Origin of the sequence: Mucilaginibacter flavidus, from assembly GCF_024055575.1 — a bacterium.
In the GTDB taxonomy this organism is placed as follows: Bacteria; Bacteroidota; Bacteroidia; order Sphingobacteriales; family Sphingobacteriaceae; genus Mucilaginibacter; species Mucilaginibacter flavidus.
The window spans coordinates 57,672-115,342 of the sequence record NZ_JAMXOE010000001.1 but is presented as its reverse complement, the minus strand read 5'-3'; the positions used below and the strand labels follow the sequence as shown (position 1 = coordinate 115,342).

Below are 57,671 nucleotides of genomic sequence, written 5' to 3'. Positions count from 1 at the left end.
AAAAGATTGAAGGTTCACAAGGTCGGAGCGCAGCCGATAAAACGCCAGTACTGGGGATAGCGCAACAAAATGTAGTTGAGTACAAAGTACGTGACCATAAAGTAATTAAAGGCCGTAAGGTTGTTGAGCGGATTGTATTAAAGCATTCACAAGTTAGCTGTGAGGTTGTTGCCAATACAGAGGCCGCAACACTGCACCCAATTATGCTGTCACAGGTTAAAGCGGATAGTAAAGTGGTTACAGATGCTTATGCCTCTTATAAGGGATTGAATAAAACTTATGAACACGTTGCCATTAAGCACACCGAAGGGGATTACAGAACGGTAGGCGATAATCACACTAATACGATTGAGGGTTTTTGGAGCCTGTTAAAGCGTGGTATCATTGGAATTTACCACAATGTAAGCCCGAAACACCTGCACAGATATTGCAATGAATTTACTTATCGTTACAATACAAGGGTAGTTACGGATACTGTTAGGTTTGAGGATACTTTTGAACGTATAAATAAACGTTTGACTTATAAGAAACTAATTGCATAACTTTGTCTTATGGCAAAGAAAAAAGTTGAACCAAAGCAACGTGCCGAAAAGTACGATACTAAACTTGCTATCAATGGCACGTTTGAGGGGGTGATTAAAGCCTCTTTTTTAGGTAAACCAGCGGTAAAAAAAGAAAAGTGATTTTCCGTTTGCATTTATCATAATAAATGTTCATAATTTTACGCGGGCATACGTGCGCGCAATTCCTTTAATTATGACAATATTTCAACCCAGTAAGAAATTCCTTTCTGATTTTGGTTTTGTAAAAATTAACGATGGCTGTTATGTTAATGAAGTATCAAATAACAATCACAAACCTCATTCATTTATATTAATGATATCAGGTAATCATATTCAACTGTCTGAATTAATTGAAGCACGGGAAACAGAGCGGATGTTAATAAAATGTTTTCAGATTTATAATGAGGCTGAACTACGGTTTTTACTTGAGCGTTGTTCAGCCTTCCAAGTTTCCTACCCATCCAATCGCCTTGTACAAGTCGTCTAAAAACTCCTTTTTTTGTTCGGTGAATGTAGATTTGCCAGTGCGGTAGTCTCGTAATCTACTTTTTGTTAGGTTTAAATGATGCAGGTAATTTTTTTTGTTTGATTGATTAAATTCATCGACTTCTAAATTTGTTAAGACATCTATAACGCTATTAAAAAATCTTAGCAACTCTCTGTTATTTTCATCTGAATATTCCGTTAGATTATCGATTAGTCGATATTTAAGTTCTAATTCATACTCCGTACTTTTATAGATACCCATATTGATTTATTTGAAAATATTTTTAGTCATTTTTAACATATTGTTGTTGAACTTAGCTTTATCCCCTCCGACAAAATCCCCAGTTATTAACTGCCAAAGTCGATAGCCTAATCCAAACATCATCCATGTGGAAAATCCAATCATTATATAATCTTTTAGTTTGGCGTTTTCATTGAATGTATTAAAGTAAACGTCTGCAAAAACCACGGTTGTAATCATTGCCGTCCATTTTATCCTGCTCTTAGCCTTTGCATATAGTTCAATTGTTAAGTTCTCAATTTTAGCCACAAGATTTACCGATATAAGATTTACTATAAATTTTATAAATACAAGATTAACTACCATTGCGACTATCATCCAACCTAAAGGAAAGGTTTCAAAACCCAATCCGGTTAAAACCAATTCTACATCAAGTAGAAAATAAGTAACTGCGATGTTTACCAGTAGTAAATTGTAAGAGCGTTTAGGAGTCATTGCGATATTAATTGTTGCCGTAAACCCCTACCTGGCTGTTAAACAAAATAGCGTGGGGCCCCACCAGTCACCACGTCCGACCAAGAACGCACATACGAAAGTGATAAACCCCACGCGTAGCGTAAGCAAATCATTCCCTCGTACGTTTAGTTGAATTTGGTCGGTTCGGTGACTAAAACGAGTTCGCTAATAAATATTTATAAAACTAATATTTTAAACAAGTAAAAACAAAGAATGCCGGCCAAATTTTTATTTGCCGGCATTATGGGATATTTTGCGAAATTGTCGAGATTTAAAAAATCAAATTTTAGCTATAAAATAAGGGTTTTGTCCCATGTAGTATATAGTTACCAAAAAATATTACCGAAGCTTATCATTCGGCATTTAGGTTCGCACAAAATAAAGGGGTATTAAATGTCCTGCTTAAAGATTGCTTCGTTCCTCGCAATGACGTGTTAGTGAAGTGTTTGCGTTAAAATAAAAATCGGTGTAATCCTCCTCAAATCGGTGAAATCCCAAACTATATTGTTATCGCCGCCTTCACCAAATAGGGCAAAATCTCTTTCTGAAAGGAAACAAAGTTCTTACGCACATCGCTGTCGCTTACCGAGGTAAAGGCGAAGCTGAACACGATGCTTTTGCTGCATTTGATAAGGAAACGCAGGCGCTGCTGGTAGTTTTCCTGCTTGCGTAATTCAGTAAGCTGCGAGAATACGCTTACCAGCATTTCTTCCAGTTCGTTGGAAAGGTTTTTTAGAAAATCCTGCGAGTTGGTTGATTCGCGGATAAAATCCCAGCCGATAAATTCATTACACACGGTGTAGCTTAGCCGGCAGGTTTTCATAATCAGCATATTCAGGTGCGCCTCTTCGTCCATTTCCGGCCCGTTGGTATGTATCAGGTCGTCCACGCTCACTTTAATATAATCCATCAGCAGGGAGTGTAAAACATCTTCCTTGCTTTCAAAATATTTGTAAATAGTGGCTTTGGCAATTTTTGCCTTTTTGGCAATTTCGTTTACACTGGTCTTATGGTAACCGAATTTCCGGAACAGTTCCTGCGCTGCCCGTTTTATACTTTCTTTTATTTTATCGGCTTCCATGTATCAATCAGGTACAAATATCTCAAAATAACTGACATTTGCGGTATGGCTTGTTGAGGAATTTAATGTTAAAAGCTTTTAAAATTTACAAATCGTTAATTTGATACGTATATTTCAGACGCACTCACTGTTACATAATAGCTTCGGAGAGATTTGGTGGCAGGCGCCTTTACCGGTGTGCCGTCTGCTAATGAAAACTTTGAGCCGCTGCATGGGTCGGTGGCGGTAAAACCCGATTCATCAACATTTACTGCACAATGCTTTTCCGGTTGATAACTGCTGCAGCGGTCATACGCAACATAACGCCTGTCAGCCGTCCTGTATAATATTAACCCGGCAACGCCATAACCGCTTATTACAACATAGCCCCCGCTTGCGTTCAATGGTGCTATCCGGGGGTCGAATAGTGATGCTGTAAAGTTTACTGGTACGCTGGGTACCACATTGCCGCTTTTACCGCAGGATAGGAATACTATCGGCACCAACAATAAAAGCAGCAGTTTTTTCATATAATATCAGCCTGGAATTGCTTTAAAAAACGAACATCGTTTTCAGAGAATAAACGCAAATCCCGTATCACATATTTCAGGTTGGCAATTCTTTCTATACCCATACCAAAAGCAAAGCCTGTGAATTTGGCGCTGTCAATGTCGCAATTCTCCAAAACGTTCGGATCAACCATGCCGCAACCTAAAATCTCTACCCAGCCGGTGTACTTGCACATGTTACAGCCCGAGCCGCCACAGATAGTACACGAGATATCCATTTCGGCCGATGGCTCGGTGAAAGGGAAATAAGATGGGCGGAAACGCACCTTGGTGCCTTCGCCGTAAAGTTCCTGCACAAAGTGGTAAAGCGTTTGCTTTAAGTCGGAGAAAGAAACATTCTCATCAATATACAAACCCTCCACCTGGTGAAAGAAGCAATGCGCGCGCGCCGAAATCGCTTCGTTGCGGTAAACCCGGCCCGGCATAATAGCGCGGAACGGCGGTTTGCCATTCTCCATCATGCGTACCTGTACCGATGAAGTATGTGTGCGTAAAGCAATATCATCCTTACCGCTGTTCTTCTTGATAAAGAAAGTATCCTGCATATCGCGTGCCGGGTGTTCTTCCGGGAAGTTTAATGCTGAAAAATTATGCCAGTCGTCTTCAATCTCCGGCCCCTCGGCTACAACGAAGCCCAGTCTTTTGAAAATATCGATTATTTCGGTACGGATCAAGGACAGCGGATGGCGTGAGCCAACAGCAAAGCCATCGCCCGGCAAAGTAAGGTCGATTTCGGATTTCGCATTTACTGTTTCGGATTTAAGCCCTTCCTGTAACTCGGTATATTTTGCTTCAGCCAGTTGTTTAAACTGGTTAAGCACTTTACCGAAAGTGCGTTTTTCTTCAGGGCCTACCGATTTGAATTGCTCAAACAGGTCCTTAATAATTCCCTTGGTGCCTAAAAATTTTATCCGGAACGCTTCCAACTCATCTGCATTGGCGGGTGAAAAAGCATTTATCTCGGCGGTATATTGATCTATTTGGGCTTGCATTATAGTGTTCTTAAAAATTGTTCAGGGGTAACAACTGCTATAGTGGAGTGTTTGTAATCTTTTATATTTCTTGTTATGATAAAATTGGCATCGGCACTTTTAGCTGCGTAAAATTGAACAGCATCTTCAAAATCTGAAAAGTCAGAATAAAGTGCTTGTTCAATGATATTAACATCTTCTCGCATAATCTTTAGTTTTTTAACCAGCATTAAAATAGATCGTCTGGCTAACTTTTCGCCAAAAGTTTTTTTAACAACATAATGGATATTTAGTAATGAATGTGTAGAAGTGCAAAAGGTGTATTCACTATTGTCAGCCAATTCCATCACAGCCACACTTTCATTAAAATGCTGCTGTCTGATTAAAATAGTATCCAATAAAACATCTGAATCGATAAACAAGACTTTCATAAGCCATATTTTTCCTCTAAATGTTTATGATATTCTGCTTTGTGATCAAAATCAGGGGTGGGTTCGGTAGCAACTACAAGTTGCTGAATCCATTCTGGAAGATCCTTCAGCGGACGCATTTTGAATTCTTTTTTTTTCCCCCTGTTTTTGTCTAAATCATTAATGAGTTTCTTAAATAATTTCGAAACGCTCATATTGCTCTCAGATGCAACTTCTTTTGCGATGAGGATTGTATCCTTATCTACACTTAAAGTTAATTTTGCAGTTGCCATAAATTATTTAATTTATACGTACAAATATAAAAAATATATACGTATTATTTTATCACCCCCAACTCTTTCCCCACCTTCGTAAACGCCGCAATTGCTTTATCCAAATGTCCCATATCATGTGCTGCCGATATCTGCACTCTTATTCTCGCTTTGCCCTGCGGCACTACCGGGTAGTAAAAACCAATCACATAAATGCCTTCCTCAAGCATTTTGGCGGCAAATTCTTGCGCCAGTTTGGCTTCGTATAGCATAACCGGTACGATAGGGTGTACACCCGGTTTAATATCGAACCCGGCTTCAGTCATTTTTTGGCGGAAATATTGCGTATTGCTTTCCAACTTATCACGCAGGTTAGTGGTTTCGCTCAGCATGTTTAAAACAGCTATGGATGCCCCGGTGATAGATGGCGCCAGCGTATTCGAAAATAAATACGGCCTTGAACGCTGACGCAACATATCAATAATTTCTTTACGGCCAGATGTAAAACCACCCGATGCACCGCCTAAAGCTTTGCCAAGCGTACCGGTAATAATATCTATTTTACCCATCACGCCATGATGCTCATGCGTACCGCGACCAGTTTTACCCATAAAACCCGAACAATGGCTCTCGTCAATCATCACCAAAGCGTTATATTGCTCTGCCAATGCGCAAATTTTATCAAGCTGTGCAATGGTGCCATCCATGCTGAATGCGCCATCGGTAACAATAATGCGGTGGCGGCAACCGGCGGTAGCTTTTAACTTTTCTTCCAGATCGGCCATGTCATCGTGTTTATAACGCTGGCGCTGCGCTTTACACAGGCGCACGCCGTCGATGATTGACGCATGGTTCAACTCATCTGATATGATAGCGTCCTGGTCGTTAAACAATGGTTCAAACACGCCTCCGTTGGCATCAAATGCTGCGGCGTATAAAATAGTGTCTTCAGTTCCTAAGAATTCTGCGATCTTTTTCTCCAGTTCTTTATGTATATCCTGCGTGCCGCAAATAAAACGTACCGACGATAAACCGTAACCATGGGTATCCATAGCAGCCTTTGCCGCTTCAATTACCTTCGGATTATTTGATAAGCCAAGGTAGTTATTAGCGCAAAAGTTTATTACTTCTTTGCCGCCCTGTACAGTAATATCAGCGCCCTGCGGGGATGTGATGATGCGTTCGCGCTTATATAAACCGGCATTTTCAATTTCGGTAAGCTCCTGCTGTAAAACCGGCTTCAGTGTATTATACATAATGTGTGGGTTTTTGAAGGTGCAAAATTATCCTATTATTTCGGATTTCGGAATTTCCATTTCGGATTTTTAATAGCTGATTTAAGTGATTGTGCTGATTTTTAATACTAAATTCTCAAATTCTAACAATCTTAATCCAATAATAATTCCGAAATCGAACATCCGAAATCCGAAATTCCTTATCTTTGAGCCTCATTTACCACCGTTTGCAGCGGTATCAATGAATGTTATGGCAAGATATAATACACTACTATACTATTGTTATTCAACAATAGTCGATGCGGAGCAATTTGCTGCCGACCATTTAAAATTTTGTAAAAGCCTTAACCTGGCGGGGCGAATTATCGTTGCCGAAGAAGGTTTGAACGGCACTGTGTCCGGCTCGCCCGAATCCTGTAAAATTTACATGGATACCCTGCACACCGATCCGCGCTTTGCAGCTATCGATTTCAAAATTGATGAGGTGGATACGCCATCGTTTGTAAAAATGCATGTGCGCTATAAATCAGAAATTGTGCACTCTGGTCTGCGCGACCCGAATATCATTAACCCACAACAGAAAACCGGCAAACACCTGGAGCCAAAAGAATTTTTGGCGATGAAAGATGCCGAAGACGTGGTGATACTGGATGTACGCTCAAACTACGAGCATAACCTTGGCAGATTTAAAAACGCAATAACGCTGGATATAGAGAACTTTCGCGATTTTCCGGCTATGATTAATGAACTGGCCCAATACAAAGATAAAAAGGTAGTTACCTATTGCACAGGCGGCATCAAATGCGAAAAAGCATCGGCGCTGCTATTGCACGAGGGTTTTACAGACGTATACCAACTGCACGGCGGTATTATTAAATACGGCAAAGAGGCCGGGGGAGAGGATTTTGAAGGCAAATGCTATGTGTTTGATAACCGGCTTTCGGTAGATGTAAACAGTGTTAACCCGGTGGTGATATCAACCTGCTTTAATTGCGGCAAGGTAACCCCAAAAATGATTAACTGCGCCAACCCCGAATGCAACGAGCACTTTACCCAGTGCGATGAATGCGGCACAGCTATGGATGGCTGTTGCAGCGATGCCTGTAAGGAGCATCCGCGCAAAAGAGTTTATGATGGCACAGGTTATTATGTGAAAATTCCGCAGCCGGTGAATACGGCTAAGAAAAATAAAGCACTAATTCACACGAATTAATGCGAATTACACGAATTAAAAACGAAGACTTTTTCGGTCTACCTGAAACTCAAATTGGGCTATTTGTTCATAATTAGTGTTGTTTCGTGTAATTCGCTTTAATTCGTGAAAGTTCGTGACTATTAATTAATTTCGTTCAGACACAATATTTTGTGCCACTGAACCTATGAAACAAATAATCCTGTTTGCACTGTTAGTTGTTATTGCAGCAAATACATTCGCGCAAAATTGTGACCCCGCCAAATTTCGAAAATTAGAAACCCTTTCGCGCAAACAGGTTGTTACCGACTCGGAGTTTACCATCGTGTTGCGACTGGTTAAAAACCTCGACCGTAATAAGTGCTCCGATTATATAAAAAAAAGGAACGGCCAAGAATACGTAGTAGCCGTCTTAACTGAACTGTTTGGCAAAATCTGTCTTAAAAATAATAGCCTTAATGCAGTTAAGGAATATGTTAATTATGTAAAAAGGCATCATGGCTCTGCTGAAGAGCAATTAAGTTTTTCATTTGAAGAGCTTTTTGTCCGGCAGCCGGAGTACGTTTTGTCAACAATAGGGTACGATGAATACCTCTTAAATTCACTGGTGTGGGGTTTTGTAAATAACCACTATTATACCAGCGATGACCAGAAAAAAGTAACGAAAAATACTGATGGCAAGGTTAAGCCGCAATTAAACACAACAAACTATAAGGAAGTCTTTTACAAGACAAATCCAGGCATAAAGGACATCTATCCAAAACACAAAAAATCAATAGATTACTTGCTCAGTCAAATACGACTGGTACTCAAATCAGACTCAAAATAAAACCCGCCCGCAACACACATAGTAAACCAGAATACAAAGCAGGAATTTAGGATAATTCGCGTTAACCAGTTATAATTCGTGTAATTCGATTAAATTCGTGCAATTAGTGTTTTTTATCTCTATGCGTAAAGCGCTCCTTTTATTTATTTCCTTAATCGCATTTACCGTATGCACCCATGCTGCCGATATCAAAAGTATTGGCGTGCCTTATGTGCAAAATTATACCAAAGCGCTGTACCAGTCGGGTAATCAAAACTGGTCCATCACACGCGATGAACACGGCATAATGTACTTCGGCAATTCCGATGGCCTGTTAACTTTCGATGGTAAATACTGGCAATCGTACCGCATGCCAAATGGTTTGATTGTGCGCTCCGTAGCTGCAGATGGTAAAGGTAAAATGTACTCAGGCGGCTTTGGTGAGTTTGGCTATTGGGAGAACAATAAAAACGGCTCATTAAAATATCACTCGTTAACGCAGCTTGTCCCCAAAAAATACCAACCTGTTAACGAAGAAGTTTGGAAGATTTATATTGATAAAGGGCAGGTTATTTTTCAATCCTTCGGCTCCATTTATATCTACAGCAATGGCAAAATAACCGTTGTAAAGGGCCTTTACCCGTTTTTGTTTTTGTATAAAGTGAGCGGCCGTTATTTTGTTGAACAGGTAAACAAGGGTTTGTTTGAACTTAAAGACAGCAAGCTAACTTACATTGAAGGTAGCGACAAAATTGGCAACAGCGGTGTGCTTTCTATACTACCGTTACCACATAGCAAATTCCTTATCGGCACCGCACGCAATGGTTTGTTCATGTACGATGGTAAGCAAATTACAGCATGGGCCAACCAGGCCGATGATTTTTTAAAAACTTACCAGCTTAATAATGGGGTAATGTTTTCGGGTAAATACATTGCCTATGGCACCATATTAAACGGCGTTATTATTATTGATACTGCGGGCAATGTGGTGCAGCATATCAACAAAAGCAGCGGATTGCAAAATAATACCGTATTAAGTTTATTTATTGATAACGAGCAAAACCTTTGGGCTGGCCTCGATAATGGCATCGACCGTATTGAAGTAAACTCGCCGTTGTACTTTTATTTTGATAAAAGCGGTCGTTTCGGCACCGTTTATTCCAGCATAATTTTTAACAATAAAATATACCTGGGCACCAACCAGGGCCTTTTTTACAGCGATTGGGTGGAGAATGGCAACAAACGGCTTTTCCAATCGTTCGATTTTAACCTGATACCGGGCTCGCAGGGGCAGGTTTGGGAGCTATCGCTGCAGGATGGACGGCTGCTTTGCGGCCACAACTCCGGCACTTTCCAGGTAAACGGAAACACCCTGTCGAAAATAACCGGCATAAGCGGCGGGTGGACACTAAAAAAACTGAACGCCAACCAACTGATACAGGGTACTTACACCGGGCTTGTGTTTTATAAAAAAGATAATGCCGGCAATTGGGCTTTCGACCATAAGCTGGAAGGTTTTGGCGAGCCATCCCGCTATGTTGAGCAGGATAATAAAGGTGAGGTATGGGTTAGCCATGCCTACAAAGGTATTTACCGGGTTACGCTCACCGCCGATTTGAAGAAGGCCGCTGCGGTAAAATACTATGATAAAAAGGCAGGTCTGCCAGGCAGCTATAATATTAACGTGTTTAACCTGGATAACCGGATAGTCTTCTCGTCTGATTCCGGGTTTTATGTGTACGACGATATCAGCGACCGCTTTAGCAAGTACCAGCAGCTCAACAAAATGTTGGGTACGTTTTCATCGTCAAACAAAATAATACCCGCGCTTGGTAAAAAATATTGGTTTATTAACCACGGCAGGGTGGCTTTGGCCGATTTTTCGACCGCAGGCAAACTAAGCATCGACTCCAACAGGTTTAGCATACTGGATGGCCGGATGGTGAAAGGCTATGAAAACATCAGCCGGATAAACAGCGCGATATATTTAATAAGTGTCGACGATGGTTTTGTGATATTAAATGATGAAGACGCCTTGCTGCGTAACGACATTAAATTGCCACCAGTACTAATACGGCGGATCGAAAATATTACCGACCGGGTAACGCCGATTACTGACGATGGCGACCAAAAAGATATTGAAATATCGTACGCACAAAATAACATCCGGATATCGTATTCGCTGCCGTTTTACAGGCAGGAAAAGGTAAAATTTCAATATTACCTGGAAGGGTATTCCAAGCAGTGGAGCGATTGGAGCACGCAAACTCAGAAAGAGTTTACCAATCTTAACCAGGGTTCGTATACTTTTAAGGTGAGGGCGAAAATAAACGAAGAAAATGTTTCGCCTGAAACTACTCTTGCGTTTACAATACTGGCGCCGTGGTACGCAGGTAAAATAGCGGTGTTCTGTTACATAGTGCTGATTATTGTAGCTTACCTGCTCGCAACCAAGTATTACCAGTTGAAACTGAAACGGCACCAGCACAACATACACGAAAAGCTACATAAGGAAAAAGAGGAGTTTTTAAAACAGGAAGCCATTATTAACGAGCAGGAGATAGTAAAAATTAAAAATGAGCAATTACAGGCCGACTTGGCCAGTAAAAGCCGTGAGCTGGCAAATTCGGCCATGAATATTGTTTATAAAAACGAACTGCTGCAAAAAATAAGCGACGAAATTGCCCACCTTAAAGATAGTCATGGCAAACCCCTCGCCGAGGAACAGCTGCGCCGCATACAAAAGGTTATTGATGAAGGCATGACCGACGACCGTGACTGGAACATCTTTGAAAGCAGCTTTAACGAGGCGCACGAGAACTTCTTCAAAAAACTAAAATCAGACCACCCAGACCTGGTACCAAACGATCTTAAGCTATGTGCCTACCTCCGCATGAATATGAGCAGTAAGGAAATGGCATCATTGCTCAACATTTCCCTCCGTGGTGTTGAAATACGGCGTTATAGGTTGCGCAAAAAGCTAAACCTGGAGCACGATAAAAACCTTGTTGAGTTTCTCATCGAGCTTTAACACTACATCATTACCTCTCACAACACTTTTTAAATGTAGTACCGGCGATAAGGCCTGTGTAGTATGTAAAAAATACACTATCTAATTGTAATTGGTTGATTTTTAATTAATTATAAATTATCTAAAACAAAATGAGCAAGTACAAACTTTAGTGATGTATTAATGTTGAGTTAAATTTTTTGTTATAATCGTATTATCTCATCAACTTCGACCAACGAAAAACCAATTTTTTTAATCCTACTTACTCAAAATTTTAATTAACCACTATGAAGAGAATTTTTACAATCTCAGGGTTAGTACTATTATGTTTTTTATTTGTTAATGCAGCAATTGCACAAAACGTTACCGTTAAAGGTAAGGTTACTGATGCAAGCACAGGCGAAGCACTTATTGGTGTTAGCGTTGCAGTAGCCGGTACATCATCAGGTACTCAAACCGACGTAAACGGAGCCTTTAGCTTAAGCGCTCCCTCAAACGCAACTTTAAGGGTTTCCTATTTAGGATACACTACAGCACAAGTGGCCGTAAACGGCCAAACCTCTATCGACATTAAATTGCAGCCCAGCGCCAATGAACTTGCGCAGGTTGTAGTTGTTGGTTACGGCACCCAACGCAAGCTGGATGTTACCGGCTCGGTATCAACTGTAAAAGGCGAAGAGATTTCAAAACAATCATCAACCAATGCGGTAAGCGCGTTGCAAGGTAAAGTTGCCGGTTTACAGATAACAAACTCCGGCTCGCCCGGCTCATCGCCGCAGGTAACTATTCGCGGTTTAGGTACCATATTTGGTAACACCGGCGTATTATACGTGGTTGATGGTGTTTGGTACGATGATATCAGCTTTATTAACCCAAGTGATATTGACAACATCAGCGTGCTTAAGGATGCTTCGAGTACATCAATTTATGGTTTACGTGCTGCAAACGGCGTTATTTTGGTTACTACCAAACGCGGTAAAAAAGGTGACACCCGTGTTACTTATGATGGCTATGCAGGTTGGCAAACAATTACCAACCAGGTTAAAATGGCTAATGCAAATCAATATGCCACTTTAATAAACGAGCAATATAACGTGAGCGGTACTACTCCTTTACTTTTTCCCGATCCGGCAAAATATGGTACAGGTACAGATTGGTACGGACAGATATTGCGCGATGCATTCAAAATGAACCACAACGTATCGGTTAGCGGCGGAACTGAAAAATCAAACTATAACTTCTCGTTAGGTTTTCTTGACCAGGACGGTTTGGTAAAAAACAACAATTACAAACGCTACACCGCACGTTTTGTAAACGATTATAACCCGATTAAAGGATTAAAATTAGGTTATACAGTAGGCGGTGTATTTAGCCAGTCGAAAGATATTGATGGCGGCATTTTCCACCAATTATTTGGCGCGGCACCAGTATTGCCGGTATATTATGCCGATGGTAGCTACGGCGACCCAAGCGACTTTAACCTTGGTGGTGGTAACAACTACAACCCACAGGCAACGCTTGATTTTTACAACCATAATTCAAAAAATTACGGATTTACGGGTAATGCCTATGCCGAAGTGAAGTTTTTAAAACACCTAACCTTTAAAACAAGCTTTGGCGGCGAAATTGCGCAGGCAGAGGCAACAGGTTACACGCCTGTTTATAAAGCGACACTTTTACAGGCAAACACTGTCAGTGTATTATCAATTGGAAGAACTGATACCCGTAACTGGATAGCTGAAAACACCTTAACGTATGATAATACCTTTGGCGACCATAAAATAACCGTATTGGCTGGTCAAACAGCGCAGCGTTATAAAACATACTTTATAAACGCATCTGCACAAAACGTACCCAACAGCAGTGCAGGCGACCACTACCTTACGTTGGGCGATGTTAATGGCCGCAATGTTAGTGATGGCGGAAGTCTTACGACGGCACTTTCGTACTTTGGCCGCGTAAATTATTCGTTTAAAGATAGGTACCTTTTAAATGCCTCTATCAGGGCCGATGCAGGCTCGCAGTTTTTCGGGTCAAACCTTTGGGCTTATTTGCCTTCAGTTGGTGCAGGCTGGGTTATCTCGAACGAAGATTTTATGAAGGATCAGAAACTGTTCAGTTCATTAAAGCTGCGCGGAAGCTGGGGTAAAGTGGGTAACGCAGGTGTGCCGATCAACCCAACGACATTAACAGTTAGCCAGGATCCTGGTTATACTGCAATTTTTGGTTCAGACCAGCATGCCAATACCGGTGCAAGCGTTGTATCGGTTGTTCCGCCGGCTATTTTAGTTGAACGCGGCGTTGGCGCCGATGTAGGCATCGAAGGTTCGTTATTAAACGACCATTTAACCTTTGAGGCTGACTATTATAACCGCACAACACAAAATGCCATTTTCGGCATCAATATCCCATCATCAGTTGGAACTGCTTCGGGCGCTATCATAGCCAACCAGGCTGATATTGTGAACAAAGGACTTGAGTTCTCCGTTGGTTACAGGGGGCAGGCCTCGCATGATTTTACTTATGCGTTTAACGCCAACTTTAGCATAAACACCAATAAAGTTACCAAAGTTATATCGGGCAAAAACCCTATCTATTCTGGTGGCAATGGTATAGCAAATGGCGCCCTGGCAACCCGCACAGTTGAAGGCGAGCCAATTGGCGAGTTTTTTGGCTATAAAGTAGCCGGCATCTTCCAAAATCAGTCGCAAATTACCGGCTCGGCCCAGCCTAATGCACGCCCAGGCGATTTTATGTATACTGATTTAAATAACGACCACGTTATTGACGGGAAAGACCGCGTTGACCTGGGAAACCCAACCCCTAAATATGCATACGGCTTTACAACCAACTTAGGTTACAAACATTTCGACTTGTTGGTTGCTCTTCAAGGCGTTGCAGGTGTTAGCGTTTACAATGCCAATACAGCTTACAGGTTTGGAAACGAAAACTACACCCAGGACTTTTACAATAATCGCTGGCATGGTGAAGGTACATCAACTACCTACCCTTCAGCAGCAGTTGGTTCAACCGCAAATGCGGCGCCTAACTCGTTTTTTGTTGAAAGCGGCGCTTACTTCCGTATCCGTACAGCACAGTTAGGTTATACGGTTCCTTCGGCGTTCCTGTCAAAATGGAAAATTCAAAAGATCCGCATTTTCGCAAACGCTGAGAACCCGCTTAACGTATTTAAATACAAAGGCTTTAGCCCCGAAGTTGGCGGCTCGCCTACCAATGCAGGTATAGATGCAAATGTGTACCCGCTGTCAGCAACTTATACATTCGGTGTTAACGTTAGTTTTTAATAAGATATAAAAATGAAGAATAGAAAAAATTACTTACAAAGAGCACTGGGATTAAGTCTTTTTGTATCTCTTGTTGTAGCCGCAGGCTGTAAGAAGAGTTTTTTGGACGTGCCGCCACAGGCGACGCCGCCCGCAGTTACATTTTGGAAAACTGCCGGCGATGCCGATAAGGCTGTAAACGCAACTTATGCCAATTTGCACGAATGGACAAATGCTGCATTTGCACCTATAGCTATTGAAAGCATTGGTTCGGATGATGCCGAAAAAGGCAGCAGCCCTGATGACGCATCGTTTTTTAACGATTTCGACACTTTTACAGCATCTTCGACCGAAGGACAGATAGCTGATTTTTGGAGTGGCGAATACAAAACCATCAACCTGGCCAACCAGGTGCTTGACAATGTTCCGGCTATAAGTATGGACGGCAATTTAAAAAATCGCTACCTGGCCGAAGTTAAGTTTATAAGGGCCTATGCCTATTTCAGGTTGGTTAGGGCTTTCGGCGATGTGCCTTTACGCTTACACCTGCCCAAGGATGCAAGCCAGTACAACATTCCGCGTACACCAAAAGCGCAGGTATGGGCAGCCATCGAAGCGGACTTAACCGATGCAGCTGCAGTATTGCCGCAAAGTTATGACGCTAATAATTTGGGCAGAATTACCAAAGGTGCTGCTTTAGCCCTGCATGCAAAAGCTGCCATGTACCAGGCAAAGTGGGCAGATGTGTTAAACTATACTAACCAGGTAATGAGCCTGGGTTATACCCTATTTCCTAATTTCGAAAAACAATTCAGGACTGATAACGAAAATAACTCTGAGTCGGTATTTGAAATTCAATGTGCATTTATTGATGGTAATGGTGGTGCTTCAAATTCTCAATATTCACAAGTACAGGGCGTTCGCGGTGTTACCGGCGGTGGCTGGGGCTTTAATGTGCCAACCCAAAACCTTGTTAACGAATTTGAAACAGGCGACCCACGTAAAGAAGGTACAATTATCTTCCGTGGTACTACCACTGCTGAAGGAGACCCAATAGCTGCTGTTGGCGATAACCCGATGTATAATTACAAATCATACGTACCGTTCAGCCAGTTCCATAATGGCTATAACGAAGGCTGCCAGCAAAATATAAGGGTAATCCGTTTTGCCGATGTATTACTGATGAATGCCGAAGCTGCTAACGAACAAGGCAACGCTACACTGGCGTTAACATCTCTTGAAAAAGTACGTGCACGTGCAAGGAATGGTAACGCTGCTATATTGCCCGCCGTTTCAACTACCGATAAGGTTGCTTTGCGCACAGCAATATGGCACGAGCGCCGTGTTGAACTTGCTATGGAGTTCGATCGTTATTTCGACGTTATACGCCAGGGCCGTGGTGCTGCAGTTTTTGGTACTAAGGGATGGAAAGCCAACAAAAACGAAGTTTGGCCGGTGCCACAAAACGAAATTGACCTGAGCGCAGGTACGCTGACTCAAAATCCTGGTTATTAATAATTAAATTATAATCGAATTATGAAAAAATTAAATATTTATGTTTTGACTCTGGCGCTGGCAGGCTTAGGTTTATCGTCGTGCAAGAAGTCATTCGACCCAAAATCATACGCGCCACCGCTAAGTGTTGGCGGGTACACAAGTGTTAAGGAGATTGCTGCATCAAACCTGGTAGCCTATTATGCATTCGACGGTAGCCTGGTTGATAGTGTTTCAAACAGCACCGGCGTTGGTACCGGTACATCATTTACTCCCGGTTTCGAGCGTAAAGCCCTTCAGGGTGGTGTTAACAGCTATGTTTTGGCAACTCCTTCGGCAGCTGTTGCCGGGCTAAAAAGCTTTACGGTAACAGAATGGTATAACTCACCGCCGCCAAGCACAGGTATCATCGGTATCTTTACCCTGGCAAAAACTACTGCATTCTGGGGAAATATCGAAGTTTTCTTCGAAAACGGTAGCGACAATACCAATGGCAAAGTACGCATCCACATCGCAAAAGGTGGTGGCGACTACACCTTTGCAGTTGATAACGTGCTTAACCTGTTTGGAAAATGGAATAACCTGGCGTTTTCATACGATGGTGCAACATCAATAGCCACCTTGTATGTTAACGGTTCAAAAATTACTGCCGCTGCTGTGCCTGGTTTAACCGGCGATGCGAACTTTACCGACGTTGGTAAGCTTACATTTGGCTGCGTTCAGTTTATGACTGAGCCAAGCCAGACCACTGCAACCGGCAGGCAGGATTGGGCAAACTTTTTAACAGGCCAGTTGGATGAGGTTAGGATTTACAATAAAGCACTAAGTGGCGCCGAAGTAGGCGCTATAGTAGGCCTTGAAGGCCGCGGAAAATAAACAGTTGATTGATTATGGGGTTGCCTGTGTAATCCGGGCAGCCTCTTTTTTTGAAACTTAAATGGTAACGGCGTTTTCTTTGATTTAAGCATGAAAGATATAAGGAATTTTGGCGGGATGGTGGTGTTGGCGGTATTAATGTCGTGCGGCAAAGGAAAGACAGTTACCCCGGTAACGCCGGTTACGCCCACACCTGCATCTTTTAGCTTTAACGCGCTAAAGGTAAATGGCGTTTTCAACGGTTATAACTATACAAACATTAACAGTAAACCGGTAATAAAAATATCGTTTTCTGCACCGGTAGATCATAGTTCGGTAACAACGAGTGTAAACATACGCTCTAAAGACGGGGCTGCGGGAACATACGCTGCCAGTTACGAAAATAGCGACAGTACCGTAGTTTTAACACCATCGGGGCTGCAGCCAATCACACAATATTCGCTTTCTGTTTCAACGGGTTTACAATCTAAGGCTAAAGGCTCATTACAATCCGAAATTGATGTTCAGATAACTACTGCTATCGATTCAACCAACAAATTCCCGGTAATTACCGATGACCAACTGCTCGATTTAGTTGAAAAGCAAACCTTAAAATACTTCTGGGAATTTGGCCATCCGACCAGCGGCCTGGCGCGCGAGCGCAATACCTCCGGTGACGTAGTAACCACCGGCGGCTCAGGCTTCGGGATAATGGCAATTGTTGCAGGAGTTAGCCGCAATTTTGTGTCGAGGGCTGATGGTTTGGCCCGGATGCAAAAAATTGTATCGTTTTTAAAGAATACGGCCCAAACGTTTCATGGCGCTTATCCGCATTGGATGAATGGCGCGACAGGGGCTGTTGTACCTTTCAGCGCACAGGATGATGGCGCCGATTTGGTGGAAACATCATACCTGATGCAAGGGTTACTCACCGCACGCCAGTACTTCAATGGCGCGGGCACCGATGAATCCAATTTGCGTGCCGATATAAATACCATCTGGAACAAAGTAGAGTGGGACTGGTTCAGGCAGGGCAATCAGGATGTGTTATACTGGCACTGGAGCCCGAATAATGGCTGGGCAATAAATATGAAAATTAACGGCTGGGATGAGGCTTTAATAACTTACGTTATGGCAGCATCATCAACCACGCATCCCATACCGAAGGCGGTTTACGATAATGGCTGGGCACTAAATGGTGGCATCAGAAACGGTGCCAGCTACTTTGGCGTTACTTTGCCACTGGGGCCTGCACAGGGCGGTCCGCTGTTTTTTTCTCAGTATTCATTTATGGGGATTAACCCGAACGGCTTAACGGATGCTTACGCCAGCTACGATGTGCAAAATAAGGCGCACGCGACTATTAACTATAACTATTGTGTTGCAAATCCCAAAGGCTATAGCGGTTATAGCGCCGATTGCTGGGGACTCACAGCCAGCGACATAAAAGGTGGTTATACCGCCAGTTCGCCAACTAATGACGTGGGTGTAATTGCACCGACCGCTGCAATTGCTTCGCTGCCATACACGCCGGCACAGTCAATGAAAGCTCTAAAATTCTTTTACTATAAACTGGGTGATAAAACCTGGGGACAATATGGCTTTTACGATGCCTTTAACCTTACTGATGTTTGGTTTGCCGATTCGTACCTGGCTATTGACCAGGGGCCGATAATTGTAATGACCGAGAATTACCGGAGCGGACTTTTGTGGAACTTGTTTATGAGTTGCCCTGAAGTAAAAACCGGGATGAAGGGGCTTGGGTTTACGAGCCCGAAACTATAGAGATTTCGGGCTTCGGAATTTCGATTTCGGAATTTTTTGAATGCGGAAGTCGGAATGCCGATTTCGGAATGAAAAAATTTAAACATGGTGCAACTAAAGTTTCTTCGCTAATCAGCAGAGAGATTTAGAGGGCCCTAACCAATTAAACTAATGAAGAAACTATTACTTCCCTTATTAATATTACTGTCGGGCTGGGGTATGGCGCAGCCGCAGGTTGCCAAAGAGGACGGCATTAAGCCGGTAGGCATCATAAAAAACCTGACCGACAGCGCCCTGCTTGATGTGGTGCAGCGCCAAACGTTCCGGTATTTTTGGGACTTCGGTCACCCGGTTAGTGGGCTTGCCCGTGAACGCAGCAATAAATCGTATGATTATGGCGATGAAGTTGTAACCACCGGCGGCTCGGGCTTTGGCATCATGGCCATGCTGGTTGCCGACCACCGCAAATGGATTACCCACGAACAGGCAGTAAACCGCATGCTTAAAATATTAGACTTTTTAATGAAGGCCGAATCGTTCCATGGCGCTTTCCCGCATTGGATGAATGGAGCTACCGGCAAGGTTATCCCATTCGGACGCAAGGACGATGGTGCGGACATTGTGGAAACATCGTACCTTTTTGAAGGACTGCTGTGTGCCCGGCAATATTTTAAAGCGGACAACCAGCAGGAAGGCCGTATACGCGGCATGGTGAACAACCTGTGGGAAGAGATGGAGTGGAACTGGTTTACCCGCGACGGAAGGCCAAACCTTTACTGGCATTGGTCGCCCAATAATGGTTGGTCCATGAACTTTGCCATTCGGGGTTTTAACGAGTGTATGATAACTTATATCCTGGCCGAATCTGCCGAGCGGTACCCGGTAACCCCTGAAGTTTACTTCGGCGGTTGGGCGCAAAGCGATTTTTTCAGGAATGGCAATACCTACTACGGCCATAAATTGCCGCTGGGTTTCCCATATGGCGGTCCGCTGTTCTTTTCGCAGTATACCTTCCAGGCGCTTAATCCCAAAGGACTGAAAGATCAGTACGCCGATTATTGGGAACAAAACTTAAACCACACGCTTATTAACCATGATTACTGTGTTGATAACCCGAAAAAGTTTAAAGGCTATGGCGAAAACTGCTGGGGACTTACCGCAAGCGATAATTTTGAAGGCTATAACGCCCATGCACCTAATAACGATTTAGGAGTGATAACGCCTACCGCTGCTTTATCAGCATTTCCTTATACGCCTGAATATTCCATGAAAGCACTGCGTCATTTTTATTATGATTTGGGCGATAAAATATGGGGCGAATATGGTTTTACGGATGCTTTCAGCGAGTCGCATAATTGGTATGCAAAATCGTATCTTGCAATAGACCAGGGGCCGATTGTGGTGATGATTGAAAATTACCGCAGCGGCCTGATCTGGAACCTGTTTATGAGTTGCCCGGAGATAAAACACGGTCTTAAAAAGCTACATTTTGAAAGCCCGGCGTTAAATTAGTTTGAACCGGGATTTTTCACAATTGGAATTAATTTTTAATCGGCGTTCAAGAATGCTTCGCAGTTAAACAGATTAAATGATTTCCGGGATTCGGCGAATCTGAAAAATCCAAAAATCCGCTTAATCCCGGTTCAGAAATTTGTGTTAGCGATAGCAGTGGATACCGGCTCCGAGCTTAATGCCTGCAGGCGTATGAACGGATAGCGCGGCCCCGCTTCTATCAGCGGGGAAACACCAACGAACTACTATACGAAACCTATAATAAATGAGAAGGTACATAATTATTTGCTTAAGCATTCTGCTGACAGCTGCTACTGCCACTGCGCAACAAAAACAAAAAACTTACTGCAATCCGATAAACATCGATTACGGCTACACGCCGATCCCCAATTTTGCTACTGAGGGCAAGCACCGGGCAACTGCCGACCCGGTAATTACTATGTATAAGGGCGATTACTACCTGTTCTCCACCAATCAGTGGGGGTACTGGTGGAGCCACGATATGTTGCACTGGAATTTTATTTTTCGTCACTTTTTAAGGCCTGAGCATAAAGTATATGACGATTTGTGCGCACCGGCGGTTTGGGTGCGCGGCGATACGTTGCTGGTGTTTGGGTCTACTTATTCGTCAAATTTCCCTATCTGGATGAGCACCAACCCAAAGGCCAACGAATGGAAGGAAGCCATCCACGAATTTGAGCCCGGCGGCTGGGACCCTGCCTTTTTCAGCGACGATGATGGCAAGATGTATATGTATAACGGCAGCAGCAACACCTACCCGCTTTATGGCGCCGAGGTTGACCCCAAAACGTTTCATTTAAAAGCTTACCGCAAGGAGATGTATTTTCTGCAGCCTTTCCGCTACGGCTGGCAGCGCTTTGGCGAGAATATGGATGATACTTTTTTAGACCCCTTTATTGAAGGCGCCTGGATGACAAAAAACAATGGCAAATATTATCTGCAATACGGCGCACCCGGCACCGAATTTAGCGGCTATGCTGATGGGGTAGTGGTGGGTGATAGTCCGCTGGGGCCGTTTACGCCGCAGAGTATGCCTTTTAGCTATAAGCCCGGTGGTTTTGCCCGCGGCGCTGGCCATGGCAGCACCTATACCGATGCCTGGGGTAATTACTGGCACATTGCCACGATTGTCATCGGCGTTAAAAATAGCTTTGAACGTCGGTTGGGCATCTGGCCCACAGGATTTGATAAAGATGGTGTGATGTACGCCAATACAGCGTTCGGCGATTACCCTACTTACCTGCCCGATGGCAAGGAAGACCACCTGAAAAGCCACTTTACCGGCTGGATGCTGCTGAACTATAACAAACCGGTTTGGGTATCGTCGACTCTGGGTGGTTATATGCCAAACAACGCGGTCGACGAAAGCATAAAAACCTACTGGAGCGCCAAAACCGGTGACGCCGGTGAATGGATTGCCAGCGATTTGGGCAACGTGAGCACTGTTAACGCCGTGCAAATAAACTATGCCGACCAGGACGCCACCATCCTGGGCAAAGCAACTGACACCTACACCCAGTACAAATTGTATTACTCGCTTGATAATAAAAAGTGGCAGGTTTTGGCCGACAAAAGCAAAAATAAAACCGATGTGCCGCATGATTATATTGAATTGGAAACACCGGTAAAGGCCCGCTATATTAAGCTGGAGAACGTACACATGCCAACCGGTAAATTTGCGATAAGTGGTCTGCGGGTATTCGGGAACGGCGGTGGAGCCAAACCTGATACCGTGCAAAGCTTCATTGTACTGCGCACGGAAAAAGACAAACGCAGCGCCTGGATAAAGTGGCAAACCGTTGATAATGCCTTCGCCTACAACATTTACACAGGTACCGCACCCGATAAGCTGTATAACTGCATAATGGTACACACCGCTAACGAATACTATCTTAAAACGATGGATAAGGAAAAGGCTTATTACTTCCAAATTGAGGCGATAAATGAAAACGGTGTTTCGGAGCGGACGAAGGTGGTAAAGGTAGATTAGAGAGAACCAAATCCCCGGCGTCATTGCCAGGAACGAAGCAATATCTAAACAGGACATTCATTGCCCTTAATTGCAGTGGTAACCTAAACGCGGCTTTTAGGGCACCAAAATACTTATAGCCATTTGATTAGCAAGTGTAGAGGTTGCTTCGTTCGTTACAGCAATGACGCCTGGTAAAGTGCACACGTAAATCAGTAGTTCCCGCACTTTTTATCGTAGTTATCCGTTAATTTTTAACTTTGTTAAAACATCTCGCATTCTGCTTATGAAAAAACTTACCCTGTCTATACTATTATTTGTTTGCTTCTTAAATCCATTATTAACCAATGCCCAAAGCGCCGCGTCATACGACAGAGGCTCATACATAGCCAAAGGCGATACCTTACCCTACCGTATTTTATTTCCGCAGGACTTTGATCCTTTGAAAAAATACCCGCTGGTGATAGTGCTGCATGGTGCCGGCGAGCGCGGTAATGATAATGAAACGCAGCTTTTATGGGGCAGTAAATTATTTTTAAAAGATACCATCCGCGAGCGTTACCCGGCGATAATAGTATTTCCGCAATGCTCTGCAAATGGCTGGTGGGCCAGTAACAAGTTTGAGGAAGATTCGGTAACTCATAAAACCAAGTTTATTTTTCTGCATGATGCCCCGCCGTCCAAATCAATGGTGAGCCTGCTGGGTTTGGTCGACCAGATGTTGGATAAACCTTATGTTAATAAACACCAGGTTTATATCGGCGGCCTTTCGATGGGCGGCATGGGCACGTTTGAAATAATCGGTCGCAAGCCAAATGTGTTTGCCGCGGCTTTTGCCATTTGCGGCGGCGATAATACACTGAATGCTAAAAAATATGCCAAAAAGGTGCCGATTTGGATATTCCATGGTGCAAAGGACAGTGTAGTGCCGTTTACCCACTCAGAAGCCATGGTGGCTGCCATTAAAGAAGCCGGCGGCGACCCCAAATACACCCTTTACCCCAACGACGACCACAACAGCTGGAATGATGCCTTTGCAGAGCCCATGTTTATGGCGTGGTTGTTTTCGCATAAGAAGTGAGGTGGTTAAAGGTTTATTTTGTAGTGTAATTATTTGATAACGAGGACACACCGCGCGTCATTGCGAGGGACGAAGCAACCTTTACGTAGGACATTCAAGGACCGAAGTGTCTGTGAAGACTAAAATGCGGCTGATGGTCACCATAAGCTTTTTGCTCCTTGATTAGCATTATGTAGAGGTTGCTTCGTTCCTCGCAATGACGATGTGAAGAGGTAATTGTGTCGATTTACTCTTTCGGTTTTGGCGGCACAAACCTTGGTTTGTAAGCCGGTTTCTTTTCCACAAAAAGCTCCGTTTTAGGTAGGGCTTCATTGGTGGTGGTGGGCGGCGGCGTGGTGCTTTCTTCCGTCTCTGTTTTGGGTTTCATTTTAAACTTCGGTACGTAGGCTGGTTTTGCATCGGTTGCTTCAGTTGGTTGCGGCGTTTCGGCTGGAGCAGTTGGGGACGTGCTTTCTTCCGCGTCAACTTTTGGCTTCATTTTAAAGCGCGGTACAAACCCGGACGGTTTGGCGGGCATTGCTTCATCGGGCGGCGTAACAGGGTCGCTAGCACCAGCAGTCGATTCTTCTTTATTATCTTTAACAACAGGCTTTGCCATATTAGCAGCCCTGAATTTCGGCGTAAAGCCAACTTTTGGCGCTGATGGGCTTGCAGCAGTCGTTTCGGTTAAGCTTTCTGTAATGGTTTGTTCGGCGATTGGGTTGGCAATCTGCGGTTTTTCGGTTTTAACCTCGGGAGCCAGGGGATATTTCCGGCGGGTTTTATTGAACCAGTATTTTTTGGTATGGTCGAAGCTTTTTTCGCCCATTTGTTCGTAATGGGTTTTAAATTCGGAAAATAGCGCCGGCTCTGCTTTTTCTAAAGCAATAAGGTCAACCCTTTTCTTTTTAAAAAACTCATCAAAAGTTAACATCCAGGTCTATTTTATTAAAGCGAATGCCTTTATCAGTCTGCGCCCAGTCTTCCCGTTCCTCATCTGTAGCATTCAGCAACTTTGGGAAAAACTCCAGCGGGAAAACCTGCTGCTTGCCATTGTCCCTTTCAACAAAAAGCAGGCCATTGGCAAAAGTGACTTTTACCTTTTTTTCCTGCTTACGTGAGGTGAATAGTGGCATTTTTTTATTTCGGATTTCGGATTTTCGATGGCGGATTTATTTATTTTTCGTCATTGCGAGGAACGAAGCAACCTCTACGTAGGACAGTCAAGGACCGTAATGTTTGTGAAGACCTAAATGCTGCTGATAGGTTACCACATGTTTTTCGTTCCTTGATTAGCATGTGCAGAGGTTGCTTCGTTCCTCGCAATGACGCGTGGTGAGTCCTTACTCCGCCATATTATGGTATACCGCCTGCACGTCGTCATCTTCTTCCAGGCGGTCAATCAGCTTCATTACATCGGCAACCTGATCTTCCGTAACATCATGGAACGATTGTGGCACGCGCTCCAGCTTAGCCGATTTTGGTTCGATACCCAAACCTTCCAGCGCTTTTTGCATTTTGCCGAAATCTTCAAAAGCGGTGTGTATAACTGCTATATCGTTGCCTTCTTCGTCGGCTTCCACAAATAAATCTTCAAGTCCTGCGTCAATCAATTCAAATTCAAGTTCTTCCAGGTCGCGGTCGCCGGGTACAAAGGTAAATACCGATTTGCGGGTGAATATAAAATCTAGCGACCCTGTTTTGCCAAGCGTGCCACCTGTTTTGGTAAAGTAGCTGCGCACATTGGCTACAGTGCGGTTGGTATTATCGGTAGCGGTTTCAACCAATACAGCAACACCATGCGGTGCATAGCCTTCATAAACCAGTTCTTCGTAATCTTTTTCGTCGCGACTGGTTGCCCTTTTTATAGCGGCTTCCACACGGTCCTTCGGCATATTTACTGCCTTGGAGTTCTGCACAGCAGTACGCAGGCGCGAGTTGGTGTTAACGTCGCCACCGCCGGCTTTTACAGCCATTACAATTTCTTTGCCTAAACGCGTAAACTGAACCGCCATTTTGGCCCAGCGCTTAAATTTTCTTTCTTTACGGAATTCGAATGCTCTTCCCATATGTTTATTTGCCCCCCGGCCCCCTAAAGGGGGAGAAGGTTTTTATTTTTTAATTGACACAAATATATGAAATTCCCCCTTTAGGGGGTTAGGGGGCTAAATGATTGTTTTCAGGTTCACCAGCATATCCTCCGTCATTTTTGCTAAATCGTATTCCAGCTGCCAGCCCCAATCTTTTTGGGCTTCGGTGTCGTCTATCGATTTTGGCCAGCTGTCGGCAATGGCCTGGCGGGGGTCGCTGTCTACGTAGCTCATTTCAAAATCAGGGATATGCTTTTTAATTTCGTCAGCCAATTGCTCGGGGGTGAAACTGATGCCAGCCAGGTTGTACGATGAGCGGATGCTCAACTTTTCTGCCGGGGTATCCATCAGTGTGATGGTGGCCCTGATGGCATCGTCCATATACATCATCGGCAATGCCGTGCCTGCTGATAAAAAGCTTTGGTATTTGCCTTGCTTTAATGCTTCGTGGAAAATGTGCACGGCATAGTCGGTAGTGCCGCCGCCCGGGTTTGCCCGCCAGCCGATAAGGCCGGGGTAGCGGATACTGCGTACATCAAGTCCGTATTTTTCAAAATAGTATTCGCACCAGCGTTCGCCGGCTAACTTGCTGAAACCGTAAACGGTGTTGGGATCCATTACGCAATACTGCGGGGTATTATGCTGCGGTGAGTGCGGCCCGAAAACTGCAATACTGCTTGGCCAAAAAACTTTGGACACCTTAAATTCAACTGCAAAATCAAGTACTGAAAGCAGGCCGGTCATGTTTAAATCCCAGGCCACTTTTGGTTTTTGTTCGCCTACAGCCGATAGTATGGCTGCCAGCAGGTAAACCTGGGTGGGGCGGTGCTTGTCAAAGATGTGGTGCAGGTTGTCCCTGTCGAGCACATTGGCAATTTCGTATGGGCCGCTATTGCGGATGGCGTATGCGGGGCTTTTGATATCCGAAGCTATTACAGCTTCAGCGCCGTGAATATTTCGTAATGCCTTAACCAATTCGGTGCCAATTTGACCATTGGCGCCAATAATTAAAATTTTTTCGCTCATGAATGCCAGTTTACTGGGGCAAAGGTAGAAAAATGGTTGAATTTTTAGGGTTGATTAAGTTGATTAAATGAGCGGTTGATGGTGTAAAATAAAAACTTGTTTATGCTTAATTCAATCTTATCAATCCCACTAAAAAGGTAGACAATGTGGTTAATCAAATCAAAAATAATTCGCATCTTTGCAGGAATTTTTAATAAATAACAATTTAAAGCAAATGAAAGTCGCAGTAGTAGGTGCCACAGGATTGGTGGGCACCAAAATGTTGCAGGTCCTTGCGGAGCGCAACTTCCCCGTTACAGAATTAATTCCGGTAGCTTCAGAGAAAAGTGTTGGTAAAGAAATCACTTTTAAGGGTAAGCAGTACAAGGTAGTTTCTGTTGAGGATGCGATAAAACAGAAGCCCGACGTTGCCATATTTTCGGCAGGGGGCAGCACATCATTGGCACAGGCACCGCTTTTTGCAGCAGCCGGCACAACTGTTATTGACAATTCATCGGCCTGGCGCATGGATCCCACCAAAAAACTGGTAGTACCCGAAGTTAATGCTGATGTTTTAACGGCTGATGACAAGATCATCGCCAACCCAAACTGCTCAACCATACAGATGGTAGTGGCTTTAAAGCCGCTGCACGATAAATATAAAATAAAAAGGGTGGTGGTATCAACCTACCAGAGCGTTACAGGCACCGGTGTAAAAGCCGTGGAGCAATTATTTAACGAACGCAAAGGTATTGACGGCCCGAAAGTTTATCCTTACACCATCGACCTTAATGTTATCCCCCAAATTGATGTGTTTACCGAAAATGGTTACACCAAAGAGGAAATGAAAATGGTGAACGAAACCGTTAAAATTATGGGCGACGACAGCATAAAGGTAACAGCTACCACTGTGCGCATCCCGGTAATGGGCGGTCACTCGGAATCAGTTAATATTGAGTTTTTGCACGATTTTGATTTGAGCGAAGTACGCGAGCTGCTGGCAAATTCGCCGGGCATAATTGTGGTTGATGATACTGCAAACTTAAAATACCCGATGCCGCTTGATGCGCACGACAGAGACGAAGTTTTTGTTGGCCGCATTCGCCGCGACGAGAGCCAGGAAAAAACTTTGAACTGCTGGATAGTGTCAGATAACCTGCGCAAAGGCGCTGCTACTAACGCTGTGCAGATTGCAGAGTATTTGGCGGAAAAGCATTTGATTGGGGCGGGTGAAGTAGTTGCTTAAGTTAGATTAAGTTGATTGGGTTGGATTAAGTTTTGACCTGATGGTGAAATATAAATTATAGGGATGGTCGGGAGATTATCCCTATTTTTATTTATAGATATATAGTCTCAAACTGTTTTTGCAGGATAGTTTGCAATTTAACCAATTGTGGAAAAGGTATATGGCTCAATTTATTGTTAGCTTTATAGCAAATCACCTTGTTTGAATTATCACAATGCCTAACGACGTCCTAACAAAAACTAAGAGCAACCGTAAAGTTAAATTTAATCCATTTTCGAAATTAGACTTTGATTTGTATAAAAATGCGATATCGATCAAAAAAATATTTTATTGGATTTTACTTGCCGTTGTTTACTATGCATTTTACGAACCTATAAAGAATTTATGCACGGTTATATTCATTAGGCCAGCTCTCAGATCAATTCCAGTCACATATTTTATGGATTTGATCGTCTTTGGATTATTAGGGTATTCGTTTTTTTTTGTTTATCACAAATTGTCTAAACAATTATTACCTTCAATTAATAGTTTTACTTATTTTTCCTTTGGGCTTGTTTTTTATTTTCTTCTTTGGCGGCCGGATGACTCATTAAGATTCTATAGCTTTAAATGTTATTCATCACTTTTTTATTCTGATGTAATAGTTTTTTGTCTTTTAATAGTTACGATGCATTATAAGACTTTTAAAAGCCAATTATCGAAGAATGGAAATGCATCCTTTATAGAAGACTCCGACAATTATATCAAGGACAACGATCATTACTATAGGACAGGATATGCGAATATCGTAGCAACTCGAATTGAAGCAACCACTACTCAAAGTTCCTTTGGTATCGGGATTTTTGCTGAATGGGGCCAAGGTAAAACTGATTTTTTAAAACGTCTTTACAGCGCTTTAAATGAAAATCAGGAGGAAAATATTTTAGTGCAATTCAATCCTTGGCGAATTAATAATGGCGACTTAATTGTTGATGATTTTTTTAAGACATTAGCAAATTCCTTGAAACCTTACCATGCGACAATAGCTGATAAAATAAATTCGTATTCCAAAAAAATATTTCAGACTAGTAAAGAAGCATCATTTCGATTCATTGATACTGTGATAGACGATTTTATTGACGAACCTTCAGTCACTGAACGCTATGATACGATAAATACCTATATTAAATCGACTGGAAAAAGAATTATAGTTTTTATCGATGATTTGGATCGACTGACGGCACCCGAAATTTTAGAGGTATTACGAATAATCAGAAACACAGCAAATTTTTCAAATACCTTTTTTGTGGTAGCAATAGATCACAACTACGTTATTGAAACTTTAAAAAAGACTAATTTAATTGGTAAAGAAAAGGAATATTTAAAAAAGATTTTTCAATTGGTCTTGACGCTTCCGACGTTTAAGAAAGAAGTTATTTCTAATCAGATTAAAGTGTACATAAAGGCCAAAGTATCAAGCTATGAAGATATTGACAGTTTAAATACTATAATAGACTCACTTTCTTATAAGTCCACGTCAATAAGTACCGCAGTGTTAGAAGGTATCTCAAATGAAAATATTCTCGAAAATTTATTGGATAATCTCAGAGATGTAAAGAGATTCTGCAATTCATTTTTAATTCAATTTGAGATATTACGTGACGAAGTATATTGGACAGATTTATTTTTGATCGAGTTAATAAAAGCAAAAAGCTATGAGGTATACTGTTTGATAGAATCAAAGAAGATTCTTACAGCTGATGAAAGTAACTACGACAGTTTTAAACTGTTAGAGCCAGAACTCAAACAATCGTTGGACAACTTAAACTTTAGTCCCAGAGAACAAATTTGGATTACAAAATCAATTGAGGCGCTTGTGGAGAAAAATGACTACGGGCATATTCGACGATTTAAATTGGTGTCTAACTTTTATTTATATTTTTCATATCAGCTGTTCAATGATAAGTTATCAATGAAAAAATTTCGCGAGGTCATTGCAGACGATAACGATGTAATAATTGAAACTTTTAAGATATGGATTGAAGAGGGTTTTTACTACGAATTAGACAAAATTATGGATGCGTATTCGATTCCGAGAACTTTAGAATCGATCGAAAAATATGGCGTTTTGTTTTTACGATTAGAGGACGAAACTGATACGAGGTGGTTTAATCGAGCGACTAGTTTGTTTTGGAATAGATTTTCCTTGTTGGCGGTTGACAACGAAAAATCGAGCATTGGTCGAAAAGCCTTTCACAAGCTCATAGACAATAAAAGCCTTACAGCGTATTCACGTGCTAGATTTGTTAGTGCATTTGTGCGCGCGAATAGTAAGGAAGAACTTAAACCTTTATCTGAAGGAAGCACTCTGTTTAGTACAGAGGAACTTTTGAAAATGATTTACAAATTATTTAAAGAGTTCTTGTCTGTTACACCAAATTACAATTTTAGAGTCCAAGATTTTTTACTTTTTAACAGCGAACAACAACATGAATCACCAGGTAACAATAGACGCATTAATATTGCCCTTAACTCGACACGTTTATTAAAGAAATTTCTTTTGAACAACGAGTTTCAATTTGGAGTGTATCTACTATTTATGCTACGAAAATCTTCAGGCGATGAATTGAGCACCTATTTTTTCGACCCGTTTGCCGGACAAATATTTAGTAGTACAGATGAGTTTTTGAATAAATTAGAAAATTATGATTCTGATAATCAATATTTTAAAATGGCTAAAGATATAATTATCAAATATTTCGATAGGTATTACCCTGCCCAACGTCAATTTAAAGTCGACCCCGCCGACAAGGATGAAATCGATATGTTAATTGATTATAGAGTAGGGGAATTTGAACAAAAGGAATAATCGGACAAAAACGAGATTATTTTATATCTTAATTAATAGGGTGTGATTATCATCAAGCACATTAACGAGAAAGACACCAGAACGAAGTTAAAATGCCATTGATTACCATTTTGAGATAGATACACACGCCGTTTTATTTTAATCCTATATTCAAGACGTTTTCAAAATGGGAAAGTCTACCGTAGACCTCAAGTTCGGCCGCGAAGCTTTCGGCGGAGACCCTGCCGGGTACCACGCGATACGCCCCGTTTATCCCGATTGGGTTTTTGAAATGCTGCTTGAACGGGGCTGCCTTGGCAAAGACGCGGCTACTTTTGAAATAGGGGCCGGTACAGGTATTGCAACCCAACGGTTAGTTGAGTTTGGGGCAAACCCTCTGCTGGTCATAGAGCCAGATAAAAGAATGGCTGGTTTCATATCGGACACTATACAGTCGGATTCATTATCAATAATGTCTGCTTCATTTGAGGATGCTGTACTTCCAGAAAATAGCTTTGATTTCGGTTTTTCGGCAACTGCCTTTCATTGGCTGAACGAAGATGTGGCATTAACCAAGATAGCCGGCCTGCTGCGGCCCGGCGGATGGTGGGCCATGGTTTCGAACGTTTTTGGAGACCCCAAGCGTCACGATCCGTTTCATGAAGCAACCAGGGAGCTGCTCGAAGGCCCGCAAAGCCCCGCTGACGGTGTCGGTAACATTCCATTTGCCCTCGATGTTGAATCCCGCCTGGCAGCGCTGGAACGTACAAACGCATTCGAGGCTATCGAATGCCGGTCTACCGAATGGCCGTGGGTGCTGGATGCCGGGCAAACAGTAGCGCTTTATGCAACGTTTTCTAATATCATAATACGTCCGGACAGGGATGCGCTGTTGGCAGGATTGCATCGCGTAGCAACAGAGCAATTTGGCGGCCGGGTTACCAGGAATATGGCTACCATTGTTTACCTGGCCCGGCGCAGAGAAAAATAATAGTTTCGCAAATCAGATTCACCACGTAGAGACGCGATGCATCGTGTCTCCCGCTTGCAATTCATCGCAAATTTCACGGTTTCCCCCATGCCGGTTACCTATCAGCGGGAGATGCAAAATATTGCGTCTCTACGAGCCTAACGAATCAGGCCCTTCATTATAAATTCTTTTATATCGTTTCATTATCTTTGAAACCTATGATATCCTTTGCCCACCGTGTTTTTATGGAAGTTGCCGCCAATTTGAGTTTCAGCAAGGCCGCACAGGTGCTGTTTGTAACCCAGCCCGCCATCAGTAAGCACATCAAAGCGCTTGAGGACCAGTACAAAGTGCCCCTGTTTGAGCGTAAGGGTAACAGCATCCTGCTTACCGAAGCCGGCAGTAAGTTAAACGAATACCTGTTGCAAGCCACCGAAATTGAGCGTAAAATTGAATACGACCTTTCGGTGCTGAGCAGCGTGTCGCAGGCATCGGGGCATTTGCGGCTGGGGGCAAGTACCACCATTGCATTGTATATTTTGCCATCTATACTATCTGGTTTTCAGCGGGAGTTTGCCAATGTGGATGTGCAGCTGGTTAACCGGAACTCGGAGTATATTTTAAATGCCCTGCTAAACCACGAGGTGGATATCGGCATTATCGAGGTGGATAATAAGCTCACCACAGTGTCTTACAAACCATTTATGAGCGATGAGGTTATACCGGTTTGTTCGGCTAAAAGCCCGCTGGCGGGGAAATCATTAACCCTGAAACAGTTTGTAAAAACGCCGCTGGCTTTACGCGAGCGTGGCTCGGGAACGTTAAATGCTTTATTAAAATCATTATCAGCTCTGCATATTAAACCGGCAGACTTATCCGTAAAAATACGCCTTGGCGGCACCGAAGCACTCAAAAACTTCCTGCTGGCCGATCAATGCCTTGGCTTTATGCCGCGACCATCTATCGTTCGCCAACTAGCTGAGGGAGATTTGGTGGAAGTACCAATCGAGGGACTTAAAATAACGCGAGATTTCTTTTTTATCAGGAGAAAAGGAACTGAAGATTATGGATTGACAAGGGATTTTATTGGATACGCGTTGCAGCATATCGAATAAATTTTGAACCACGGTTTACTAATCTAGCAAACCTATTTCGACTCCATCAACTACTTAATCAACTTCCCCAAAATCCCTGCTCCGACCGGGTCTGTAGGTTCATAAGCATTAGATAGCACCACAATAGCCACATTCTTCTCGGCATTAAAAGCCATAAAGCTGTTGCTGCCGTAGGTGCCGCCGTTGTGAAAGTAGTAGCTTACTCCATTGACTGGTATTATGTGCCAGCCCAGGCCTATTTTTACATCTTTTGTAAAAGTTACTTGATGAGTTAACGCAATGGCCTTGCCAAGTTTGTCGGCGCCGGGATGCATGTTTACCCGGGCATAGCGCAGTAAATCGTTTACAGTGCTTCGCAATGCGCCGCAAGGGGCCAGCACATCGAATTCCCAGGCCAGGGTTTCACGTCCGCCCGAATCATAAACCGAAGCGAACCGCGGCGAAAAAAGCGGGTTTAAATATTGAGCCGTGCTCAACATAACCAGCGGGTGGGTTATCAGTTCGTTTACCATCTCACCAAAAGTTTTGCCGCTCACATATTGCAATATGGCGCCCAGTAAGCCTACCCCCAGGTTTGAATACGCATACTTTTCGCCAGGTTTGGTAATTGGCCGGCAGGTTTTTAGGTAAGCGTACATCATTTGTTTCGTGTAATCTTTATAAGGATTAAACGGGTTGGTCATGCTTTCCTTTAAATTGTCCGGCACACTCGGTAGTCCTGAAGTGTGGTTTATCAAATTAAGCAGTGTAATGCCGGTTAGGGATTGGTTAACGGCAACGGAATCCGGCAGGTATTTGGTTATCGGGTCGGTAAGCTTAGCCTGGCCGTCGTTTACATAATATGCCAGCAAGGTTGCAGTAAATGTTTTGGTGATGGAGCCGATCTCGAAAAATGTATCGCCGTCGGGCAGGCGGGCATTTCCTCTTTTTGTTTCGCCGTACTTGTAGATAGTGGTTTTGCCATCTTTCATAATGCCAATGCAAAGGCCCACGGTGTTTGCTTTTTGGATGTATTTACGGGCAACGGTATCCACCTGTTTATCCATTGTGGTTAGCATAGGGTTGTTGGTTGGCACAAGAGCTGTTTTATCGGGTATCGGATCGGTGTAAGGCTTAAACAGGAAGTTTTCAAGCTTGCTTTTATCATCAAGGCTGATAAATACGTTCATGGTAGCATTTGTAAAACTCACCTTGTAGGTTGCCAGGCTGTTGTTTACAAAGCTGGTTAACAAGGCGTCATTTATTTGCCCCAGCGGAAAAAGCTGTTTGGTGGCAATATCACCGAAAGCGTTTATGCTAAACTCCTTTTGAAAAGCATCACCCGCAAGGTTATAAAGGGCATCTGCATTTTTGGCGTTGAAATAAGTTTTTACCAGCGTAAATACTGAGTCGACTTTTTGTTGCTGGCGGGTTTGGGCTGATGATGTAATTGCCAAAATGGAGAGTAAAAAGATTAGAAAAGCAGACCTCATATTAAATTCATTTGCCATTTATAACGGTCATATTACCGCTTTAATGCAGCGGGTCGGTTAGGCGGATAAATTTAATCTCGTTATGCGCCCATAAAATCCTGTAAATAATAATACCTGTCGTAGCACCGGCTAAATATGTATACCCGATAAAATTAAACATGTTCGACAGGTCGGCGGCTATATAGGTGAACATATTTTTGATAACCAGCAATGCTGCTAGACTAAACAATCCACATAGTGCAAAGCCGCAAAAGATTCCACCATCAATTAACGAGTATTTTATAATGCCTCTTTTTCTTATTTCGTCCCAGCTCTTAACAAATGCAATGTTATTTAAGTCGTCTGGTGTAAGGCCTTTGGCTTTAAGTTTTTTTTGGAATAATAATTGGTCCTGATATCTATAATATCCCGGAACAAATCCTAAAATATTAAAAATGATGCTGATATAAACAAAGCTTTTTACTTCGACGAAAAAGTAGAGTACGAAAGGGAATATTAAGGATAATAGAAACCCTTTGACGCTAATTTTTAAGTATGTTTTAAAACCGGAATTCACGGATGACGCAATTTTACGGCGTTTGCCCTGCCAGCAGAAACAGCACCGCCATACGTATAGCCACGCCGTTTTCAACCTGGTCGAGTATGATGGATTGTTTACTGTCGGCAACATCGCTGGTAATTTCAACGCCACGGTTTATGGGACCGGGGTGCATCACGATGATTTCTTTGTCCAGCGAATCTAATATCTGTTTGTTTAAGCCGTAAAGCATGGTGTATTCCCTGAGTGATGGGAAGTATTTTATATCCTGGCGTTCCAGCTGTATGCGCAGCATATTGGCTACGTCGCACCAGTTTAAGGCTTTCAATAGGTTATGCTCAACTTTTACGCCTAACGAGCCAATGTATTTCGGTATCAGCGTGGTGGGCCCGCAAACCATTACTTCAGCGCCCAAATGTTTAAGGCACAATATGTTTGACAGCGCAACGCGCGAGTGCAAGATATCGCCCACGATAACCACCTTTTTGCCGGCTACGTCGCCCAGCTTTTCGCGAATGGAAAAGGCATCAAGCAATGCTTGGGTAGGGTGCTCATGTGCACCATCGCCGGCATTTACAATTTGTGCTTTTACATGTTTCGACAGGAAGATACCAGCGCCGGCGTAAGGATGGCGCATTACTACCATATCTACCTTCATGGCCAGTATGTTATTTACGGTATCAATCAGCGTTTCGCCTTTGCTTACCGATGATGAAGATGCCGCAAAGTTTACCACATCGGCAGATAATCGTTTTTCAGCGAGTTCGAACGATAAACGTGTTCGGGTTGAGTTTTCAAAAAATATATTAGCAATAGTTACATCGCGAAGAGAAGGAACCTTTTTAATCGGCCTGTTTAAAACCGTTTTAAAGTTATCCGCCGTTTCAAATATCAATTGAATATCTACCGGGTTTAAGTCCTTGATTCCTAAAAGATGCCTTGTTGAAAGTCCTGCCATGTTTGTAAATTTCGGAAGTCGGATGTTCGATTTCGGATTTATTTTTTATTTGTAGATTTTGAATTTTGTTGATTTGCTTTTGCTGTTTTACCTATTGCTGTAAAATTGCCGTGAGCTCATTAGCTTCTTTTTTTAATTGATAGATTTCTTTTGAGTCAACTAAACCAGCTTCCTCCATTAACTCCAGCCAATAAACTGATTCGTCAGCATCTTCTTCAACAATTACTATTTTATTGATAAAGTCTGCTGTAGATTTCCCTTTGCATGCTGATCGGTAATTTGCGCCCACCGATGACGAACATCTTAATAATTGATTTGATAAAACATTTAATGAACGTTTCGCAGGCAATTCCTCAACGAATTTTATAACATCGATGGCAAATCGTTGAGTCCTTCGTTTTAATTCAACTTTATCCATTGTGTATGAATTTATTAAATTCGAAAATTAAAATTTCTTCTTCTTTAAATCCGAAATCGAACATCCGAAATCCGAAATATGACCATATTATTTTGCGTCTGAAATTAACGTAATCCTGTCTTCTCCATCCGTCTCTATCCAACTCACTACTACTTTCTGTGATGCGATTGAATCCACCTCAATTCCCACATAATCAGCTTCCACCGGTATATGCCTTGAATATCTTCTGTCAACCAGCGCCAGCAACTCAATTTTTTCCGGGCGACCAAATGCCTGCAGGGCATCCATGGCGGCGCGGATGGTGCGGCCTGTCCACAGTACATCGTCCATCATGATCACCTTTTTATTCTCAATGATAAAATCGATTTTGGTTTGATTGGGCACCAGTTGGTCGCGGCGGCGAAAATCGTCGCGGTAAAAGGTGATGTCTAAATCGCCCTGTAATATGGTTTTGCCCGGTAATATCTTGCGAAGTTCTTCAGCTATACGCTTGGCTAAATAAATGCCGCGCGGTTGTATGCCAATAAGTACCGATTCAGAAAAATCGTTATGATTTTCTATTAACTGACGACATAAACGCTGTAGTGTTATTTGAAATTTCTGACCGTCGAGCAGTGTTAGATTTTGCATCGTATGGGTGGATTTGGGCAAAGGTAATTATTTTTGGTGATTAGTTAAGATTAGTTAATTAGAGATTAGAGACCAGAGGTTAGGAAAAGTAGCAATTAGTTAAAAATAAAAGCCTAATTTTTGGCCGCCGATGCAACTAAACTCCAATTAACTAATCTCTGATTAACTAAAAGCAATCACCCCAAAAGGGTGATTACTTTTTTGAATACTAAAGTTTATACTTGTATAAATTTTGCGCATGCGTGGTTAGCAGCAAAGTATTTAATTATGCACACATAACTGAGTTTAAACAGAACAAATAACTGACTTATTATTTATGAACTTTTTTAACAAAGGCCTGTTGGTTGCTGCTTTGGCCTGCTGCACCACTGTTCAGGTATTCTCGCAGGGCAGTGAGGCTCAAAACTTGCCGACAGACTATTTAACCCCAGCGTTTCATGCCGGGCGCAGGCAGGCCCTGCGCGATATGATGCCCGCTAACTCGGTAGCCGTAATTTTTGCTTACCCCGAGCGGGTTTTTTCGAAAGATGTAAACTATGTTTATCATCAAAATCCTGACTTATATTACTTTTCAGGATATAAAGAGCCTGATGCCGTTCTGTTGGTATTTAAAGACACGCAAGCCGATGGCGACAGCAGTTATAACGAGTTGTTTTTTGTTCGCCACCGCGACCCGCAGCAGGAGCAGTGGACCGGGCGCCGGCTGGGTGTTGCCGGTGCAAAAGCCAAACTCGGGTTTAAAAGAGTTTACAACAGCGAGCAGTTCTCAAAATTCCCGATAGATTTTAAGAAATTTAATACGGTTTTGTATGATGATCTGCCCGATGACGTGGGTGGCGGCGGTGCGGGAAGTCTGAAAGAATTGTTGGGCGCCTTTAAAGAAAAGGCAGACATCAAAACTTCGGACAAGGCCCTGACCAACGATTTAAATGTGATAGGCAAATACGCTACACCTAAGAACCTTGACCGGATTATGGCCTTCCTGAAACCACGCCTCGACCGGGAAGCGTACAAAAACAGCCCGATCATTCAGGAACTGGTGGCAAAGCCTGATTCTGCAACGTTGGCTGATGTAAAATCAAAAATTAACGCTAGCCCATCGGGTTTATCGCTTTATGAAAAGTTTACTACTGATCTGCGGGGAGTTAAAACATCCGAAGAATTGGATTTAATGCGCAAAACGGTGAAAATATCCAGTATTGCCCATGCAGAAGCCATGCGCGCTGTAAAACCGCAAATGAGCGAGCAGGAACTGGAGGGTATTATGCTGTATGTGCACAAACACTATGGCGCCGAGGACGAAGGCTATCCGCCAATTGTTGGCGCTGGTGCCAACGGCTGTATACTGCACTACGAAGAAAATACTGCCACTAAAGTGGATAACCAGTTAGTATTGATGGATGTTGGTGCAGAATACCACGGCTACAGCGCCGACGTTACCCGTACTTTCCCGTCGAACGGTAAATTTACCGAGGAACAAAAGGCTATTTACCAGATAGTTTACGATGCCCAGGAAGAAGTATTTAAACTTTGTAAAGATGGTGTGCCATACGGCGATTTGGAAACCAAAACCCGCGAGGTGCTTTCATCGCGACTGATAGCGTTGGGTATTATAAAAGATGCCAAAGAAGTGGGCAAATATTATCCGCACGGTGTATCACACCATTTAGGTTTGGATGTGCATGATAAAGGGGAATATGGTGGTGGTTTAAAAGCAGGCATGGTGATCACTGTTGAACCCGGCATTTATATCCCTGCCGGCAGTCCTTGTGATAAGAAATGGTGGAATATTGGCGTGCGAATTGAAGATGATGTGTTGATAGGTAAAACCGAATGCACCCTGTTATCAATCGACGCGCCACGCAAATGGCAGGACGTTGAGAAAACCGTTGCCGAAAAAAGCATTTTTGATGGCGGGAAGTTTCCGGAGTTGAAATAGATTAGCCGTTTTTTCAACCATATCGTCATTGCGAGGAACGATCCGCCAGCTGGCGGACTGCGCCTGCTAATCACGAACCGCTATACAAATGGTGACCTGAATGCTGCAGTTAGGTCACCACAAATTATAACGTTCTTGAATGTCAGGTTGCTTCGTTCCTCGCAATGACGTAATTTAATAAGTTGTCAATTCGATAACTTTCGCAAGGCCATCATCGCTTTCTCTGCATCCTCTTTAGCCACAAAAATATGGTCGTGATAATAGGCGGCTACTACATTGCAGCTAATACCTTCGTTGCCAAGCGCCGTTGCGAAAGCCGCCGTCAACCCCACTGCTTCCAATGATGAATGGATAGTTAAGGTAATCCAGACGGCTACATAGGTGTAATTTAAACCCAGTTTATCCGCCAGTTCTTTATTAACTATAACCGTCCAGCCCTCCTCTTCTTTAAATAAGCTGATTATTTCTTTTGTGTCAATGTTATTTAACGTAGTTACGGTGCAGTACACATAGTCGCCGTCATTAAGCTTAGGGCTCATGGTTTTTAGCAGGGCTTTGAGATTGGTTTCGCCACTCATGCGTTTTCAATAACTAAAATCGGAACTACTATCAAAATGACTACTACAATGCTGAGCAAAATCAATAGGACAATTCGCCACAACCTTGCGTATAACGCATGATTGTGTTTTGGCGCCATTAAATAGCCGATGTAACTTCCAAAACTAACCAGGGCACAAATAACAAGCAACGCAATTACCAGCGGGTAGGGCATTACAAAATCACTAAAATTGATGTACAGCATGGCTATTGAAATGACAAGGCAGATGACAATAAGCAGTATGTAAACAAAGGGATTTAAAGGCTTGCGGGTGCTCATGAGAACAAATATAATTAATCAATAAGGCGAGGTCTTCAAAATTTAGAAAAAAAAGTCCTCGGGTCTTGCTACCGTTTTTTAACAAAATATCAAGATTTGTTCCTCTGACCATTAAATCACCTTTCATGTGACATAACTAATATCGGAAACCCAATTATAAGGAGTACCATTAAACCTAAAAGAAAGAATGCGATAAGATTATAAAGAATTTTGTAACCGTTTCTTTTCGAACTACGGATTTTTCCATAGATATAACCAGCGTAACTTAGTACACTTATGATTGCACAAATTATCAGAAGAGTTATGAAAATAGGATAAGGCATAGCATATCCATCGAAATTTGTTACAAACATCACAATGGTAAACAGTAGGCAAAAAATAATAGACAGGGCATAAGTCCGCGCTGTTATTAGTGTTGTAGATCCAGTCTTCATATTTTAAATATAGATAATAAAAACAAAAAAGCCCTCTTGATTACTCAAGAGGGCTTATAAGGATTCAATTTATTTAAACTTATTCAGCAGCTTCTTCTTCCGAAGCTTTTTTGGCTGTTGTTGTAGCTTTGCGTGCTTTGTTTTCAGCACCTTCCATTTGCTCTTTCAACTGTGCCAATACGCTCAGGTCGCCTAAAGTTGATTTCTCAACCGATTCTTTCACTTTTTTCACAGCGTTGCTTGCAGATTTTGCTTCCTTTTTACGGGTTTCAAATTCCTGAACACGTTGCTCGGCACGGGCTTCTTCCCAAATGCGTGAGTGAGAGATAACGATGCGTTTGTTTTCTTTGTTAAATTCAATGATCTTGAACTCAGCAGCTTCTTCAGCTTTTAGGCTCTTGCCATCTTCTTTAACCAAGTGTTTGGTAGGGCAGAAGCCTTCAACACCGTAAGGTAAAGCAACAATTGCACCTTTATCGGTTACTTTTAATACAGTACCTTCATGTATCGAGTCGATAGTGAAGATGGTTTCAAAAGTATCCCAAGGGTTTTCTTCAAGCTGTTTGTGGCCAAGGCTTAATTTGCGGTTATCAACATCAAGCTCAAGTACAATCACATCTAATTTTTCACCAACTTTAGTGAATTCGTTAGGGTGATTAACTTTCTTAGACCATGAAAGGTCGCTGATGTGGATCAATCCGTCAATACCGTCTTCAAGTTCAACAAACACACCAAAGTTGGTCATGTTTTTAACTGTAGCGATGTGCTGAGTGCCAATGGCGTATTTCTCAGCAGCGTGCTGCCATGGATCAGGCGTTAATTGTTTAATGCCCAAGCTCATTTTGCGCTCGTCGCGGTCAAGTGTTAATACCTGTGCTTCAACTTCGTCACCAACTTTCAGGAATTCCTGAGGGTTACGTAAATTTTGCGACCACGACATTTCTGATACGTGGATAAGGCCTTCAACACCCGGGATGATTTCAAGGAATGCGCCATAATCGGCAACGGTAACAATTTTACCTTTAACCTTCGAGCCAATCTGGATGCCTTCATCAAGCGACTGCCAAGGGTGTGGGGTAAGTTGTTTTAAACCAAGAGCGATACGTTTTTTCTCATCATCAAAATCAAGCACAACAACGTTGATTTTTTGATCTAATGCTAAGATTTCGCGTGGGTGCTCTATGCGGCCCCATGAAATATCTGTAATGTGTAATAAACCGTCTACGCCGCCAAGGTCAATAAATACACCAAAGTCGGTAATGTTTTTAACGGTTCCTTCCAATACCTGGCCTTTTTCAAGTTTGGCCACGATTTCGGTTTTTTGGTTTTCCAAATCGTCTTCAATCAGCACTTTGTGCGATACCACTACGTTTTTAAACTCGTGGTTGATCTTAACAACTTTGAACTCCATGGTTTTGCCCACATAAACGTCATAATCCCTGATAGGTTTAATGTCGATTTGTGAACCTGGTAAAAAGGCTTCAACGCCCATAATATCTACAATCAAACCACCCTTAGTTCTGCTCTTAACAAAACCAGTGATGATTTCATCATTGTCTAATGCAGAATTAATACGCTCCCATGATTTTTGAGTTTTAGCACGTTTGCGCGAAAGCACTAACTGACCGTTAGCATCTTCCTGCGACTCAACAAATACTTCAACTGTGTCACCGATTTTCAAATCAGGTGTATCACGGAATTCAGACACTGATACCAAACCGTCAGATTTAAAGCCAACGTTTAATACAACATCTTTGCTGTTAACATTTACAACTGTACCGGTGATGATTTCGCCTTTGGTGATAGAGCTGAAAGTTCCATCATACATTTTCTCGAATTTCTCACGGTCGCTGTCGCTGTAATTGCCAAATTTTTTCTCATCAGCATCCCAATCGAAATCTTCGTTTGCTGCTGTGATTTTTGATTTGATCTCTTCGATCGAAATTGAATCAGCCTCTGACTCAATTGTTTCTTTTTCCTGAGGAGTTGCTCCAACTACTTCGAGTTCAGCCTCCTTAGCTTTTAATTCTTTTTCTGCTTCCTGTTTTTTTGCCATTAAATAAATTTTCTCCTTTTCCCAATTTCTTAATTGGGACTGCAAAGGTAGGTATATTAATTTTATTTAGAAAAGAATATTTTAATGTTAAATGCTGATTTTAAGGCTATTTTATGGGGAAAGTAATGGTTTTTAGCGGATTTTCCGGCCGACTCACCGGTTAAACCCTATTGCAGGTGCTTAATTGGCGGTCAACTTGCTGTCTATCTCATCAAAAACCGACATGAAATTATCCAGCAAACTCTCTCTGTAGGTGGCTAAAATTCCATTTATTGCTGCTTCATGCTGCGGCGTAAAAGGGTCTCGCCAAACACGCATGCAGATCCTTTTTAAGGCATACGCTATCTGTTGCGTTTCGGCATAGCTGTATAAATACCGGCTTGATTTAAAGCCATCAAAGAATTTAAAGAACACGGCCGTGTTTTTAAGTCCTTCAAAAGTTAAAAAATCATCAACAACTGCTACATCGCATCCATTTAGATGATCGTAAAATACATCGGCAGTCACTTTTCCTGTAGTTAGCAGTAGGTTATCTAAAATAAGCTCGATGGCAATATGGCCCAAAAAGAACGGTTTCACCGGTGAGCCCTCGATAACGGGCCGAAGTAATAACTTTAGTTTGTGCGAGTGTTCAAGAAAGAATCCGGAAGAATGGAAATGGCGGTCAACTTCCAAGTGTTTGTTCCATCCGTTTATCATGGAGTTTACAGCTGGGTTGGTACTTTGTAATTTTTCGGGGTGAAGAACGATTGTTTTATCGGCATTTTTCAAAAGGTCGGGCAGTATGGTACCAAGTATGTGGTAACAATCGTCAACTTCCCGGTCGAAATAAAAGTGCGATAAAAAATTCATAGTAGTCCTCGTCAAAAGTCCTGTACAATCCCAAAATAGTTAAATATTATGATTCCACCGATTATTATTTGATTTGGCCGATTATTTGATTTTATGATTACAGAGATTTAATGGTAAGGGAAATTTAAAATTGGGAGCGAAGCTATCGGTGTAATCATTCCCCAATCGGTGTAATCATAAATAATTATATTTGCCGTCCCGAAAAGCTATCGGGATTGAATTGAACACATAATGAACTTTGTTGAAGAATTACGCTGGCGGGGTATGCTGCATGATATTATGCCCGGAACCGAAGAACTGTTAAATAAAGGAATGGTATCGGGTTATATAGGTTTTGATCCGACGGCCGACTCGCTGCATGTGGGCAGCCTGGCCCAAATCATGACCATGATACATTTTCAGCGCGCGGGGCACAAGCCTTTTGCGCTTGTTGGCGGCGCCACCGGCATGGTGGGCGATCCATCAGGCAAATCGCAGGAGCGCAATTTGCTATCTGAAGATGTACTGCAGAAAAACCTGGCAGGCATAAAAGGACAGTTAGAGAAATTTCTCAACTTTGATTGCGGGGCCAATAGCGCCCAAATGGTAAATAATTACGATTGGTTTAAGGATTTTACGTTCCTTGATTTTATCCGCGAGGTTGGCAAGCACATCACCGTTAATTACATGATGGCCAAGGATTCGGTTAAGAAACGTTTGGAAGGCGAAACCGGCATGTCTTTTACCGAGTTTACCTACCAGTTGGTACAGGGCTATGATTTTTACTACTTATGGAAAAACCATAACTGTGCCCTTCAAATGGGTGGCTCGGACCAATGGGGTAACATTGTTACCGGTACCGAATTGGTGCGCCGTAAGGGCTCAGGCGAGGCATTTGCCTTAACTACCCAACTGATAAAAAAATCGGACGGAACGAAGTTTGGTAAAACTGAAGGCGGTAATATTTGGCTTGATGCGGAGAAAACAACGCCGTATAAATTTTACCAGTTTTGGTTAAACACAAGCGATGATGACGCCAAAACTTATGTAAGGATATTTACTTTGTTTGACGAAGAAACTATAAAAGCTTTAGAAACTGAACAGGATGCTGCGCCACATTTGCGTGTGCTGCAAAAAGCTTTAGCTAAAGACATTACTATCCGCGTGCATGGTGAAGCTGCGTACGAAAAGGCAATTAAATCGTCTGAGTTTTTATTTGGCAATGTTGGTATTGAGTTTTTAGGCGAACTGAATGACGATGAGGTGCTTGGTTTGTTTGAAGGTGTGCCTAATTTTACCATCAACAAAACCGATTTGGAGCAAGGAATCAATATTGTCGATTTATTGGCGGCGCACACATCGGTTTTCCCATCAAAAGGCGAAGCCAAAAAAATGATACAGGGTGGCGGTACAGCCATCAATAAGCTGAAAATCAATTCGGCAGATGATACTTACAATAATGATAATTTAATAAGCGGTAAATACCTGGTTGCTCAAAAAGGTAAGAAAAACTATTTTTTAATTATTGCTGAATAAATTTTGTTTTGCGACAAATGGTAATTATATTTGTCTATATGTCGCATAAAACAAAACGTGAAGATGTTCCAAACATCGTGAGTGAGCCAATGGTAGAATATGCCATAAGCCCAAGTCGATTTGACTTATTTAGCGGTATACTCTCAAAGAGTGTCAAAGAATTTAACCCTATGGGGTTTGATGCAATAAAGGTAGCAAGAACGGGTTTTTCCAAACTTGTGCTGATGACCCTTGCAAAAAAAATCTCGCTGAACATTCAAGAGTTAGCAAACATCCTACACATTAGTGAGCGCACTTTGCAACGCTACGATGATGATGATATTATAAAAACCGAATATGCCGAGAAAGCCGTAGAGCTTGCCCGCCTGTATACCCGCGGCGAGGAAGTATTTGGCTCCATTGATAAATTTAAACTTTGGATAAAAGCCCCAAGCTTAATCTTTAATGGTGAAGCCCCTGTTACCATTCTTGATACTTCAGCGGGTTTTGATATGGTTTTTCGTGAATTGGGCCGCATTGAGCACGGTATTTTTGCTTAATTCCTGATGATACTTTATCGCATTGCACGATGCACTTATGCCAACGACCTTAGCGGCACCGGCGCACGCTTGTTTGGTGGCAGATGGAATAGTATTGGTAAACCTGCGACATACCTGGCATCGTCCTGCTCACTGGCAATGCTCGAGGTATTGGTGCACTTGCAGCCTCTAATGGTTCCTAATGATTTTTGTCTGGTGGAGGTTGAAGTGCCGGATAAACACATACTAACCATTACAACCGACATTCTCCCAAAAGACTGGAAAGACGTTTCCCCGCCTCAAATATTAGCCCGAATTGGTGACGATTTTTTAAAAAAGCAGGAATATTTTATGTTGAAAGTCCCCTCTGCAATTGTGCCTGAAGAGTATAATTACCTGCTTAATCCAATGCACCCGGATATGAAAAAGGTAAAAGTAATAAATACAGAATCTTTTGATTTTGACAGCAGGTTAGTTTAGTTCATCGGTTCATTTGTTCACTGGTTCATTGGTATCTGGTTCATTAATTCAATTGTAAATCTGTGGCAGTCCACCAATGAACTAATGACCAGTGAACTAATGAACATTACAAGTCATTCAACAAATCTAATTTCTTGTGATTGTATTCCTCCTGCGAGATTAGGCCGTTATCAAACAGCATCCTTAATTTTTTCAATTTTTCGGTAAGCTCATCCGGTTTTGGGGCCTGGGCAATGGGTGCTGTGGCTGCTTCCGGTATATGAACGGGCTCCTGCTGTTGCGGTATAGGCGCAACCGGGGTTACGGGTTGTTGCGATGAAAGTTGTGCGGCATGCTCAAATTGCATGGCTCCGCTTTCGGCACGTTTGTCTTCCAGGTCGCGCAGGCGGCGGGCTTCGCGTTCTGATTCTTTACGTTCTTGTGCGTATTGGTATAGCTTGCGGGCCTGTACCTTTGGCAGGTAATCAACCCCCATTTCGGCGCCATTGGTGGTTTTTACACTGAATATGGCGCCAATAATTTCTTCTTTTGTATAAACATCGACGATATCTTTCCAAACAAAATCAACAAATTTTATCGACAGGCCCAGGTTTGCAGGGGTAAAAAACAAAACACGTTTGCTGGTTAACGCAATGCAATCAGGGAATAAGTTTACTATAGGTTTTTTTTGAACCGCAATGTATATTATTTCTTCGCCGGTGGTAAGCAGGTCGGTTAAGCGCATGTATATTTTCTCAACCGCTTTGGGGTCCTGTTCTTCGTTCAAAAATTTCTCAATCATCGTAATACCAGTTAGTATGGTGCAAAAATAATAATATTATGTTAGTAGTAAGTTAAGTTTACGCAATCAGCAAATTACAGCCCCTTATATCAGAATTATCAAACCTGCCTAATACTTCGAAAGAGCCATCAGCATAAACTTTCCCTAAATCCTGTGTGGCTAAAAACGAGCACGAATTGATGTTTGCCAAATCGATGATATTTATACCACCTGCTTTATCATTTTGCAGCAAATCCAGCGGGTCGTTGGCGTCGCGGGTGATGATCTTCATCCATGGCGGGCAATTAAAAATGCCATCGCCTTTTGAATAAGCCTGCGATAGCAATTCGGTCATGCCGTATTCTGAGTGGATGGCGTTCACGCCAAATCCATCACATAGTTGCAGATGCAGTTCTTCCCGGATCATTTCTTTGCGCCGGCCCTTCATGCCACCGGTTTCCATCACTATCAATTCGGGGAAGTTTAGTGTGTATTGCTCCACAAAATCAAGCAGGGCAAAGGTAACGCCTAGTAACAGTGTAGGCTTTTTCGCTGCCTGCTGTTTTTTAAGCTGATGGTGAAGTTCATCGTAGTTGTATAAATAGAAGCCGCTATCCGGGTTGTTTGACTGTTTGATAAGGTCATCGGCCATATAAATTAACGACGACCCTTCGCGTTCAAGATACGCCGGGAGCAATGCAAGAATAGTGTATTCCTCAATATCGCCGTAAAATAATTTAAAAGCCCTGCGAAAGCTTTCGGTATACCAGCTAACATCGGTTACCAGGTGACTGCTGGTTATCATGCCTGTGGTGCCCGAGCTGGTAAAAGTTACCTCTGCAGGCTGGTTTGAGCTTAATACCTTATGCGATTTAAAAAACTCAATAGGTAAAAAAGGTATTTGCTGTATGCTGTTAATATTACCTGGATTAATATTTAGTCCTGTTATAAAATCGTGGTAAACTTTGCAGTTTTCGGCCTGGTATTTAAAAATCTGCAAGGCAATATTTGTAAATGCCTGTTCGTTATCGATTGAAAATACCTGCTGCTTGTTCATTGGGGCAAAGATAATGTTGATTTGAAGATTTGATGACGGGTTGATTTGAAAATAAATGACAGTTGTCACAAATCGGTAAAATCCATTAATCCCCTGCAAACAACGCTGAAATTTCAGGGTTATAACAATAATATTTGCGCACAAATTTAATCTGCTTAAAAACACAATAATGAAATCAATCAAATTTTTAGTGCTGTCGTTGGCACTCAGCATCTTTTTTATAGCCAGCTCTGCTTTTACTGATGGCAGTAAAGAAACTGAACGTTTGCACGCTGCGTCGAACGTTTTAAAGGATTTTGGTAAAATAAAGGAAAGCATCCCCCATAACCTACTATCAGAATGCGAGGGCGTAGTAATAGTGCCCAAATTAATAAATGCAGGCTTTGTTGTTGGCGGTAAACGTGGCAGGGGAGTTGCTATGGTGAGATTGAGCGATGGCAAATGGAGCGATCCGGTATTTATCACCATGACAGGTGGCAGCATAGGCGCACAAATCGGTGTGCAATCTGTCGATTTGGTTTTGGTGTTTCGTCATAAGGGCGTACTGGCCAAAGTTAAAAATGGCGATTTTACCATTGGGGGCGATGCTTCGGCAGCGGCAGGACCGGTTGGCAGGAGCACTTCAGCAAATACGGATTACAAGCTTGACGCCGAGGTTTATTCCTATTCGCGCAGCCGGGGTTTGTTTGCGGGAATCAGCATAAATGGCTCAAACCTGGGTATCGATAAAACTGCTAATGCCAATTTTTACGGTTCTGATATAACCTCGAAGGAGATTTTTGATACCAATAAAAATGATTCGGAAGCAGTTACGGGGTTGAAGGCTGCGTTAACGGCTTTGTAGTTGAGGAGATGAAAGGATAAAGGTAAAAGGTTGTCTTTTTATGACAAAAACGCCCCGGTACTTTTACCAGGGCGTTTTTGTTTATTGTTTTTTTGCAAGGGCACGCTTCAGCAATATCCCCGACAGCGCCGACATCCCACCAACTATACCGCCAATCAGTGCAGTTATCAGCAGTAAAAGTATCCAGCTAGGCAATTGGAAAAGGCTGGCAACCCGGGTAGCCAGTATATTATCATTAGGCACGGTTTTGAAAAGTGCTAGTACCGTCCACGTAATAAACACTGCCGCAAAGCCGGCTCCAAATGACCGCGCCGGGGTTTTGCCGATAAACAGCGCCGGTAAAAATGCCGCAATGGCAATTACCCACCAGGGCAAAAAGAATCCGCTGGCAAAGGTTAATATCAGTATGATGAAAAATAGCATATTTAGCCCCCTCTAAATCTCCCCCTGAAGGGGGAGACTTTTTAATTTTTGTTGATATTTTATTTTTTGTTAAGCACAAGTGTCGATTTCACTCTCCCCGAATTTTCATCAGCCGAGTTTAAAAACAGCAATTCATTCAATTTGCCGTCTTTCCAGGTATCAAACATATCGCGGTAGTAAAAACTGCCGGGATTGCCTGATTCGCCGCCGGGGAAAACGCCATAGCCTTTAACCGTTGGTCCCATTTGTACCACCATGCGCCAGCTTGGGCCATTATTATTTCGCAGGGCATTAATCACGCCGCCGCGCCCTCCAGCGAAAAATTTCCCGGTGCCAAATCCCGGTAAATTCGCCAGGTGATTTATAAACGTTTCTTTTACCATTCCCCATTGCCATTTATCGCCGGGCTTGCCATTGTTGCGCGTTAACTCGTCGACAGCAGTATAAAACGAATGGTTTACCATATCCGCGCAGGTTTCTTTTAATGGTGTTTTGGTGTTGTCGAACCATTTTGAACCGGGGTCGGTAAGCAGCAGCTTTTCAGTTTCGTCGAACGATGGATATTTTAAATAGGTTCCCTTAATATTAAACTCATCATCCCATACCAGGAGATAAAACTTACGCCACCAATTATCAAAAATACTGGCACCTATTGAATTGGCGGCATAATGCTTATCCCATTTTTTTATGATGTTGAATGCCTTTGCCTGGTCGTCGCTCAATTTGGTTGGGTCGACGTATTTAATCATTGCCGACAATACATCCTGCGCCAGTATGCTATAGTTATCCATTTGCATTATACGCATACTGTCGACAGTGGCTTTTTGCATGGCGCCAAGCCTGTCGTTTATGCGTTTGCCACGGTAATATTGCTCGAAGCGCCAGTTAATATAATATGGATAAGATGGGTCGGTTGATGACTGGTTGGCCGAACTTACAAAGCCGCGCGGCGGATTTTTTACCGTTGGGTTTTGGTCGGCGGGTATCCAGCCCTGCCAGTCGTTTGCCGGGTCGCTGCCATCCATAATGTATTTGCCCTGCTCTTTATATTTTAGGGGGAATTTACCGTTTGGCGTTATGGCGATATCATTGTCATTGCTGGCGAAAATAAAGTTTTGTGCGGGGGCGGTAAAATGGGTAAGTGCTTCGCGGTAATCGGCATAATTTCTACCCCGGTTAAGGTTATAAAAAGTCAAAAACTCGTTCGACTCATCGTGTGCTATCCATCTTAGGGCATCGCCAACCGGTATGTTTTCAAACTCGTCCTTAGGTTTTTTTGCCTTTGTTTCATAAACTACCGGGCCATGATGGGTGTACAGCACAGTGTCGACCTCAGGCGCCTGGCCGAGGATATTTATAACTTCCACTCGTTTTTTTAACGGGTTCCATTTGTTGTTATACCAGTATTCGTTTTTAGTATTGTCCTTAAACTTTACCTGGTACCAATCGAGCACGTCGGCATCAACATTGGTAACGCCCCAGCTTATTTTTTGGTTATAGCCAATAATTACACAAGGAGCACCCGGCAGCGAAACCCCGTTTACATTCCCGGTTGGCGATGATAACTGTATTTGGTACCATATTGCCGGGAAAGTTAAATTTAAATGCGGGTCGTTAGCCAAAATGGGATAACCGGTGGCCGATTTGCTGCCTGTTATTGCCCAGTTATTGCTGCCAATGCCATCAACTTTTTCTCTTGGTTTGATATTTTCAGTCATCTGCGCCAAATAACCCGCTGATGGTTTTGGGATAGGCAGCGGCTTAAAGTTCCATTTGGTGCCAACAGGCATTATGGGGTCTTCATGAAAAGGGTAATCTGTAAAAAGGTCGTTAATGGCTTTTGCGCCAAAAACGCGCAGGTTATTAGTCATGGCAAACTGGTCAGACCCGCCGGCCAATGTTTCCGACATCAGCTTTAATAAAAATATGCAGTTGATGGGTTTCCACTCTTCCGGGGCATAATTCAGCAACTTAAACTCAATAGGATAGCTCTTTGGAGATAAGCTGTGCACGTAACTGTTTACCCCTTCGGTATAAGCCAGTACCATGGTGCGCGTTTGTGGGTTGGCCATAATGCCCTTAAGCCCGTTTTCGGCGCCGTAAACCATGCCCATGCGGCGGTGATAACGGTCGATCTCCAAAGCTTTTGGGCCTACAACTTCGGATAAACGACCCGCTGCACTGCGGGTTTGTATATCCATTTGCCACAGGCGGTCGCGGGCGGTCACAAAGCCCTGGGCGTAGTAAAGATCGTGGTCGTTTTTGGCGAAGATATGGGGGATGCGATGGTCGTCGTATTTGATGATGACTTCATCCTGCAGGCCGGTTAGCTTCAATTTTTCAGCAGGCAGAATATTTTTGCTTTCAGCATTTTGCCAGAAACCGGTTGAAGGGTTAAGGAATATACCCATGGCCGGAATATCGCCTATTTTTGTTTCCAGCACCACGATAAGTGCAATTGTGAAAAATATGGCTATAAAAGCTTTTACAAACCTCATTGCGGGATAATGTTTATTGAGGCAAGATAGGGAAAAGAACAGACAGTTTTTAGGTGAATGTGTAATACTTTTACATCGACAAAAAGTATTTTTCTGTTGCCGCCAGGTCTTTCAAAGAGGCACCGGTGGTAAAAAGGGTGCGTTTAATGCCTGGTTTACTTCAAAATTGCCACCCAACCGCTCCGGCGTTTGTAATTATTATATTTAAGGTCAATAACGTAATAGTAGGTGCCTGCCGGTAACCGTTTTGAGTTATAGGTACCATCCCAGGCTTTGGAATAACCAATTGAGTGAAATAAATGTTGGCCCCACCTGTTGTAAATGTCGATGGTTGCATCTTTGTAATCCGAAAGGTAAGTAATATCCCATGTGTCATTAATGCCATCGCCATTTGGCGTAAATGTGTTGGGTATTACAATTTCATTTTTTAACACTTTTACTGTTACCAAAGCCGAAGCTTCGCACCCGGTAGCGGTTGTTACAGTTAACTTATAAGTCGTGGTATAGTCTGGCGCCGCCAGCGGGTTTGGTACAGTCGGGTCATCTAACCCGGCAGTTGGTGTCCACTGGTATTTTGCTATGTCACCGGTAATTATTGGGTTTATCCTGACAGGATCCGAGCCGTTCACAATCACTTCCTGACTGATGCTTATTGTTGGGATTGCATTTACCACTAAAGTAATGGTATTGCTGCTCACAACTGAACGCGTAGCACACAATGCGTTGCTGGTTAAATTACATTCAATGATGTCATTATTTAGAGGGTCGGTTACCGTATAAGTAGCACTCGTCGCCACCGGTATATTATTTTTGTACCATTGAAGTAAGGGCGAGTTTCCGCCGTTTACTGCGCCTGCAGTAAAACTTACAGGGGTGCCTGAACAAACAGCCGTTGACGGGCTGGCACTGATATTGACGGAAGGCGACACAGCAGGATTTACAGTTACCGTAACCGCTGCCGTTGCTGTGCAACTGTTGGCGTATGTAGCCAAAACGTTATAAGTCCCGCTGGTATGAAAGGTATTTGCCGGGCTGCCCGGGGTATCGCCACCATCCCAAGCGTAGGATGCAGCGCCGCTGCCAGCTGTTAGTGTTACACCGCCGCAATCTGTGGTGTTACCCGAAATAGTTAAAATAGGAGGCACGTCAACCGTGATAGTTTTTGAGGCGGGCATAGTACAGCCGCCGGCATTGGTTGCGTTTACCGTATAAGTGCCGCTTTGATGAAAGGTATTCGTTTGCTTATCGGGTGTGTCACCGCCATCCCAAAGGTAAGATGTGCCGCCGGTTGCTGTAAGCGTAACGCTGCCACATGTGCTTGCTGTAACCGAAATTACCGGCGCAGCAGCATCAGGATTAACAGTAATTGTTGTGGACTTAGAAGCAGAGCATCCGTTAGCATCAGTTACCAATACCGTGTAAGTGCCGCTTTGATGAAATGTGTTTGCCGGTTGCCCGGGCGTGTCGCCGCCATCCCATGAATAAGATGCCCCCCCGCCCGCCGTAAGCGTTAAACTACCGCAGCCTGTTGTATTGCCCGAAATGACGGGTACTGGGGGCGCCGCAATAGTAACTGTTTTTGAAGCAGACGCAATACAGCCCCCGGCACTGGTAGTTGTTACAGTATAAGTGCCGTTTTGACGAAAAGTGTTTGTAGGGCTGCCCGGAGTATCGCCTCCATCCCACAAATAAGACACACCGCCGCTGGCTGTAAGCGTAATACTGCCACAGCTACTTGCTGTTTGAGAAATTACTGGTGGCGAACCATCAGGATTAACTGTCACAATTTTTGAGGCTGACGTTGTGCAGCCTGCCGAATTAGTAACGGTAACAATGTACGTCCCACTTTGATGAAATGTATTTGTAGCCTTATCCGGGGTATCGCCGTCGTTCCACAAGTAGGTTACGCCGCCGTCGGCAGTGAGCACAACCTTGCCGCAGCTATTAGTTCCCTCGTTTATATTGATTGGGAAAGGAGGCGGTCGTAAGCCCCAGGTAATATTGGTATAAAACTCTTCAGTTGTTGAGTTTATGGTGACGCAGGTAAAATCACCCGGAAACATAATGATCGCGTACCCCTCGGTGCCGGTTAACGAAGTGCTGCTGTTATATACCATATTTCCACCATCGAACAAAACTACATAAGGGAGCGAGAAATCGAGTTTGCTGCTTATGCCGGCCGAACTTCCAAGTGATGCTATTAACAACACAGGGTTAGTAACAGTTTTTGAAAAGCACATTGTAGTGGTCCCGCCGGCACCCTTCGACCAAGTTGTTTCCGGAACTTGTGCATCGGGTATCGGCGAAGGGTAAGTGCTGAATTTTGAGTAATTGTAAATTCCGGGAGTAGAGCCAAAGTCAAAATTCGACGTCATTGTTACGTTAACGAGGCTTCCGTTTGCATCGTTAATGGTACCTGTCGCGCTCGCACCTGTAAAACTTCCCCACGACGCCCAGTTTATGTCGTTACAGTTCGCTTGTGAATATGGAATTGTAGTGGCAACAAAACCGGGTTTCTTTTTCTTTGCTGTTTTTTGATGTATTGCTTTTTTACAGTTTTTAAGGCGGAGAATTGTTGCATCCGAACTAACCTGTAAAAACACAAGAATTATTAAACAAATAAAAGTTGATTGTAGTCTCCCTGGTGCCATTATTGAACTTTTCAAAAATACGATTTAAAAAATCAGATTCGTGGCAGTAAAAGCCTCTGCCTGATAAACCTGCATGTAAACGGACAAACCATTAATTAAAAAATAAAATATGGATGGTATTGTAAGTTAAATAATTGTTACCTACATTTATTTAACTAAACTTTAATCCTATGAAAGCATTTAGCCTGGCACTCCTGCTGCTTTTATTTTCCATTCGTTTATTGGCCCAGGATCCTGAATTTCCGAAGGAGTTTATTATGCATTTAAAACTGCATAGTGGTATGGTGACCACCTTTAACGGCAATACGCCGGATCTTTATACCGGCGGGATCCAACTGGTTTCTCAGTATACCTTTGTAACCAACTTGATTAGGGGAGGTGTGATAGCCGATGGGTTTTATACCGACAAAAAGTTGCAGGGTGCGTTCGGCCCAACGGTATCCATAAAATTAACAACACTTAAAGCCGAGCCATTTGGCAGTTTGGGCAACATCAATCTCAGTATCGACCATTTATGGGGTACGGGCAGGCAGCGTTTGCTGGGCGGCGGCATAAATGCCGACATTGGTAACCTGGTGGTTTTAGGAATAACCTTGCACCGGGACTATGGCCTGCACGACTGGTGGCTGCAGAGTTCGCTGGGATTCCGTATCAGTAAAAAAACTAAAATTAAACCTATATGAGCAGGGCCTTAGTTATTAGCGGCGGCGGTTCGAAGGGAGCCTTTGCTGTGGGTATTGTAAAAAGATTATTGGAGAATTATCCCAATCTTAAGTTTGATATGTATGTGGGCACCAGCACGGGCTCATTAATAGTGCCGCTGCTGGCGATGAACGAAATGGCGCTGCTGGAGGAAATTTACACCACGCAAACCACAAAGGATATCGTGCTGCAAAACAGGCTGGGCGACAGGATAGGGGATGAGTCGATTTTTGATGCCACACCCTTATGGAACACATTGGGAAAGAATTATACCGATGACCGTTACAACACCCTGTTGGCAAGCGGCAAGCGCCTGTTTATCAATACCACCTGCATGCAATCGGGCGAGTTAGTGGTATTTACAACGGATACTGCACCAATTGAACCCGATAATTACCAAATAAAAACCATGGTAGATGCCAATCATTTTCGCCGGGCGGTAATGGCTTCGGCGTGCCAGCCCGTGTTTATGCAGCCTATCACAGTAAACAGGGATGTGCCCGGTGACCCCAACCCAACCTTCCAGTTTGTTGATGGCGGCGTTAAGCAGTACGTGGGCATAGAAATGGCAATAGATAACGGTGCGACCGAAATTTTTACCATATTGCTGTCGCCCGAGGAGGATGCCGTCGACAATGTTAGCTACGGGGACCTGTTTGGCATCTTGCAAAAAACTATCGGAATTTTTTCGGACGGTGTGGCCAAGGATGATTTGATTATCCCGCAGCAATACAACACAGCCCTAACTTATATCGAGGCCGTAAAATCGAAAATGAAAGCCGGCGGCATAAGCAGTGATGCGGTAGATGAATACTTTAATATCCCCGAGGTAAAGAACCCTTACCAGGGTAAACAGCCAATAAAGTTTTTCACCTTCCAGCCGACTGCGCCATTGGGTGGTGGTCCGGGCGGATTGACTTTTGATCCTGTTGAAATGAGGGGCATGCTTGAAAAAGGAGTGGCTGCAGCAAATGAGTTTATTGCAACTGTGAATCCTGCGGATATTACGTGGGGGTAGTGCGAATGAATGGACATTAATCTATGTAGCCGTAGAGAAGTGATGCTTCGCGTCTCCTGCGTGCAAATAAATTTTCGCAATGGGTGTGAGATGTAATTAAGTTACGTGATACCTGTCCTTCGTCAGACGCGAAGCATCGCGTCTACGGCGTAACTAAACTATTTATCCAGACACCCAGTCAAGAAGAGACGACCAATAACTATTCGCCCGGCAATTCAATCTCAAACTCCGTTCCTTCGCCGGGTGCGCTTTTTACTGTAATTTTGCCCTTCATGGTTTCTATCTGCGTTTTCACCATAAAAAGCCCAAGACCTTTGCCTTCCACGTGGCTATGAAAACGTTTGTAAAGGCCAAATAAATCGCCGCCCTTCGCCGCTAAATCAATGCCCAGCCCATTATCCTTAAATTTCAGTATTAATTTATTGCCGTTCTGCGTGCTACTGATTTCAATAACCAGGGGCTCATTTTCGCGGTTGTATTTAATGCTGTTTGATATAAGATTTAAAAATATACTGTAGATAAACGACTTGATCGACCTAATCTCTGTTACCCCGAATGTGGTTTTTATTGTTGCGCCCGCCTGTGTTACTATCGTATTCAGGCTGCTTTTAACATCGCTAAAAACCTCGTAAAGCTTTACTGTTTCTTTCTTCTCGTTCAGTTCGTTTTTTGATTGCAGAATGGTGTGCAGGTCGGTAATTACATCATCAAGCTTGGTTATAGACCGCGAGAGGCCCCGTACGGCTATTTCCTTATCATCAGCATCAAGTTCTTCATCCTTCAGCATTTCGGCGCAACCCATAATATTTGCCACCGGCGACCGTAAGTTGTGCGATATAATATACGTAAACTGCTCCAGGTTTTTGTTTTGCTGTATCAGGTCTTCAATCAGTTGTGTCCGTTCAGTTTCGTAGTTTTTGCGGGCAGTAAGATCCTGCATTGCACCCACCATGCGTAGCGGTATGTTGTCTTTATCGTGTATTATGTAGCCCCTGTCGTAAACATAAGCCATGGTACCATCAGCTTTGGCGTAGCGATATTCTTCTTCCCAAATTTGGCTGCTTTTGTTTGTTATCGAAAACTGTATACTGTTAACTACCCGGTCGACATCGTCGGGGTGGATTTTGTTTTTCCACTCAATATAGTCGCCTTCCATTTGTCCAAGTTTGTAACCAAACACCTTTTCGTAGCCCTCGCCCCATTGTATATGGTATGTTTTTAAATCCATATCCCATATAGCGTCATGGGTGGCCTTTACAACGTAGTTAAAGCGTTCGTTGCTGGCGAGCAGCTTATCGTTGATTATCTTTAAATTTTCCTGGTATAAAAACTGGTTAGTTATATCGCGGTCGACAACCAAACTACCAATAATTTCACCTTTTTCGTCTTTTATAGGCGAGGCTGAAATCGACAAATAAATGTTGCCTTTTTCAGGGTTCTTAATTAAGTAAATCTCATCCTTGATTTTTTCGCCGTGCAATGCCCTAACAATTGGTAACTTACCGTTCGGCACCAAAGAGTCTCCATCCTGTTGATATATATTAAACTTTTTCGACCAGTCATATGTTTTGGAGTCCACGGGTCCGCTACCAAGCAAGCCAATCATCGCCTGGTTGAATATCAAAAAATGCCCTTCCTTGTCTGTAACCGCGAGGCCGTCGTTAGTGTTGTTAACTACGGCATTCAATAGCTGTTGCCGGGTAAATATTTCTTTTTCAGTAGCACGCCGCTCGGTTATATCAATTAAATTAACACAGGTACGTGGCTCACCGTTATCGTCCTTAAAAACCACTGCCGACATTTCGCAAGGGAAACGTTCGCCATTTTTCCTGATACCGATGGCCTCTCCTTTGGCAGCGCCATCACGGTCCCTGGTTTGTAAAAATAAAAGAAAGTTGGGGTCGGCCAATTCAAACAGGCCGAATCGTCCTATCTTTTTGAATTCATCGGTGGTGTAGCCAAAAATATCGCTGGCGGCCTTGTTAACATCCAAAATAGTACCATTGGGGATGGTGAAAAATACGGCACTAAGCGAATTGTCAAAAATTGCTTTATAGTAGTTGTTACTGTTGGTGATATTCTCGGCTGGCGGCATACTTAGGTTAGTAATTAATAAATGCCTGTAAAGCGCAAACTTGCGATAAGGCGCTCAAAACCTTTAATTAAAAATTAAACATGTTTTAAAGTGCTAATATAAACCATTTTATTACAAGAAATGGGACGTCACTACCCGGTATTTAGCCTAAAAAATCGGGCGGGTACACCTTTTGACCGTATTTTTCGACAATGTTTACTAGCTTTTTAATGCTGTCTTCGTCCATTGGTGGTGGCGGCAGGAAAGTGCCGGCGTCAACCGGTTTACCGATTTCTAAAAACATTTCTTCCAGCCCGGCCGGCGTAACAGTACAAAGTAAGTGCGCTAATGTATCCGTTTTGTTTTTAAAACAGTGCACAATGCCACCTTTGGGTATGTTCACTAAAGCGCC

The 57,671-nt window shown here is 43.0% G+C and carries 51 protein-coding genes (2 of these 51 cut by a window edge); 23 read left to right on the top strand and 28 right to left on the bottom strand.

Annotated elements, in window-relative coordinates:
- Positions 1-542 carry the 3' portion of an IS1595 family transposase gene (locus NAF19_RS00485; protein ID WP_252787773.1) on the top strand. Its footprint begins 451 nt before the window's first position, so only the last 542 of its 993 coding nucleotides appear in the window; its start codon lies off the left edge, out of view; its stop codon occupies positions 540-542.
- A gap of 9 nt (positions 543-551) precedes the next feature.
- Positions 552-683 (top strand): hypothetical protein, encoded by a 132-nt coding sequence (locus NAF19_RS30490; protein ID WP_256484176.1) that lies wholly within the window; start codon positions 552-554, stop codon positions 681-683.
- A 316-nt stretch (positions 684-999) separates the two neighbouring features.
- Here the strand turns inward: NAF19_RS30490 and NAF19_RS00480 are convergent, their stop codons facing one another.
- The 8 genes from NAF19_RS00480 to kbl all read right to left on the bottom strand — a co-directional run bounded on the left by NAF19_RS00480 (position 1,000) and on the right by kbl (position 6,344).
- Positions 1,000-1,311 (bottom strand): hypothetical protein, encoded by a 312-nt coding sequence (locus NAF19_RS00480; RefSeq protein WP_252787772.1) that lies wholly within the window; start codon positions 1,309-1,311, stop codon positions 1,000-1,002.
- A gap of 6 nt (positions 1,312-1,317) precedes the next feature.
- Complete coding sequence (locus NAF19_RS00475) at positions 1,318-1,785, bottom strand: hypothetical protein (protein WP_252787771.1); 468 nt, start codon at positions 1,783-1,785, stop codon at positions 1,318-1,320.
- 520 nt (positions 1,786-2,305) lie between these two features.
- Positions 2,306-2,887 carry a TetR/AcrR family transcriptional regulator gene (locus NAF19_RS00470; protein WP_252787770.1) on the bottom strand — a complete coding sequence of 194 codons (582 nt, stop codon included), beginning with the start codon at positions 2,885-2,887 and terminating at the stop codon, positions 2,306-2,308.
- A 95-nt stretch (positions 2,888-2,982) separates the two neighbouring features.
- A complete protein-coding gene (locus NAF19_RS00465) occupies positions 2,983-3,396 on the bottom strand; it encodes a Rieske (2Fe-2S) protein (protein ID WP_252787769.1) in 414 nt (137 codons plus the stop codon).
- The gene (pheS, locus tag NAF19_RS00460; RefSeq protein WP_252787768.1) at positions 3,393-4,427 is read right to left on the bottom strand and encodes a phenylalanine--tRNA ligase subunit alpha; all 1,035 of its coding nucleotides are present in this window, start codon (positions 4,425-4,427) and stop codon (positions 3,393-3,395) included. The genes NAF19_RS00465 and pheS overlap by 4 nt, the downstream gene beginning before the upstream one ends.
- Positions 4,427-4,837 (bottom strand): PIN domain-containing protein, encoded by a 411-nt coding sequence (locus NAF19_RS00455; RefSeq protein WP_252787767.1) that lies wholly within the window; start codon positions 4,835-4,837, stop codon positions 4,427-4,429. The genes pheS and NAF19_RS00455 overlap by 1 nt, the downstream gene beginning before the upstream one ends.
- The gene (locus tag NAF19_RS00450) at positions 4,834-5,109 is read right to left on the bottom strand and encodes a DUF6364 family protein (protein WP_252787766.1); all 276 of its coding nucleotides are present in this window, start codon (positions 5,107-5,109) and stop codon (positions 4,834-4,836) included. Before NAF19_RS00450 ends, NAF19_RS00455 begins: the two co-directional genes overlap by 4 nt.
- A 44-nt stretch (positions 5,110-5,153) precedes the next feature.
- Complete coding sequence (kbl, locus tag NAF19_RS00445) at positions 5,154-6,344, bottom strand: glycine C-acetyltransferase (RefSeq protein WP_252787765.1); 1,191 nt, start codon at positions 6,342-6,344, stop codon at positions 5,154-5,156.
- A gap of 229 nt (positions 6,345-6,573) precedes the next feature.
- On the opposite strand from kbl, the gene trhO reads away from it, so the two are divergent.
- The 10 genes from trhO to NAF19_RS00395 all read left to right on the top strand — a co-directional run bounded on the left by trhO (position 6,574) and on the right by NAF19_RS00395 (position 23,313).
- Positions 6,574-7,536: an oxygen-dependent tRNA uridine(34) hydroxylase TrhO gene (gene trhO / locus NAF19_RS00440; RefSeq protein WP_252787764.1), complete on the top strand. Its 963-nt coding sequence runs from the start codon at positions 6,574-6,576 to the stop codon at positions 7,534-7,536.
- A 166-nt stretch (positions 7,537-7,702) separates the two neighbouring features.
- Positions 7,703-8,344, top strand: a complete 642-nt coding sequence (locus NAF19_RS00435) for a hypothetical protein (protein WP_252787763.1) — start codon at positions 7,703-7,705, stop codon at positions 8,342-8,344.
- Positions 8,345-8,465: 121 nt separating this feature from the next.
- The gene (locus NAF19_RS00430; RefSeq protein ID WP_252787762.1) at positions 8,466-11,354 is read left to right on the top strand and encodes a triple tyrosine motif-containing protein; all 2,889 of its coding nucleotides are present in this window, start codon (positions 8,466-8,468) and stop codon (positions 11,352-11,354) included.
- 266 nt (positions 11,355-11,620) lie between these two features.
- The gene (locus tag NAF19_RS00425) at positions 11,621-14,638 is read left to right on the top strand and encodes a SusC/RagA family TonB-linked outer membrane protein (RefSeq protein ID WP_252787761.1); all 3,018 of its coding nucleotides are present in this window, start codon (positions 11,621-11,623) and stop codon (positions 14,636-14,638) included.
- Between the two features lie 12 nt (positions 14,639-14,650).
- On the top strand, positions 14,651-16,132 hold the full coding sequence (locus NAF19_RS00420; RefSeq protein WP_252787760.1) for a RagB/SusD family nutrient uptake outer membrane protein: 1,482 nt from the start codon (positions 14,651-14,653) through the stop codon (positions 16,130-16,132).
- 21 nt (positions 16,133-16,153) lie between these two features.
- Positions 16,154-16,987 carry a LamG domain-containing protein gene (locus NAF19_RS00415; protein ID WP_252787759.1) on the top strand — a complete coding sequence of 278 codons (834 nt, stop codon included), beginning with the start codon at positions 16,154-16,156 and terminating at the stop codon, positions 16,985-16,987.
- A 90-nt stretch (positions 16,988-17,077) separates the two neighbouring features.
- Positions 17,078-18,751, top strand: coding sequence for a glucoamylase family protein (locus tag NAF19_RS00410; protein ID WP_252787758.1), 1,674 nt, complete (start codon positions 17,078-17,080; stop codon positions 18,749-18,751).
- Positions 18,752-18,901: 150 nt separating this feature from the next.
- Complete coding sequence (locus NAF19_RS00405; RefSeq protein ID WP_252787757.1) at positions 18,902-20,242, top strand: glucoamylase family protein; 1,341 nt, start codon at positions 18,902-18,904, stop codon at positions 20,240-20,242.
- Positions 20,243-20,507: 265 nt separating this feature from the next.
- Positions 20,508-22,253, top strand: a complete 1,746-nt coding sequence (locus tag NAF19_RS00400) for a family 43 glycosylhydrolase (RefSeq protein ID WP_252787756.1) — start codon at positions 20,508-20,510, stop codon at positions 22,251-22,253.
- 265 nt (positions 22,254-22,518) lie between these two features.
- Positions 22,519-23,313, top strand: a complete 795-nt coding sequence (locus tag NAF19_RS00395) for a carboxylesterase family protein (RefSeq protein ID WP_252787755.1) — start codon at positions 22,519-22,521, stop codon at positions 23,311-23,313.
- Between the two features lie 226 nt (positions 23,314-23,539).
- Here NAF19_RS00395 and NAF19_RS00390 read toward each other — a convergent pair whose 3' ends face one another.
- From NAF19_RS00390 to NAF19_RS00375, 4 genes are all read right to left on the bottom strand, one after another.
- A complete protein-coding gene (locus tag NAF19_RS00390) occupies positions 23,540-24,226 on the bottom strand; it encodes a hypothetical protein (protein ID WP_252787754.1) in 687 nt (228 codons plus the stop codon).
- Positions 24,213-24,428, bottom strand: coding sequence for a DUF2442 domain-containing protein (locus NAF19_RS00385; protein ID WP_252787753.1), 216 nt, complete (start codon positions 24,426-24,428; stop codon positions 24,213-24,215). The genes NAF19_RS00390 and NAF19_RS00385 overlap by 14 nt, the downstream gene beginning before the upstream one ends.
- Before the next feature lie 207 nt (positions 24,429-24,635).
- The gene (locus NAF19_RS00380) at positions 24,636-25,361 is read right to left on the bottom strand and encodes a YebC/PmpR family DNA-binding transcriptional regulator (protein ID WP_252787752.1); all 726 of its coding nucleotides are present in this window, start codon (positions 25,359-25,361) and stop codon (positions 24,636-24,638) included.
- 96 nt (positions 25,362-25,457) lie between these two features.
- Positions 25,458-26,408 carry an NAD-dependent epimerase/dehydratase family protein gene (locus NAF19_RS00375; protein ID WP_252787751.1) on the bottom strand — a complete coding sequence of 317 codons (951 nt, stop codon included), beginning with the start codon at positions 26,406-26,408 and terminating at the stop codon, positions 25,458-25,460.
- A gap of 214 nt (positions 26,409-26,622) precedes the next feature.
- Here NAF19_RS00375 and NAF19_RS00370 point away from each other — a divergent pair, with 214 nt between their 5' ends.
- The 4 genes from NAF19_RS00370 (at position 26,623) to NAF19_RS00355 (ending at position 32,545) form a co-directional block, all read left to right on the top strand.
- Complete coding sequence (locus tag NAF19_RS00370; protein ID WP_252787750.1) at positions 26,623-27,633, top strand: aspartate-semialdehyde dehydrogenase; 1,011 nt, start codon at positions 26,623-26,625, stop codon at positions 27,631-27,633.
- Between the two features lie 667 nt (positions 27,634-28,300).
- On the top strand, positions 28,301-30,481 hold the full coding sequence (locus tag NAF19_RS00365; RefSeq protein WP_252787749.1) for a KAP family P-loop NTPase fold protein: 2,181 nt from the start codon (positions 28,301-28,303) through the stop codon (positions 30,479-30,481).
- Between the two features lie 166 nt (positions 30,482-30,647).
- The gene (locus tag NAF19_RS00360; RefSeq protein WP_252787748.1) at positions 30,648-31,451 is read left to right on the top strand and encodes a class I SAM-dependent methyltransferase; all 804 of its coding nucleotides are present in this window, start codon (positions 30,648-30,650) and stop codon (positions 31,449-31,451) included.
- Positions 31,452-31,648: 197 nt separating this feature from the next.
- Complete coding sequence (locus tag NAF19_RS00355; protein ID WP_252787747.1) at positions 31,649-32,545, top strand: LysR substrate-binding domain-containing protein; 897 nt, start codon at positions 31,649-31,651, stop codon at positions 32,543-32,545.
- Positions 32,546-32,595: 50 nt separating this feature from the next.
- On the opposite strand, the gene NAF19_RS00350 is transcribed toward NAF19_RS00355, so the two are convergent.
- The 5 genes from NAF19_RS00350 to pyrR form a co-directional block, all read right to left on the bottom strand.
- Entirely contained in the window at positions 32,596-34,035 is a 1,440-nt protein-coding gene (locus NAF19_RS00350; RefSeq protein WP_252787746.1) for a serine hydrolase domain-containing protein, read from the bottom strand.
- Positions 34,036-34,057: 22 nt separating this feature from the next.
- Positions 34,058-34,573 (bottom strand): hypothetical protein, encoded by a 516-nt coding sequence (locus NAF19_RS00345; RefSeq protein ID WP_252787745.1) that lies wholly within the window; start codon positions 34,571-34,573, stop codon positions 34,058-34,060.
- Positions 34,574-34,586: 13 nt separating this feature from the next.
- Complete coding sequence (locus NAF19_RS00340; RefSeq protein WP_252787744.1) at positions 34,587-35,513, bottom strand: aspartate carbamoyltransferase catalytic subunit; 927 nt, start codon at positions 35,511-35,513, stop codon at positions 34,587-34,589.
- A gap of 91 nt (positions 35,514-35,604) precedes the next feature.
- On the bottom strand, positions 35,605-35,931 hold the full coding sequence (locus tag NAF19_RS00335) for a four helix bundle protein (protein WP_252787743.1): 327 nt from the start codon (positions 35,929-35,931) through the stop codon (positions 35,605-35,607).
- An 87-nt stretch (positions 35,932-36,018) separates the two neighbouring features.
- Positions 36,019-36,561 carry a bifunctional pyr operon transcriptional regulator/uracil phosphoribosyltransferase PyrR gene (gene pyrR, locus NAF19_RS00330; protein ID WP_252787742.1) on the bottom strand — a complete coding sequence of 181 codons (543 nt, stop codon included), beginning with the start codon at positions 36,559-36,561 and terminating at the stop codon, positions 36,019-36,021.
- Between the two features lie 316 nt (positions 36,562-36,877).
- Here pyrR and NAF19_RS00325 point away from each other — a divergent pair, with 316 nt between their 5' ends.
- Positions 36,878-38,500, top strand: coding sequence for an aminopeptidase P family protein (locus NAF19_RS00325; RefSeq protein ID WP_252787741.1), 1,623 nt, complete (start codon positions 36,878-36,880; stop codon positions 38,498-38,500).
- Between the two features lie 185 nt (positions 38,501-38,685).
- Here the strand turns inward: NAF19_RS00325 and NAF19_RS00320 are convergent, their stop codons facing one another.
- From NAF19_RS00320 to NAF19_RS00305, 4 genes are all read right to left on the bottom strand, one after another.
- Positions 38,686-39,078, bottom strand: coding sequence for an ACT domain-containing protein (locus NAF19_RS00320; RefSeq protein WP_252787740.1), 393 nt, complete (start codon positions 39,076-39,078; stop codon positions 38,686-38,688).
- Complete coding sequence (locus tag NAF19_RS00315) at positions 39,075-39,377, bottom strand: hypothetical protein (RefSeq protein ID WP_252787739.1); 303 nt, start codon at positions 39,375-39,377, stop codon at positions 39,075-39,077. Before NAF19_RS00315 ends, NAF19_RS00320 begins: the two co-directional genes overlap by 4 nt.
- A gap of 513 nt (positions 39,378-39,890) precedes the next feature.
- Positions 39,891-41,867, bottom strand: coding sequence for a 30S ribosomal protein S1 (rpsA, locus tag NAF19_RS00310; RefSeq protein WP_252787738.1), 1,977 nt, complete (start codon positions 41,865-41,867; stop codon positions 39,891-39,893).
- A 180-nt stretch (positions 41,868-42,047) separates the two neighbouring features.
- Complete coding sequence (locus tag NAF19_RS00305; protein WP_252787737.1) at positions 42,048-42,719, bottom strand: hypothetical protein; 672 nt, start codon at positions 42,717-42,719, stop codon at positions 42,048-42,050.
- Positions 42,720-42,950: 231 nt separating this feature from the next.
- Here NAF19_RS00305 and tyrS point away from each other — a divergent pair, with 231 nt between their 5' ends.
- Genes tyrS through NAF19_RS00290 form a run of 3 tightly spaced genes read left to right on the top strand, consistent with a single transcriptional unit; the run spans position 42,951 to position 45,232 of the window.
- The gene (gene tyrS / locus NAF19_RS00300; RefSeq protein WP_252787736.1) at positions 42,951-44,234 is read left to right on the top strand and encodes a tyrosine--tRNA ligase; all 1,284 of its coding nucleotides are present in this window, start codon (positions 42,951-42,953) and stop codon (positions 44,232-44,234) included.
- A 38-nt stretch (positions 44,235-44,272) separates the two neighbouring features.
- On the top strand, positions 44,273-44,773 hold the full coding sequence (locus NAF19_RS00295) for an Xre family toxin-antitoxin system antitoxin (RefSeq protein WP_252787735.1): 501 nt from the start codon (positions 44,273-44,275) through the stop codon (positions 44,771-44,773).
- Positions 44,774-44,779: 6 nt separating this feature from the next.
- Positions 44,780-45,232: an RES family NAD+ phosphorylase gene (locus NAF19_RS00290; protein ID WP_252787734.1), complete on the top strand. Its 453-nt coding sequence runs from the start codon at positions 44,780-44,782 to the stop codon at positions 45,230-45,232.
- A gap of 106 nt (positions 45,233-45,338) precedes the next feature.
- On the opposite strand, the gene NAF19_RS00285 is transcribed toward NAF19_RS00290, so the two are convergent.
- Complete coding sequence (locus NAF19_RS00285) at positions 45,339-46,013, bottom strand: PH domain-containing protein (protein ID WP_252787733.1); 675 nt, start codon at positions 46,011-46,013, stop codon at positions 45,339-45,341.
- A 58-nt stretch (positions 46,014-46,071) separates the two neighbouring features.
- Positions 46,072-47,049: an acyl transferase gene (locus NAF19_RS00280; RefSeq protein WP_252787732.1), complete on the bottom strand. Its 978-nt coding sequence runs from the start codon at positions 47,047-47,049 to the stop codon at positions 46,072-46,074.
- Positions 47,050-47,218: 169 nt separating this feature from the next.
- On the opposite strand from NAF19_RS00280, the gene NAF19_RS00275 reads away from it, so the two are divergent.
- Positions 47,219-47,893 (top strand): lipid-binding SYLF domain-containing protein, encoded by a 675-nt coding sequence (locus NAF19_RS00275; RefSeq protein ID WP_252787731.1) that lies wholly within the window; start codon positions 47,219-47,221, stop codon positions 47,891-47,893.
- A gap of 81 nt (positions 47,894-47,974) precedes the next feature.
- Here NAF19_RS00275 and NAF19_RS00270 read toward each other — a convergent pair whose 3' ends face one another.
- The 3 genes from NAF19_RS00270 to NAF19_RS00260 all read right to left on the bottom strand — a co-directional run bounded on the left by NAF19_RS00270 (position 47,975) and on the right by NAF19_RS00260 (position 53,480).
- Positions 47,975-48,316 carry a hypothetical protein gene (locus NAF19_RS00270; protein WP_252787730.1) on the bottom strand — a complete coding sequence of 114 codons (342 nt, stop codon included), beginning with the start codon at positions 48,314-48,316 and terminating at the stop codon, positions 47,975-47,977.
- Between the two features lie 59 nt (positions 48,317-48,375).
- Positions 48,376-50,814, bottom strand: a complete 2,439-nt coding sequence (locus tag NAF19_RS00265) for a penicillin acylase family protein (protein WP_252787729.1) — start codon at positions 50,812-50,814, stop codon at positions 48,376-48,378.
- A 155-nt stretch (positions 50,815-50,969) separates the two neighbouring features.
- Positions 50,970-53,480, bottom strand: a complete 2,511-nt coding sequence (locus tag NAF19_RS00260; RefSeq protein ID WP_252787728.1) for a T9SS type B sorting domain-containing protein — start codon at positions 53,478-53,480, stop codon at positions 50,970-50,972.
- Positions 53,481-53,635: 155 nt separating this feature from the next.
- Between NAF19_RS00260 and NAF19_RS00255 the strand changes: the two genes are divergently transcribed.
- Positions 53,636-54,148 carry a hypothetical protein gene (locus tag NAF19_RS00255; protein WP_252787727.1) on the top strand — a complete coding sequence of 171 codons (513 nt, stop codon included), beginning with the start codon at positions 53,636-53,638 and terminating at the stop codon, positions 54,146-54,148.
- Positions 54,145-55,185 carry a patatin-like phospholipase family protein gene (locus NAF19_RS00250; protein ID WP_252787726.1) on the top strand — a complete coding sequence of 347 codons (1,041 nt, stop codon included), beginning with the start codon at positions 54,145-54,147 and terminating at the stop codon, positions 55,183-55,185. Before NAF19_RS00255 ends, NAF19_RS00250 begins: the two co-directional genes overlap by 4 nt.
- Before the next feature lie 199 nt (positions 55,186-55,384).
- Here the strand turns inward: NAF19_RS00250 and NAF19_RS00245 are convergent, their stop codons facing one another.
- A complete protein-coding gene (locus NAF19_RS00245; protein ID WP_252787725.1) occupies positions 55,385-57,280 on the bottom strand; it encodes a PAS domain-containing sensor histidine kinase in 1,896 nt (631 codons plus the stop codon).
- 142 nt (positions 57,281-57,422) lie between these two features.
- Positions 57,423-57,671, bottom strand: partial view of a cupin domain-containing protein gene (locus NAF19_RS00240; protein ID WP_252787724.1) — the 3' portion only. It continues 252 nt past the right edge of the window; only the last 249 of its 501 coding nucleotides appear in the window; the start codon falls outside the window, past its right edge; its stop codon occupies positions 57,423-57,425.

Bases quoted from the DNA above. Each gene is read 5' to 3' on its own strand.
- NAF19_RS00410 (WP_252787758.1), top strand. From the start codon at position 17,078: ATGAAAGATATAAGGAATTTTGGCGGGATGGTGGTGTTGGCGGTATTA.
- NAF19_RS00470 (WP_252787770.1), bottom strand. From the start codon at position 2,887: ATGGAAGCCGATAAAATAAAAGAAAGTATAAAACGGGCAGCGCAGGAA.
- NAF19_RS00340 (WP_252787744.1), bottom strand. From the start codon at position 35,513: ATGGCAGGACTTTCAACAAGGCATCTTTTAGGAATCAAGGACTTAAAC.
- NAF19_RS00400 (WP_252787756.1), top strand. From the start codon at position 20,508: ATGAGAAGGTACATAATTATTTGCTTAAGCATTCTGCTGACAGCTGCT.
- NAF19_RS00255 (WP_252787727.1), top strand. From the start codon at position 53,636: ATGAAAGCATTTAGCCTGGCACTCCTGCTGCTTTTATTTTCCATTCGT.
- NAF19_RS00320 (WP_252787740.1), bottom strand. From the start codon at position 39,078: ATGAGTGGCGAAACCAATCTCAAAGCCCTGCTAAAAACCATGAGCCCT.
- NAF19_RS00450 (WP_252787766.1), bottom strand. From the start codon at position 5,109: ATGGCAACTGCAAAATTAACTTTAAGTGTAGATAAGGATACAATCCTC.
- NAF19_RS00285 (WP_252787733.1), bottom strand. From the start codon at position 46,013: ATGATTGAGAAATTTTTGAACGAAGAACAGGACCCCAAAGCGGTTGAG.
- NAF19_RS00245 (WP_252787725.1), bottom strand. From the start codon at position 57,280: ATGCCGCCAGCCGAGAATATCACCAACAGTAACAACTACTATAAAGCA.
- NAF19_RS00355 (WP_252787747.1), top strand. From the start codon at position 31,649: ATGATATCCTTTGCCCACCGTGTTTTTATGGAAGTTGCCGCCAATTTG.
- NAF19_RS00455 (WP_252787767.1), bottom strand. From the start codon at position 4,837: ATGAAAGTCTTGTTTATCGATTCAGATGTTTTATTGGATACTATTTTA.
- NAF19_RS00350 (WP_252787746.1), bottom strand. From the start codon at position 34,035: ATGGCAAATGAATTTAATATGAGGTCTGCTTTTCTAATCTTTTTACTC.
- NAF19_RS00380 (WP_252787752.1), bottom strand. From the start codon at position 25,361: ATGGGAAGAGCATTCGAATTCCGTAAAGAAAGAAAATTTAAGCGCTGG.
- pheS (WP_252787768.1), bottom strand. From the start codon at position 4,427: ATGCAAGCCCAAATAGATCAATATACCGCCGAGATAAATGCTTTTTCA.
- trhO (WP_252787764.1), top strand. From the start codon at position 6,574: ATGGCAAGATATAATACACTACTATACTATTGTTATTCAACAATAGTC.
- NAF19_RS00305 (WP_252787737.1), bottom strand. From the start codon at position 42,719: ATGAATTTTTTATCGCACTTTTATTTCGACCGGGAAGTTGACGATTGT.
- NAF19_RS00435 (WP_252787763.1), top strand. From the start codon at position 7,703: ATGAAACAAATAATCCTGTTTGCACTGTTAGTTGTTATTGCAGCAAAT.
- NAF19_RS00390 (WP_252787754.1), bottom strand. From the start codon at position 24,226: ATGTTAACTTTTGATGAGTTTTTTAAAAAGAAAAGGGTTGACCTTATT.
- NAF19_RS00250 (WP_252787726.1), top strand. From the start codon at position 54,145: ATGAGCAGGGCCTTAGTTATTAGCGGCGGCGGTTCGAAGGGAGCCTTT.
- NAF19_RS00325 (WP_252787741.1), top strand. From the start codon at position 36,878: ATGAACTTTTTTAACAAAGGCCTGTTGGTTGCTGCTTTGGCCTGCTGC.
- NAF19_RS00335 (WP_252787743.1), bottom strand. From the start codon at position 35,931: ATGGATAAAGTTGAATTAAAACGAAGGACTCAACGATTTGCCATCGAT.
- tyrS (WP_252787736.1), top strand. From the start codon at position 42,951: ATGAACTTTGTTGAAGAATTACGCTGGCGGGGTATGCTGCATGATATT.
- NAF19_RS00295 (WP_252787735.1), top strand. From the start codon at position 44,273: ATGTCGCATAAAACAAAACGTGAAGATGTTCCAAACATCGTGAGTGAG.
- NAF19_RS00365 (WP_252787749.1), top strand. From the start codon at position 28,301: ATGCATTATAAGACTTTTAAAAGCCAATTATCGAAGAATGGAAATGCA.
- rpsA (WP_252787738.1), bottom strand. From the start codon at position 41,867: ATGGCAAAAAAACAGGAAGCAGAAAAAGAATTAAAAGCTAAGGAGGCT.
- NAF19_RS00370 (WP_252787750.1), top strand. From the start codon at position 26,623: ATGAAAGTCGCAGTAGTAGGTGCCACAGGATTGGTGGGCACCAAAATG.
- NAF19_RS00480 (WP_252787772.1), bottom strand. From the start codon at position 1,311: ATGGGTATCTATAAAAGTACGGAGTATGAATTAGAACTTAAATATCGA.
- NAF19_RS00360 (WP_252787748.1), top strand. From the start codon at position 30,648: ATGGGAAAGTCTACCGTAGACCTCAAGTTCGGCCGCGAAGCTTTCGGC.
- NAF19_RS00420 (WP_252787760.1), top strand. From the start codon at position 14,651: ATGAAGAATAGAAAAAATTACTTACAAAGAGCACTGGGATTAAGTCTT.
- NAF19_RS00475 (WP_252787771.1), bottom strand. From the start codon at position 1,785: ATGACTCCTAAACGCTCTTACAATTTACTACTGGTAAACATCGCAGTT.
- NAF19_RS00270 (WP_252787730.1), bottom strand. From the start codon at position 48,316: ATGCTATTTTTCATCATACTGATATTAACCTTTGCCAGCGGATTCTTT.
- NAF19_RS00425 (WP_252787761.1), top strand. From the start codon at position 11,621: ATGAAGAGAATTTTTACAATCTCAGGGTTAGTACTATTATGTTTTTTA.
- NAF19_RS00275 (WP_252787731.1), top strand. From the start codon at position 47,219: ATGAAATCAATCAAATTTTTAGTGCTGTCGTTGGCACTCAGCATCTTT.
- NAF19_RS00375 (WP_252787751.1), bottom strand. From the start codon at position 26,408: ATGAGCGAAAAAATTTTAATTATTGGCGCCAATGGTCAAATTGGCACC.
- NAF19_RS00395 (WP_252787755.1), top strand. From the start codon at position 22,519: ATGAAAAAACTTACCCTGTCTATACTATTATTTGTTTGCTTCTTAAAT.
- NAF19_RS00280 (WP_252787732.1), bottom strand. From the start codon at position 47,049: ATGAACAAGCAGCAGGTATTTTCAATCGATAACGAACAGGCATTTACA.
- NAF19_RS00265 (WP_252787729.1), bottom strand. From the start codon at position 50,814: ATGAGGTTTGTAAAAGCTTTTATAGCCATATTTTTCACAATTGCACTT.
- NAF19_RS00415 (WP_252787759.1), top strand. From the start codon at position 16,154: ATGAAAAAATTAAATATTTATGTTTTGACTCTGGCGCTGGCAGGCTTA.
- NAF19_RS30490 (WP_256484176.1), top strand. From the start codon at position 552: ATGGCAAAGAAAAAAGTTGAACCAAAGCAACGTGCCGAAAAGTACGAT.
- NAF19_RS00405 (WP_252787757.1), top strand. From the start codon at position 18,902: ATGAAGAAACTATTACTTCCCTTATTAATATTACTGTCGGGCTGGGGT.
- NAF19_RS00385 (WP_252787753.1), bottom strand. From the start codon at position 24,428: ATGCCACTATTCACCTCACGTAAGCAGGAAAAAAAGGTAAAAGTCACT.
- NAF19_RS00430 (WP_252787762.1), top strand. From the start codon at position 8,466: ATGCGTAAAGCGCTCCTTTTATTTATTTCCTTAATCGCATTTACCGTA.
- NAF19_RS00465 (WP_252787769.1), bottom strand. From the start codon at position 3,396: ATGAAAAAACTGCTGCTTTTATTGTTGGTGCCGATAGTATTCCTATCC.
- NAF19_RS00315 (WP_252787739.1), bottom strand. From the start codon at position 39,377: ATGAGCACCCGCAAGCCTTTAAATCCCTTTGTTTACATACTGCTTATT.
- pyrR (WP_252787742.1), bottom strand. From the start codon at position 36,561: ATGCAAAATCTAACACTGCTCGACGGTCAGAAATTTCAAATAACACTA.
- NAF19_RS00290 (WP_252787734.1), top strand. From the start codon at position 44,780: ATGATACTTTATCGCATTGCACGATGCACTTATGCCAACGACCTTAGC.
- kbl (WP_252787765.1), bottom strand. From the start codon at position 6,344: ATGTATAATACACTGAAGCCGGTTTTACAGCAGGAGCTTACCGAAATT.